Genomic DNA, 57671 nt, shown 5'->3' on the forward strand with positions numbered 1-57671 from the left:
GGACCGGGATGGACGAACCACTGGTGTATCTGTTGTCGACCAACGGCATAGCAGAGTAGCCAAGTTCGGAAGGGATAAACGCTGAAGGCATCTAAGCGTGAAGCCCCCCTCAAGATGAGATATCCCCTCCTAAAAGGAGATAAGACCCCTGAGAGACTAACAGGTAAATAGGGCAGAGGTGGAAGTGCAGTAATGTATGTAGCTGACTGTTACTAATAGGTCGAAGGCTTGACCAAAAAAGGTTTTTAATAACTTGTATGAAGTTTTGAAGATATATGAAACAATTAAAGATTGAAGGGGTGTAGTTCATCGGTAGAATAAGAGTCTCCAAAACTCCAGAGGAGGGTTCGATTCCTTCCACCCCTGTATGTAGAACGCTTTTGGATGTATGAAGCGTTCTTTTTTCTGTATTTATTATTTTTAAGAGGTATTTTTATGAATGAATTATTATTAACGATTGAAGATTTTAAAAGAAATTTATTTGAATATAAAGAAAAATATATATTACTAGATTTACGAGATGGGGAACAATATATGTATGGACATATACCTAATGCTATAAATTGTAGGGCTGATATATTAAATATGGCTTTGGATAATATACAAAGTGGTGATATTGATAAAGTATTAAGTAATGTTAAATTAGAAAAAAATAAAAAAATTATAATTTATTCTGATAGTAATAAAGACTCTTCAATCCTAGGGGAAAAATTGTATGAGTTAGGATTTGATGTTAAAGTCATTAAAGATGGATATGTTTCATGGATATTATATAAAATGGAGCAAGAAGTCAAAGATGATGAAAGTGATAAAAACGCTGAAGTAGAATTATCAATAAGAAAAAAATTTCACAAAAAGATTTTTTCAAAGTTTGCGAAAGCAATAAAGACATATGAACTTTTAAAGCCAAATGATAAAGTTATGGTTTGTATTTCAGGTGGAAAAGATTCTATGTTAATGGCTAAACTTTTTCAGGAATTAAAAAGACATGATAGATTTCCATTTGAATTAGAGTTTGTTGTTATGGATCCTGGGTATAATAATGCGAACAGAAAAGTTATTGAGTTAAATGCGAAGTTGTTAGATATTCCAATAAAAATATTTGATACACCAATATTTGATACAGTTGTCGATATTGAAAAATCGCCATGTTATTTATGTGCAAGAATGCGAAGAGGATATTTATACAGCTATGCTCAAAAATTAGGTTGCAATAAAATTGCGCTAGGCCATCATTATGATGATGTTATAGAAACTATTTTAATGGGAATGCTTTATGGAGCTCAAATTCAAACAATGATGCCTAAACTTCATAGTACAAATTTTGAAGGATTAGAATTGATTAGACCATTATATTTAGTTCGTGAGGAAGATATTATTAAGTGGAGAGAATATAATGAATTGTATTTTTTACAATGTGCGTGCAAGTTTACGGATGAAACATCATCTTTGATGGGCAATAGTTTAAAAGAATCAAGTTCGAAGCGTAAAGAAGTGAAAAATTTAATTAAGGAACTAAAAAAAGTGAATCCATATGTAGAAGGTAATATTTTTAAAAGTGTAGAAAATGTCAATTTGAGTACAATAATTGCATATAAAACAAATGGACATAAATACAGTTTTTTGGATTCATATGATGAAAAATAATAGGTATAGGGATTTAGGCAGGAGGAAACATGACATTACAGCAGTTAAATCAGGTTATAGTTATCGCTGATGCAGGATCTATGAATGAGGCATCAAAGCGTTTATTTGTTTCGCAACCTAATTTATCGTCAGTTGTGAAAGAGTTAGAAGAAGAGACTGGAATAATTATTTTTCTTAGATCGAATAGGGGAATTGTTATTACACCAGAAGGAGAAGAATTTATTGGATATGCGAAGCAAGTTATTCAGCAATATGATTTAATGAGAGAAAGATATAATGCTACAACCGTGAAAAAGAAATTCAGCGTTTCAACACAGCATTATAGTTTTGCGGTAGAAGCTTTTGTCGAAATGGTTAAAACTTTTGGTATGGATGAATATGAATTCGCAATTCATGAGACAAAAACTAATATCGTAATAGAAAATGTAAAAAATATGAAAAGTGAAATAGGTGTATTATATTTAAGTGATTTTAACAAAAAAATCATGAAAAAAATTTTCTTGGAAAATAGTTTAGTATTTCAAGAGTTATTTGTATGTGATACGTTTGTTTATTTGTGGAAAGGTCATCCCTTAGCAAATAAAAAAATAATTACTATGAAAGATTTAGAGAATTATCCATGTCTAGCTTTTGAACAAGGTACAAATAATTCATTTTATTTTGCGGAAGAAATGAAAAGTACTTACCAATATAAACAAATAATTCGAGGCGATGATCGAGCAACGATGCTTAATTTGATGAGAGGTTTGTTAGGATTTACGTTGTGTTCTGGAATTATTAGTGAGAATTTGAACGGAAATGATTATTTAGCAATTCCGTTAAAGGAAAGCGAAAAAATGCATATCGGTTATATAATGCATAAAGGGGCAAAATTAAGTCCTTTAGGGGAAAGATATGTGGATGAATTAAAAAAATATCAAAACAAAGTTTTATAATTTTTTGATTAAAGCATATTTTGAAGTGAGTAGATCAATATTACTGCCAAAAAATATTTTGTATAATGAGTAGTGATATAAACCAAGAGATTAAAATAGATAAAAGGAGCACTCCTAGTGACTGCTACTTATATAATTGTTAGATTTAATGAATATTCAATTAAAAATTTGACAATTTCTAAGTTATAGCGGAACAGGAGTAGCTCTTTTTTTATTAAATTTCGTTGAATGTATAAATAATAAAAATTATAGTTGCTATAAATTTTATTTATATCAGAGTATCAAAACTGCATATTATGTTATTTATTAGAATCTTGCTATAATATATTTGGAGTTATAGTTATGAAGTTTTGATATATTTTTAAGTGAAAAAGGATTGTGGTAAAAAAATCCTTTTGGGGATGTGCGATAAACATATCCCCTTTTTAACACAATACCAAAAAATTAAAGGAGTCAATCATGCAGAATAAAGAGAGTAGTTTTAATAAGCAAGATGATGTGTTAATAGAATTTGAAGATGTATGTAAAGTATATCAAACTTCAAAAGGTCAAGTTAATGCATTAAATAATATTAATTTAAAAATAAAAAAAGGTTCTATATGTGGAATCATAGGTTTATCTGGAGCAGGAAAATCTACATTGGTTCGATGTATTAATTTATTAGAAAAGCCAACTAGTGGAAAAGTGATTCTTAATGGAGTTAATTTGATGGATATTTCAGAAAAAGAATTACGACAAAAAAGACAAAAAATAGGAATGATTTTTCAACATTTTAATTTGTTAGAACAAAGAACAGCATTAGATAATATATGTTTTTCGTTGGAATTAGCTGGAATATCAAAAAAAGAGGCTAGATCAAAAGCTATGAAATATCTTGAAATAGTCGATTTGGTTGATAGAAAAGATAATTATCCTTCTCAACTTTCAGGTGGACAAAAGCAAAGAATTGCTATAGCAAGGGCTTTGGCAACAGAACCAGAAGTTTTGTTGTGCGATGAAGCTACTAGTGCACTTGATCCTACAACGACAAGTTCTATTTTAGATTTGTTAAAAGATATAAATGAAAAATTAGGTGTTACGGTTGTTATTATCACACATGAAATGAGAGTTGTTGAAAAAATATGTAATCATGTTGTGGTAGTTAATCAAGGTGAGATAGTAGAGGAGGGAGATGTTAAAGAAGTATTCTTATTGCCTAAATCTAAGTATACTAAACAAATGTTATATCCTAATTTAAGTAATTTTGATGAAATTAATTCAAGAAAAATATTTAGAATTTCCTTCGATGGTCAATCATCTTACGAGCCTGTAATTGCTAATTTGGTTTTAAAATGTCAAGCTAAGATAAATATTTTAGGCGCAAGCACCGAAAATGTTGGTGGAAAAGCATTTGGACAGATGCTTATTGAGATGCCAAAGGATGAGAACGTATTAGAAAAAGTTAAAAGTTACTTAGATGAAATTCACATTAATTATGAGGAGGATATAGAAAATGAGTGTTAGTTTTGATGTGCTTGTTGGCTTGCTAAAAAGTGGTATTGAAGAAACATTATATATGACAATCATAGGAACTCTTTTGGCTTATATTTTGGGTATCCCGCTTGGAGTTTTGTTATATGTAACTTCAAAAGAAGGAATAAAGCCCAATAAAGTGATTTATGGTGTTTTTGGCACAATTATAAATATTGTAAGATCAATTCCTTTTATGATTTTACTTGTAGCGTTGATTCCATTTACAAGATTAGTTGTTGGAACATCGATTGGTACAGATGCTACAATTGTTCCTTTGGTGATAGGAGCTGCACCATTTGTCGCAAGAATGATAGAATCTTCATTACTAGAGGTTGATTATGGTGTAATTGAAGCAGCATTATCGATGGGAGCATCAAATTTTCAAATTATAAAAAAGGTTTTATTACCAGAAGCAAAACCATCACTTTTAACAGGAAGTACAATTGCTATAACAACAATTTTAGGTTATTCAGCAATGGCAGGTTTTGTTGGAGGTGGTGGATTAGGTGCCACAGCATTAAATTATGGTTATTCTAGATATCAAACAGATATTATGCTTATAACAGTAGTTGTTCTTGTGATTATTGTTCAGATTTTTCAAGAAGTTGGAATGTATATTGTAAGAAAAACTGATAAAAGAAAAAAATAAGTCAAATAAAATGACTTAAATAAAATCCAACATGAAAAAGTTAGCAAAAAGACACAAATAAAACCTTACAGAAAAATAAGTCAAACAAAAAGGCTAAAAAACAAAAAGATAGTAAAAAATGTTATTTTTAATTAAGAGGAGAAAAAATTATGAAGAAAAATATTAAATTACAACAAGTAAAAAACATTACAAAAAAAGCATTTACAGTAGGTCTTGTATTAACAATGACTGCAGGAATCTTTTCAGGATGTGGTTCTAAAGCAGATGATAAAACAATTAAAGTTGGTGCATCACCTTCACCACATGCTGAAATTCTTGAACAGATTAAAGATGATCTTAAAAAAGACGGATATAATCTTAATATCGTTGAATATAATGATTATGTAATTCCAAATAAGGCTTTAAATGATGGTGAAATTGATGCAAATTATTTCCAACACACAGCATACTTAGAAAACTATAACAAAGAAAATAAAACAGATTTAGTTGAAGCTGGCAAAATTCATTTTGAACCTTTAGGAATTTATTCTAAAAAAATCAAATCTTTAAGTGAGATTAAAGATGGTGATGTTGTAATTGTACCAAATGATGCAACAAATGAAGCTAGAGCTTTATTATTACTTCAAGAAGAAGGAATTATCAAAGTAGATAAGAAAAAAGGATTCAAAGTCACAAAATTAGATGTTACAGAAAATCCAAAACATATTGAAATTAAAGAGTTAGCTGCAGAACAGTTACCAAGAGCACTTGATGATGCAAAAATCGGCGTTATTAATGGTAATTATGCTATCGATGGTGGATTAAAAATCAAAGATGCTTTAAGTTTAGAAAAAGGTTCTTCTGATGCAACAAAAGTATATTCAAATATTATTGCTGTAAGAAAAAATGATAAAAACAATGAAAAGACAAAAGCTCTTGTAAAAGCTTTAAAATCGGAAAAAGTAAAGAAATTTATTGAAAAGAAATACAAAGGATCAGTTATTACAGTTAAATAATGATTCTGTGATAAAAACAAAATTATAAGTGAAAAATTTAATATTTAATAGAAAACTAAATATTTAATAGAAAATTAAATATTTAATAGAAAACTAAATATTTAATAGAAAACTAAATATTTAATAGAAAATTAAATATTTAATAGAAAACTCAATATTTAGTAGAAAATTTAATATTTAATAGAAAACTAAATATTTAGTAGAAAATTAAATTTTTATAAAAAATACTATGTCAGTACATAAATCCTTTGACAAATGCCAAATATGATGTCATAATTCTAATGTTGCAAAAAAAATATAGCGACAATATTGAATGTTGATATTTAGAAATTTATGAGAAAGTTGGTAGTATTTTATGTATGAAAATAAGAAAATGATTCGTTTTGCTGATACTAATGAAGTAAAAGAATTTGTTAAGGCTGCTGGAAAATGTGACTTTGATATTGATGTTATTTATAACAGAATCGTTATAGATGCAAAGTCTATTCTTGGAGTATTAGCACTTGGAATTAATAAGGATCTTACAATTGGATATCATGGAAATGATGAGAATTTTGAAAGTGTCCTAAGTGATTTATCTATTGCATAGAAATCTAATTTATTTATTATAAGTTATAATATAAAAAAATTAAAACTGGTCAACGCAGTAATATACGCTGACCAGTTTTTTTGTCCTTAAAACATAATTATATTTAAAAATTATTCCTATAAAAAACTTAAAAAAAAGCAAAAAAAATTAAATGCTTATTTTAATGTTTAACTTTCGACTGCTGGTAATAAATCTAAAAATGCTTTTGTAGATGGTGATATAGGAAGTGATGTATTGATCGATGCAACCATCTGTCTTTTTGGCATTTTCTCCTTTGTATTTAATATAAATAATTCATTAGAATCTTTCACGCAATAATCTGGAACAAAGGCGATACCAAGTCCAATTTTTGCCATGTCAATTAACAAATCATTACTACTTAATTCTATTTCGGGTAAAAGTTCCAACTGATGTTGTAAGAATTGTTTGTGTAAAAATTCACTAGTTGTACTTTTTCTTTCAAGCATCATTAAAGGGTATTGTTTTAATTCTTCAAAAGATATTTCTTTTTGCGTTAAATTAAAATAGTTTGGGTTAGCAACAAAAACATCGTGAAAATTAGCAACTGTTTTCTGCAAGTAAGAAGGATTTAAGTGAGAGTTAGGAAAGTTAGTAACGATTAAATCCACTTTACCTTGAGATAATAAGTCAACACAATTAATTGATGTGCCATTTGTTACTTTGATAGGAACGTTTGGAAATTTCTTGTGAAATTCTTTGAAATATGGAACTAAAAAATATCTACAAATTGTATCGCTAGCTCCAATATGAAGTTGTCCTAAACCAAGATTACTTGCATCTAATAGTTGACCCTCACCACGAGCAATTAAATTCATAGCTGGTTCAACATGTTTTAATAAAACTTTTCCTGCTGGTGTTAATTGAACTTTTTTAGTGCTTCTAATAAATAGAGGTTGTTCAAGTTTACGTTCAAGAGTTTTAATAGACTGACTTACAGCTGATTGTGAAATAAATAATTTTTTACTTGCTTCGGAAAAACTTAATGAAGAAGCAACATAATAAAAAACTTTGTATAGTTCATAATTAATATCCATTGTATCCTCTTTTCTATTGTTTTCTACAGACTTATATATATTATAAGAAGTGCTTATAAGTATGTCAATTAAAAATTTATGGAATAAAGTTAATTAAAATTAGTAAAACTTATAGGTAAAATTAAATATATTAATTATGCTAATTCAATATTAAATGTTATACTTTACTTAGCAAAAAGATTTATCGGAGGTAAGTTTATGAGCGATGTACGTCGTGTTTATGTAGAAAAGAAAGCTGATTTTGCAGTAAAGGCAAAAGAGTTGAAACATGAAATTAAACATTATTTAGGAATTAATTCAGTAGAATCTGTTAGAGTTTTGATAAGATATGATATTGAAAATATATCTGCGGAAACATATAAAAAGGCATTATATACAGTTTTTTCAGAAGCGCCAGTTGATATGGTATATGAAGAAAAAATTGAATTAGCAGAGGAAAGAGTATTTTCTGTTGAATTTTTACCAGGACAATTTGATCAGAGAGCTGATTCGGCAGAACAATGTGTTAAGTTATTAAATGAGAATGAAGAACCTATTATTCGTTCCGCAACAACTTACGTCATCGCAGGTAATATTTCAAACGATGAATTTGAAGCAATAAAAAAACACTGCATTAATCCAGTTGATTCTAGAGAAACATCTTTAGATAAACCAGAGACATTAATTCAAGATTTTAATGATCCAAAAGATGTAGTGATTTTTGATGGTTTTGTTGATATGGAAGAAGAAAAACTAAATGAGTTGTACCAATCATTAAATCTAGCAATGACATTTAAAGATTTCTTACATATTCAAAATTATTTTAAAAACGAAGAAAAAAGAAATCCATCAATGACTGAAATCAGAGTATTAGATACTTATTGGTCTGATCATTGTAGACATACAACATTCTCTACAGAATTAAAAAATATTCAGTTTGATGAAGGTTTTTACAAAGATAGAATTGAAAAAAGTTATAACGATTATTTAGATTCTCACAAAGAATTATACAAAGGAAGAGATGACAAATTTGTTTGTTTAATGGATATTGCTTTATTAGCAATGAAGCGCCTCAAAAAAGAAGGAAAATTAAATGATCAAGAAGAAAGTGATGAAATTAATGCATGTTCAATTGTTGTTCCAGTTGAAGTAGATGGCAAGATTGAAGAATGGTTAGTTAACTTCAAAAATGAAACACATAATCATCCAACAGAAATTGAACCTTTTGGTGGCGCTGCAACATGTTTAGGTGGAGCAATTAGGGATCCTTTATCAGGACGTACATATGTATATCAGGCAATGCGCGTAACAGGAGCAGCAGATCCAACAAAACCTGTTTCCGAGACATTAGACGGAAAATTACCACAGAAAAAAATCGTTAGAGAAGCAGCTCATGGATACAGTTCTTACGGTAACCAAATCGGTTTAGCAACTGGTTATGTAAAAGAAGTATATCATCCAAATTATGTTGCAAAAAGAATGGAAATAGGCGCTGTTATGGGGGCAGCACCAAGAAGAGCTGTTCAGAGACTAAATTCAGATCCAGGTGATATTATTGTTTTATTAGGTGGTAGAACTGGACGTGATGGTATCGGTGGAGCTACTGGCTCATCAAAAGCCCATACTACTAAATCAACATCAGTATGTGGAGCCGAAGTACAAAAAGGTAATGCACCAACTGAAAGAAAATTGCAGAGATTATTTAGAAGAGAAGAAGTAAGTCATATCATTAAAAAATGTAATGATTTTGGAGCAGGCGGGGTGTCTGTTGCAATTGGTGAATTAGCTGATGGATTAAGAATTTGTTTAGATAAAGTACCTAAAAAATATGCAGGATTAGATGGAACAGAAATTGCTATTTCGGAGTCTCAAGAAAGAATGGCAGTTGTTGTTGCAAAAGAAGATGTAGATCAGTTTTTACAGTATGCAAAAGAAGAAAATCTTGAAGCAACAACAGTAGCAGTTGTTACAGAAGAAAAAAGATTAATCCTTGAGTGGAGAGGAAAAGAAATTGTTAATATTTCAAGAGCATTTTTAGATACAAACGGTGCTCATCAAGAAACTGATGTTCAAGTAGAAATGCCAGATGAAAATTTAAATTATTTAGAAAAAATAAATTCTGAAAAAATAAATAACTCTCTTAAAGAGGGAGATTTGAAACAAGCTTGGATGGAAGAGCTATCAGATATTAACGTATGTTCTCAGAAAGGTTTAGTTGAAATGTTTGATGGTTCAATCGGAGCTGGAAGTGTTTTGATGCCTTATGGTGGAAAATATCAGTTAACTGAAACACAGAGCATGGTAGCTAAATTACCAGTTTTGAAAGGAAAATGCGATACAGTTACAATGATGTCGTACGGATTTGATCCATATTTATCATCATGGAGTCCATATCATGGTGCAATTTATGCAGTATTAGAATCATTATCAAGAATTGTAGCAGTTGGTGGAGATTATAAAAAAGTAAGATTTACTTTCCAAGAATATTTTAGAAGAATGTCTAGTAATCCAAAAAGATGGAGTCAGCCACTTGCTGCATTACTTGGAGCATATGATGCACAGATTGGTTTTGGTTTACCATCAATTGGTGGAAAAGATTCTATGTCAGGAACATTTAATGATATAGATGTACCTCCAACATTAGTTTCATTTGCAGTTGATGTAGCACATGAAAAAGATGTAGTTTCGCCAGAACTTAAAAAAGAAGATAATAAGTTAGTATTATTTACAATTGAAAAAGATGAGTATAGCTTACCAAAATATGAACAAGTTAAACAGATGTATGAATTAGTTCATTCACTTGTTGAAAAAGGATTAATTGAATCATCATATGCGTTAGATGGAAAAGGTTTAGCTGCAGCTGTATCAAAAATGGGATTTGGTAATAAATTAGGTGTTACAATTTCAAATGATGTAACTGAAAAAGAATTATTTGCACCAGGCTTTGGTAATTTGGTGTGTGAAATTGATGCAACTAAAGTGGATGAAGTTTTTGCAGTTTTTAAAGAAGCTGAATTAGAAGAATATGTAAAAGAAGTAGGTCATGTAAATGAAATGCAGGCATTTGTATATGGAAACATGATTTTACCAATTGAAGAGGCATTAAATGGTTGGAAAGAACCATTAGAAAAAGTTTTTGCTACTAAAACAACTGATGACACAACAAAAGTTGAAGAAAAATTATACGATGCAAAAAATATATATGTATGCAAAAATAAGGTTGCTAGACCTAAGGTATTTATTCCAGTTTTCCCAGGAACAAACTGTGAATATGATAGTGCTAGAGCTTTTGAAAATGCAGGCGCAGATACAATTGTTAAAGTATTCAAAAACTTAACTGCTGAAGATATACGAGATTCAGTTGATGAATTTGTAAAGGCTATTAATCAATCACAAATTATTATGTTCCCAGGTGGTTTTTCAGCAGGTGATGAACCAGAAGGATCAGCTAAGTTTTTTGCAACTGCCTTTAGAAATGCAAAAATGACAGAGGCTGTAAATGATTTGATAACTAATAGAGATGGTTTAGCATTAGGTATTTGTAACGGCTTCCAAGCATTAATTAAGTTAGGATTAGTACCAAACGGTGAGATTTCTCAGCAAAAATCTGATGCCCCAACTTTAACTTATAATACAATAAATCGTCACATTAGCAAGATGGTATACACAAAAGTTGTTTCAAATAAATCACCATGGCTTGCAGGTGCAAAATTAGGTGGCGTTTATACAAACCCAGCTTCTCATGGGGAGGGAAGATTTGTAGCTCCTAAAGAATGGCTAGAAAAATTACAGGCTAATGGACAGATTGCTACACAGTATGTAAATGATAAAGGTGAAATAACTATGGACGAAGAATGGAACGTTAATGGTTCTTACCTTGCTATTGAAGGCATCACAAGTCCAGATGGTAGAATTCTTGGTAAAATGGCTCATTCAGAAAGAAGAGGAGATAGTGTTGCTATTAATATTTATGGTGAACAAGATCTTAAAATCTTTGAGTCAGGTGTTAAATATTTTAAATAGTATAAGATTTAGTTATGGTAATGTACTTTTTTAGGCAACTCATAAAAAATAAAAGCTGGTATGAAAAACGCAAATAAATATCAATTATAAATTTACTTAACAAATATGAGTTGCAATATAGTTAAGAGGCAATCCGCATAGTTATAAGTGGATTGCCTCTTTTTTAATAACTTTTTTGGAAAAATAATATAAATTAAATTATATTTTTTTAAAAATTGGTTTTCTATTTTTGAAAATGGTGAAATAAGAAAAACCAGCATCGTGTAAAATGTTTGCTACTTTATTAAAGTCATATGCAATATGTTCACATTTGTGAGCATCAGATCCGATAGTAATTATTTCTCCACCTAGTTCACGATATCTTTTTATTATATCTTCACAAGGGTTTGGGTGGCCAAGTCCGTATTTAAAACCGCCAGTGTTTAGCTCAATACCTTTTCCAGAAAAAATAAGTTTCTTTAAAATTTCATCAATTATATCAGAATATTTAGCATAGGAATAGTATTTGTTAGTGTTAGGACCGTAGCGAACTACATAATCAATATGGCCATAAACATCAAAATTATCATAGAAATTTAAGTTTTCAAGTATCGACTCAAAGTATTCAAGGTATGCATTATCTTCGGTCTTATTTTCGAAAAAAGCAGGAAAATAAGGATCATATCCATGAACGACGTGACTTGAACCTATTACAAAGTCAAAAGGGTAGGAATTTATAAAATTTTCGTTTTTATCGGCAATTTGAGGTTGTAAACCAATTTCTATTCCAAAAGATAAATCGATAGAAGAGGCATATTTTTGCTGAAAAGATAAAAATTTTTGGTAATAAGAATCTGCATCTAATAAGAAAAGCGATGGTTCATCAGGATAATCAAAATCAAGATGTTCTGTGAAACAAATGCCATCTAATTTAAGAGCTATGGATTTTTTTATAATTTGTTCCATTGGAGTTTCGCTATCTCCAGAAAAAGAAGAGTGTATATGAGTATCAAATAACATTTTCATCCTCCTATATAATTTTTAAATATATATTAAGTTGTTTTGTCGAAAAATCTAGTTGTTAGACGGAAAAATCGAACAAAACTACATAACGTGTTACATAGATATTTTAAATTACAAAAAAGAAAAAAGGAAGATTATTTTGTAATATAACTGAAAAAGTAAAAAATTATTAAGTAAAAAGAAATAATTCGCTTTTATAATAAAGTATTATTTATAAAAAATAATAAAAATTTTGTGAAAATTGCCCTAAAATGAACTCTGATAAAAACTTCTAGTGAAAAAATTAACAAAGACAAAAGAAAGCACTTGAAATTTTTAAAAAAATTATGTAAAATATAAAAAGCGTGGGAACAATATTCCCAATAATTTTATTTATAATTCTAGGAGGAATTAAATCATGGCAGTAAGAGTAGCAATTAATGGATTTGGCCGTATCGGTCGTCTTGCATTCAGACAAATGTTCCAGGCAGAGGGATTCGAAATCGTTGCAATCAACGATTTAACAAGCCCAGAAATGCTTGCATATTTATTAAAATATGATTCTTCACAGGGACGTTATGCAAAAGCAGAAACAGTAACAAGTTCTGATCATTCAATCACAGTTGATGGACAGGAAATCGAAATTTACAAAGAAGCAGATGCTCACAACCTTCCTTGGGGAGACCTTGACATCGACGTAGTTCTTGAGTGTACAGGTTTCTATACATCAAAAGCTAAAGCACAGGCTCACATCGATGCAGGTGCTAAGAAAGTAGTTATCTCAGCTCCAGCTGGTAACGACCTTCCAACAATCGTTTACAACACAAACCACGAAACATTAACAGCAGATGATAACATCATCTCAGCTGCTTCATGTACAACAAACTGCTTAGCTCCAATGGCTAAAGCATTAAACGAATTAGCAGAAATCAAATCTGGTATCATGGTAACTATCCATGCTTACACAGGTGATCAGATGATCCTTGACGGACCACAGAGAAAAGGTAACTTCCGTCGTAGCCGTGCAGGTGCTGAAAACATCGTACCTAACTCAACAGGTGCTGCTAAAGCAATCGGTCTTGTAGTTCCAGAATTAAACGGAAAATTAATCGGATCTGCTCAGCGTGTACCAGTTCCAACAGGTTCTACAACAATCTTAACAGCTGTTGTTAAAGGTAACGTAACAGTTGATGAAATCAACGCTAAGATGAAAGCATCTACAACAGAATCATTCGGATACAATGAAGATCAAATCGTATCAAGAGATATCGTTGGTATGACATATGGTTCATTATTCGATGCTACACAGACAATGTGTGTACCAACAGAAGATGGAAACACAGAAGTACAGGTTGTTTCATGGTATGATAATGAGAACTCATTCACATCTAACATGTGCAGAACAATCAAATACTTTGCTAAATTCTTAAACAAATAATTTAATATAGTTAAGAATTATTAGTAAAAAATAGACCTTAATGGGGGTCCAGCTCTATTGGGCTGGACCTTTTTTAATAGTAAAATAAAAATTTGTTAATATTCAATGGAGGAATAGACATGGGATTAAATAAAAAATCTGTTGATGATATCAATGTAAGCGGACAAAGAGTCCTTTGCAGATGCGATTTCAACGTACCACTTAAAGATGGTAAAATTACAGACGAGAACAGACTTGTTGCAGCTTTACCAACAATTAAAAAATTAATTGCTGATGGCGGAAGAGTAATTCTTTGCTCACACCTTGGTAAACCAAAGGGTGAACCAAAACCAGAATTATCTTTAGCTCCAGTAGCTGTACGTTTATCTGAATTATTAGGACAGGAAGTTAAATTCGCTGCTGATGATGAAGTAGTAGGCGCAAATGCTAGAGCTGCAGTAGAAGCAATGAAAGATGGAGAAGTTGTACTTCTTCAGAATACTCGTTATAGAGCAGAAGAAACAAAAAATGGCGAAGCATTATCAAAAGAGTTAGCTTCTCTTGCTGATGTATTCGTAAACGATGCATTTGGTACAGCACACAGAGCTCACTGCTCAAACGTTGGTGTTGCTGAGTGCTTAAAAGCTGAAGGTAAACCAGCTGTAGTTGGTTATTTAATGCAGAAAGAAATCGATTTCCTTGGAAAAGCTGTTGAGAATCCAGTACGTCCATTCGTAGCTATTCTTGGTGGTGCTAAAGTTGCTGATAAATTAAACGTTATCAACAATCTTCTTGAGAAATGTGATACACTTATCATCGGTGGTGGTATGGCTTACACATTCCTTAAAGCTCAAGGTTTCGAAATTGGAACATCTCTTTGTGATGATTCTAAACTTGATTACTGTAAAGAAATGCTTGCAAAAGCTGAAAAACTTGGAAAGAAAATCTTACTTCCAGTTGATTCTGTAACAGTTAAATCATTCCCTAACCCAATTGATGCTGAAGTAGATAGCGAAGTTCATGCTAACGAAGATATGCCAAGCGATCAATTAGCTGGTGATATCGGACCAAAAACAGCTGAATTATATGCTAACGAAGTTAAAGCAGCTAAAACAGTTGTATGGAATGGACCAATGGGTGTATTCGAGAACCCAACACTTTCAAAAGGTACTTTAAAAGTTGCTGAAGTATTAGCAGACGCTGATGCTACAACAATCATCGGTGGTGGTGATTCAGCAGCAGCTGTTAACCAGATGGGATTTGGACCAAAGATGAGCCACATCTCTACAGGTGGTGGAGCTTCATTAGAGTTCTTAGAGGGTAAAGCACTTCCAGGTGTTGTTGCAGCAGACGAGAAATAATTTTTATTAAAATATAAAGACCTTTAAAAGGAGATAGTAATTATGGCAAGAAGAAAAATCGTAGCCGGAAACTGGAAAATGAACATGACTCCAAGCCAGGCTGTTAAATTAGTAGAAGAATTAAAACCATTAGTTGCATCTGATGATGTTGATGTAGTATATTGTGTACCAGCAATTGATATCGTACCAGTTGTAGAAGCTGTTAAAGGTACAAACGTAGAAGTTGGTGCTGAAAACATGTACTTCGAAGAGAGCGGTGCTTACACAGGTGAAATTTCAGCTCAGATGTTAGTTGATGCTGGTGTTAAATATGTAATCATCGGACACTCTGAAAGAAGAGATTACTTCAAAGAAGACGATGTATTATTAAATAAAAAAGTTAAAAAAGCTTTAGAAGCTGGTTTAACTCCAATTCTTTGCTGTGGTGAATCATTAGAGCAGAGAGAATCTGGTGTTACATTAGATTGGATCCGTTTACAGATCAAATCTGACTTAGAAGGTGTAACAGCTGATCAAGTTAAAAATATCGTAATCGCTTACGAACCAATTTGGGCTATCGGAACTGGTAAAACAGCTACATCTGATCAGGCTCAAGAAGTTTGTGGAGCTATTCGTGAGTGCATTAAAGAAATGTATGATGAAGCTACAGCTGAAGCAGTACGTATTCAGTACGGTGGATCTGTAAACGCTGGAAATGCAGCTGAAATCTTTGCTAAACCTGACATCGACGGTGGTCTTGTAGGTGGAGCTTCTTTAAAAGCTGATTTCGGTAAAGTAGTTAACTACAAATAATTTAATAAATTAAAATGGTAACAATTGCGTTTTACGCATAAAAACCATGCAAGCGGGTTTCATTTTGTTTCTTTTAACGATGGAATCCGCTCTTTTTATGAAAGAGAAAATTATATAGTGAATCATATTAGATCTTACTATATTTTTATATAAATAAATTACAATATGTTAGGATTTTATAAAAAATTCATACTAAATTAATTATGTTTGTTAAAATATTCACTTGAAAACATTTTAAAATAATGTATTATATTAGTAGTGTGATATTATAATGTTTTCACATGCATAGTTTATATGTAAAGAGAGGAAAAGTATATATGAGTAAAAAACCAGTAGTTTTAATGGTACTTGATGGTTATGGTTTAAGTGATAAGACAGAAGGAAACGCTATTGCTATGGCTAAAACTCCTGTAATGGATAAATTAATGAAAGAGTGTCCATTCCAGAAGGGATATGCTTCAGGTTTAGCAGTAGGTCTTCCAGATGGACAGATGGGTAATTCAGAAGTAGGACATATGAACATCGGCGCTGGCCGTGTTATTTATCAAGATCTTACAAGAATTTCAAAAGCTATCGAAGATAGAACATTTTTTGATAATGAAGTAATTGCAGCTGCAATGGACAATTGTAAGAAAAATGATTCAGATTTACACCTTTGGGGATTACTTTCTGATGGTGGTGTACACAGTCACATCGATCATTTATATGGATTATTACAGATGGCTAAAGAAAAAGGTTTAACAAAAGTATTTGTTCATGCCTTCTTAGATGGTAGAGATACTCCACCAGCATCTGCAAAAAGTTATGTAGAAACATTACAGAATAAAATGAACGAAATTGGAGTAGGTAAAATTGCTTCATTAGCAGGTCGTTATTATGCAATGGATCGTGATAATAACTGGGATAGAGTTCAGCTTGCATATGATTCATTAGTAGCTGGTGAAGGTGTAATGGCTGAGGATGCTGTTCAGGCTATGGCTGATTCTTACGCTAAAGATGTAACAGATGAGTTCGTTGTACCAACAGTTATTTGTGAAAATGGTAAACCATTATCAGTTGTTAAACCAGAAGATTCTGTAATCTTCTTTAACTTTAGACCTGATAGAGCTCGTGAAATGACAAGAGCTTTCTGTGATGATAAATTTACAGGATTTGAAAGAAAAGGTGGATTCTTAGGAGTACACTTTGTTTGCTTCAAAGACTATGATGAGTCAATCGCTAATAAATATGTTGCATTCCCTAAAGAGGAAATCGCTAATACATTTGGTGAGTATCTTGCTAGAAACGGTAAGAAACAGTTAAGATTAGCTGAAACAGAAAAATATGCTCACGTAACATTCTTCTTCAATGGTGGTGTAGAGGAACCAAACATCGAAGAAAAACGTATTTTAGTTAACTCTCCAAAAGATGTTGCTACATATGATTTAAAACCTGAAATGAGCGCACCAGAAGTTGGAGTAGATTTAGTTGAAGCAATTAAATCTGATGAATATGATGTGATCATTATTAACTTTGCTAATCCAGATATGGTTGGTCATACAGGTGTTATTCCTGCAGCAGTTGCAGCAGTTGAGAAGATTGACGAATTAGTTGGAAAAACAGTTGAAGCTGTTAAAGAAGTTGGTGGCGTATTGTTTATCTGTGCTGATCACGGTAATGCTGAAAAGATGGTAGATTACGAAACAGGTAAACCACATACAGCTCATACAACTAACCCTGTTCCATTCATTCTTGTTGGTGGAGATGATAACTGGGATCTTAAAGAGAATGGTCGTCTTTGCGATATCGCTCCAACATTACTTGACATTATGGAAATGGAACAGCCAAAAGAAATGACAGGTGTTTCTTTATTAGTTCGTAAATAATAAAGGCTAATTAATAATATTAGTAAAAATAATTAATTTTACGAGTTAATATATGAAAATTGACTAGATAAACTTTCTAAGCCAAATATGAATATGAGCACTATCGTAGCAAAATGCTAATGTATAGTGCTCTATTTTTGTGAAGATTGCTAAAAATTAAAATTACAGATAAGGAAACAAAAAAGTTTCTATAAGTCATGCTTATAAAAGAGGTAAAATTAACAAAAAATCTTATAGATTAACATTTTTTTTCTACACGGTTTAAGTCTTTAAAAATGCCCTACTTTCATTGACTTTATAAAAGTGAGTGTATTATAATTTAGGCGTGCTGATGAGGGCACATAAATAAAAAATATAAATCAAGGATAATGTTATTGTTTGTAAATAATATAATAATATTTTATAACACAAACTTTTAGCATGAGATGGAGGACGAAAATGAGCATTCAGGAATTTAAACCATTTAAAGAAGGAAAAGTTAGGGAAGTATATGATAATGGAGATAGTTTAATTATTGTTGCAACTGACAGAATTTCCGCTTTTGATAATATTTTAAAGAATAAAATTACAGATAAGGGTGCAATCTTAACACAAATGTCTAAATTTTGGTTTGATTATACAAAGGATGTAGTTCACAATCACATGCTTTCAGTAGATGTAAAAGATATGCCAGAATATTTCCAACAAGAAAAATTTGATGGTAACAGTATGATGTGTAAAAAACTTGAGATGTTACCAATTGAATGTATTGTAAGAGGATATATTACAGGTTCTGGTTGGGCAAGTTATCAGGAAAATCAAACAGTATGTGGTATTAAATTACCAGAGGGATTAGTAGAGTCTGATAAATTAGCTGAACCAATTTATACACCTAGTACAAAAGCTGAATTAGGTGATCATGATGAGAATATATCTTTTGAAGAAAGTATAAATGTATTAGAAAAAATTTATCCAGGAAAAGGCGAATATTATGCAACACAGCTTAGAGATAAGACAATTGCATTATATAAAAAATGTGCAGAATATGCATTAAGCAAAGGTATCATTATTGCTGATACTAAGTTTGAGTTTGGTCTAAATGAAGATGGAGAAGTTGTATTAGGGGACGAGATGCTTACTCCAGATAGTTCAAGATTTTGGCCATTAGAAGGATATAAACCAGGACAGTCACAGCCATCTTTTGATAAACAGTTTGTAAGAGATTGGCTTAAACAAAATAAAGATAATGATAATTTATTACCAGAAGAGGTTGTTGGAAAAACAATTGAAAAATATAAAGAAGCATTTGAATTATTAACTGGTAAAGAATTTTCTAGATAATATAATTAAATTTTAAGGATTGATGGAGTAATCAATGAATAAAAATAATTTTGATTTCGATGAAACAAATACACCATGGGATGATTTACACGAAGAGTGTGGTGTTTTTGGTATTTATGATTTAGATGGAAATGACATTGCGTCATCTATATATTACGGTTTATTTGCATTACAGCATAGAGGACAAGAAAGTGCTGGTATTGCAGTAAGTGACACAAAACAAGAAAAAGTAAAAGTTTTTTCTCATAAGGGTATGGGATTAGTTAATGAAATATTTAATAGTGAAATACTTGAATCATTAAAAGGTGATTTAGGCGTAGGTCATGTTAGATATTCGACAGCAGGTTCTTCGACTATTGAGAATGCTCAGCCTTTAGTATTAAATTATGTTAAGGGTACTCTAGCATTAGCGCATAATGGTAATCTAATTAATGCAAATGAGTTAAGAGAAGGATTAGCACAAACTGGTGCAATTTTTCAAACTACAATTGACTCAGAGGTTATTGCATATCACATTGCGCGTGAAAGGCTTAAAACAAAGACGGTTCAAGATGCGGTAAGAGAGGCATGTAAAAAACTAAAGGGAGCTTATTCTTTAGTTGTAGCTAGTCCAAGAAAATTAATTGGTGCAAGAGATCCTTTTGGATTTAAACCTTTATGTATTGGAAAAAGAGATAATTCTTATATTATAACATCAGAAACATGTGCTTTAGATACAATAGGTGCAACATTTGTTAGAGATGTTTTACCAGGAGAGGTAGTAACAATTACATCTGAGGGAATTCAGTCAGATAAATCTATGTGTTTACCAACTAGTTGTGAGGCACGTTGTATTTTTGAATATATTTATTTTGCAAGATGTGATAGTAAAATTGATGGTATAAGTGTTTATGATAGTAGAATCAAAGCGGGTAAATTTCTTGCAAAAGATTCTCCGGTAGAAGCAGATATAGTTACAGGTGTACCTGAATCAGGTAATGCAGCTGCTTTAGGATATTCTATGGAATCTGGAATACCTTATGAACCAGCATTTGTAAAGAATACATATGTAGGTAGAACTTTTATTAAGCCAAAACAAAGTAGTAGAGAGTCATCTGTTCAGGTTAAATTGAATGTTTTAAGAGAAGCAGTAGCTGGCAAAAGAGTTATTATGATAGATGATTCTATTGTTAGAGGTACAACGTCGGATAGAATAGTTAAGATGCTTAGAATGGCAGGCGCAACAGAAGTACATGTAAGAATAAGTTCGCCACCATTTTTATGGCCATGTTATTTTGGAACAGATATTCCGGCAAGAGAACAGCTAATAGCATATAATCGTTCTATTGAAGATATTAGAAAGATTATAGGTGCAGACTCATTAGGATACTTAGAATTAGATAGATTGCCACAACTTGCATCAGGATTAAATATTTGTCAAGGTTGTTTTACTGGCAAATATCCTTTAGAACCTCCAAAAGATGATATTCGTGGAGAATATTTCGATAAAGAAGAGGATATAGAAAAAAAGAATTCTAATAAATAATAGATTTTATTTTAAGGAGAAATATATGAGTACAGATAGATATTCAAGTCCATTATCAGAGCGTTATGCTAGTAAAGAAATGCAATACATTTTTTCACAGGATATGAAATTTACAACTTGGAGAAAATTGTGGATTGCATTAGCAGAAACAGAAATGGAATTAGGTTTAAGTGAGAATGGAAAACCAGTTATCACACAAGAACAAATTGATGAGTTAAAGGCTCATGTTGATGATATTAATTATGATGTTGCTGTTGAAAGAGAAAAATTAGTACGACATGATGTTATGAGTCACGTTTATGCTTATGGTCAGCAGTGTCCAAAAGCAGCAGGAATCATTCACTTAGGTGCTACAAGCTGTTTTGTTGGAGATAACACAGACATTATTATTATGTCAGAGGCTTTAAAATTAGTTCACAAAAAGCTTATAAGTGTAATCAAAGAATTAGCTGATTTTGCTAAGAAAAATAAAGATCTTCCAACTCTTGCTTTTACACATTTTCAGCCAGCTCAGCCAACAACAGTTGGAAAAAGAGCAACATTATGGATGAATGAATTTGTAATGGATTTAGAAGATTTAGAGTACGTATTAGATTCATTAAAATTACTTGGATCTAAAGGTACAACTGGTACACAGGCAAGTTTCTTAGAGTTATTTAATGGAGATCATGAAACAATAGATAAAATTGATCCTATGATTGCTAAAAAAATGGGATTCAAGGAGTGCTATCCTGTATCTGGTCAAACATATTCAAGAAAAGTTGACACAAGAGTAGCAAATGTTTTAGCAGGAATTGCAGCAAGTGCCCACAAAATGTCAAATGATATCAGATTATTGCAGCATTTAAAAGAAATTGAAGAACCTTTTGAAAAAAATCAGATTGGTTCATCAGCAATGGCTTATAAGAGAAATCCTATGAGAAGTGAAAGAATTGCGTCATTATCAAGATATGTAATGGTTGATGCGTTAAATCCAGCAATTACTTCAGCAACACAGTGGTTTGAAAGAACATTAGATGATTCTGCTAATAAGAGATTATCTATTCCTGAAGGCTTCCTAGCAATTGATGGAATTTTAGATTTATGCTTAAATGTTGTAGATGGACTTGTTGTTTATCCAAAAGTTATTGAAAAACATTTCATGGCTGAAATTCCTTTCATGGCAACAGAAAATATCATGATGGATGCTGTAAAACAAGGTGGAAATAGACAAGAGTTACATGAAAAAATAAGACAGTTATCTATGGAAGCTGGTAGACATGTTAAAGAAGAAGGAAAAGACAATGATTTAATTGACTTAATTGCAGCAGATTCTTCATTCGGTTTAACAAAACAAGAAATTATGAAAAAATTAAAACCAGAATTATACGTTGGTCGTGCACCACGTCAGGTTGAAGTATATTTAAGAGACGTTATTAAACCAATTCTTGATGCTCATAAAGATGAGATTGGTATTAAAGCTGAAATTAATGTATAGAATAATTTAAAAATAAAAAAACGGACAGTTAAAACAGGCAACAAAAAATGGGAGCGAGAATATCCTAATATCCTCGTTCCCATTTTTATATTTAATATTAAAGAGTTCCGTTAATTTTCTTTATCATTCGGTCAGGATGATTTGCATTTGCAATAGCGGTATGTTTTGTAATTATGCCTTTTGAATATAGTTCAAAAATACTTGAATCCATTGTAATCATATTTTGTGATGAGGCAGTATAAATTATGCCTTCAATTTGGTGATTTTTACCTTCTCTTATAAGAGTTCGGATTGCAGGATTTACAAACATTATCTCAAAAGCAGGAATAATAGTTCCATTAACCGAAGGAAGTAACTTTTGTGAAACAACAGCTTTTAAAACACTCGATAGTTGTATAGCTATTTGGTGTTGTTGCGTTGCAGGAAAAGCATCGGTAATTCTATCAATTGAATGAGAAGCACCAATAGTATGTAATGTTGAAAAAATTAGATGTCCTGTTTCAGCAGCAGTAACGGCAACATTCATTGTTTCAAAATCACGCATTTCACCCAAGAGAATTACATCTGGACTTTGTCTGAGTGAAGCACGAAGTGCCGTCAAATAACTATACGAGTCAGTATTTATTTCTCTTTGTGTAACAATACTTTTTTCATGGCGATGTAAGTATTCAATAGGATCTTCTAGTGTAATAATATGTTTTTCCTGTTCTTTGTTAATTTTGTCGATTATACAAGCTAAGGTTGTAGATTTTCCACTACCAGCGAGACCGGTAACTAAAACTAATCCGTTTTTTATATTAGCAAGATTCATCACAGTTTCTGGAATTCCTATATCTTTTGGATCAGGAAGATCAAATGTGATAATTCTAATAACGGCAGAAAGAGAACCACGTTGTTTAAAAGTACAGACTCTAAAACGTGAAACTCCAGGCAAAGCGAAAGAAAAATCATCATCACCATGCTCAATTAGACGATTAATATTATTGTCTGAAGTTAATTCATAAATTTGAGATACCAATTCTTTAGTTTGATCAGGTTTTAGTTTTTCATCATTTAAAAGAATCATGTTTTCATTAATACGATAAGTCAAAGGACGTCCGGTAATAATAAAAATATCAGAAGCTCCCTTTTGAGTCGCATTTTTTAAAACATCGATAACATTCATAATTGCGTTGCCCCTTTCCTAGTTAATCCCCAGTGTATACATTAAGAGTATCGTCAATAGGTTCATTAATCTCTACTTTTTCGTAAGAACCTTTCAATTGATAGAAAGTATCTGATAAATTTAGAGGATATTTTATATAAACTATGGTTTCAAGTCGTCGTGTGTTAGAAATATTGGTCGTAAATTGATAGTAAAAACTCGTGCCACCTGAGTTTTGAATGGATAGTTTAGTTTTTTGATTAGAATAAAAAATCCCCGAATACTGTTGCAATTTATTGAAAGCATCAGTATAGTAATCTGATTCTGAATCTGCATTTACATAACATTTATGTAAGATTTTATCAATTCTTTCGAGACGATCATTAGCATAGCACGAGGCCTCAAAATATTCGGTGTTTTTGTGTGCAATTTTTTGGGTAAGTATATAATCATATTTTGAGGTAATATAAGATAAAATCGTAAATGACATAACACACATTACAGTAAGAATAGTTACGATTGAACTTATACCATAATTAGAAAATTTTTTGTTGTTTTTTCGACTTTTTGCTGTAAAATATTCCATAAGTTTTCTCCTATAGAGCTATAGATTACAAAATAATAATTAATTATAATCTTGTACATGTTTTTGCACGTAGCGAGTTGTTTTGATTGAGTAGATTTCTTTTTTTTTATTTTTTCTGTAGCAACTAATAATAATCTTGTCGTAATGATCACGTGATTTTATTGTTTTTACTAAGCAGTAGTATTTACATTTTCTTTCTTGTGTATTAACAAAGTTCTTATCAAAATATATAACTAAATTCTGGTTAAAATCAGTTGAATAAGGAAAAGCTTCGAGTAATGAGTCAAAGCCCGTGTTTCCGTGTGAATAAATATTAGATATTCGATTGCAAATGATAGTTGAGCTATGTAATTCTTTAGATGTTTCAGTTAGTTTTGTGGATTTAATGAAAAATTGCATACATAACCCTATGATAGTTAAAAATATCAAAAGATTAATCATTAATTCAATTAAAAATAAACTAGAATGATGATTGGTTATTTTTTTCATAATTATCTCCTTACTGAAATATCATAGTTATCTATTTTATATCAATCTTTGCGGAATGTAGGTTAAAGTCTAAAATCTCAGTATGATTTTTCGAAGTTTCATAAGTTATTGTTAGTAATTGATTGTAGTGTACAACAAGTTCAAAATTTTTCACTGTAGCAATTTTTTGTCCAGCATCTAATGAAAAAATTGAATTTTCTGTTATGACAAGTTCCCTTAAGAATCCCTTATATACGTAGATATAAGTTATATATGAGGGCGTTGTATCATTTGAATATAAAGCCAAAGCGGTTGTTTTATCACCGTTTGGATCATATAATTGCGAAATTTTAATACCATTTTCATAGTCATATTCATTAATTTTTTGAGTCAAATAAGATGAACATGAGCGTATATTGAAATTTTCATTTATTTTTTTTGAATTATTATAATATTGTTTAGTACCAGCGATAATTACAAATGAATTAGCTACTGCAAAAAATAAAAATAATAAAATCAAAAAAAATGAGTCTAATCGAGTTTTTCTTTTGTCGAACAGGAATATTCTAAACATTATTCACACGCTCCTTATTTTTGTAACACGATTACATGTGGTCTGAGGTTATCAGCTATAAAAGTATAGTCAATATAAAATTTAGTACTGTTGTAGGTGAAACCATATTCTCTTTCAATATAGTTAAGATTAGGTGGATAAAAGCCTTCTACACAGTAGCAAGTTGTAATATTTTTTTCTAAAGCTTCTTCAATAAATTTCTGTTCTTGTGCAAGAGTACGATTGTTTAGGTTGTCTGAAAAAATGGAAAAATCTAAAAAGAGCGTTAAAAATAATAGGGCAATGCCACAAGGAATTATAAATCGTTTCCAATTTTTATTGTTAGAGTCAAACATAAAATCTCCCCCTTGTATTAATAGATTGAAATTTATATTTATTATAAACTAGACATTATTGCAAGTAATGGTGTTATAAAAGTAAATAAAATTAAAGCAATTAGGATAGTCATAATAATTACAAGTGATGGCTCAAGTATTCCAATTAAACGATTTACTTTTTCTAAGGCTTCATTTTCATATTCAGTTGATATGTCGTTCATGACATCTTCAATAGAACCTGTAGTAAAACCGATGGTAAGCCAAGTTGAATACATATTTGAAAATATATTTGAAAGAACAAGAGCTCTAGCAAAAGTTTCGCCATTTTCTATATGATGTTTACAAGCTTCTATATTATTATTCATTAATGGATCGTGAATTACTTTTTGGGCAAGATCAATTCCGTTATCAATATCTAATCCACTATAAATAGTAAGATACATGCAGTTTGCAAAGCGACTTCTTGAAATAAGAGAAGTGATTTTGCCACCAAGTAAAAAAGTTTTTCCAATATCAGTTTTATAAAAAAGAACAAGTAATGTTAAAAATAAAACAAGAAGTGCAATAATTGCATACAAATAGTGATTTAGGAAAATACTTATTTTAAGTAAGGCATTAGCAAGGCCGGTAACATTAGCACCTAGCTCATCATATACCTTTGTAAAAATAGGTAAAATTTTAATAATTAAAATCATAATTACGCTAAGCATAAGAATAATCATAACGACAGGATAAAACAAAGCATCTCTAATAGATTGGCGTATATTTGATTCACGTTCATAGTAATTAGCAAGAGAAAAAAGAGTATCTTCTAATTTTCCAGTTTCTTCACTTATCTCAAGCATCGAAAGCATATAATTAGGAAAAAGTTTAGTGTCTTTTAAAGCTTTATTAAGTGGAGTACCTTTTTCCATTACAATATATAAATTATGCCAAAATTCTTTAGTTATTTTATCATTTGTTTCTTCCTCTAAAATAGAAATACCAACATGTGCAGGTAATCCTGCACGAATAATCATTCCCATTTGCTTACAAAAAGCAGATATTTCAATAGGAGAAAGAGTTTTTTTTCTGTTTATATAACCGTTTTTAAAAGATAGGTTTTCTATAAATGTCATGTAATCCCTCCTAGTATACAAAACTAATTTTATATTTTTCTTTATTAGGAATAAATTTTATAGGATTCCTACTCGTTGAGGCAAAAGTTGGATCCATCATTGTCCAAGTATTTCCGCTGAATTGTATAATTCCGTTTATCCAGCCAACATCTTTTATATAAACACTAATCCATGCGTGGTATTCTGTTCCGGCATAGCCAATTTCTAGTCTTGTTGGAATTCGTTGACTTCGTAAAATTGAGGATATAACTGAGGCATAGTCAAAACAAATACCAATTTTAGTTTGCATAGTCGTATCAATATTTGGTAAATAACCTGCTTTTAAATTTTTTGCTTTTTCATAATCATATTTAAAATTATTAATGATATAGTTGTATGTTTTTGCGACAACGTCAAGATCATTTTTGGCCCCACTTGCAAGTTGTTGCCCAACAGAAATACAAAGTGATGAACTATTAAAATCAACAAATTGGTTTGGATATAAAAATGGTAACAGCTCATTATTTAGGGCAACATCTATTGTTTTCGTAAGAGCAAGAGAATATTTTGTGCCACTTATATTTTCATAAATACTTATTTTATATGAACCATTTCCTGCACTTAAAGCAAAGCAAGTAGAGTGATTAGGTAAATCATAATTATAAGTCACAGAATCAGGGCCGACAATTTGTAGTTTGACTTTTGGATTACTACCAAAATAATTTGCCAAAATATAGCCTTCGTTTCGGTTGCTATAATCTATACTACAAACTTGTGAGGCAACTTTTTCTCCACCCTCAGTTGGAACCTTAACTTGAGGTGTGCTATCTCGCAAAGGAGTGCTAGCAGGTTTATTTTGTGAGGTGTTTGTATTACCTGAATTTTCATATCCATTACCATTATCAGTAGTAGAAGGTGTCGAAGGTACCGTAGGACTAGAATAATCAGTTGAAGGAGATGGATTATAATAATGAGACTCGCTTGTACCATTATCACATCCTGAAAAAACAGATGCCAAACACACAATAATGATAGTATTAAAAATCTTATTATATTTTGCTCGCATTATATTCTCCTAGAAAGTTTATAAAAAATAATTAATCATATACGTTCTATATCGACATCTGTTGAAAAAGATGAAACGGTATGATATACTATAGTAAGTTTTAACATAGTAAAATAGGAGGGACACTCGATGAAGACTAATATAGAGATAGCTTTAGCAGTTGTTTTAATTGCATTAAGTGTTATTATGACAATTGTTGTTCTTATGCAAGAAGGAAAATCAGCTGGTCTTGGTACAATCGCAGGTGCAGCAGATACATTTTGGCAGAAGAATAAAGCACGTTCTGCTGAAGGTCGTCTTGTATTATTTACAAAAATCGGAGTAGCATTGATGTTAATTATTTCAGTGGTCTTAGATTTGGGTATTTGGTAGAATACGGCAAGTTTTATTTGGAACAAGTCTATATTTTTTAGGGCAAAGTATTTTGTCTTAACAAAGAAGAACTTCAGCATCAGGCGAGGTTCTTTTTTAGTGTAAAAAATCCGATTCCTACTATATAGGTATATGCCATTTTGACGAAAATGAGTAGTATGTTGTACATAACCCACATAGATAACTTACAAATGAAGCACAAAGTGTAGAGGTGAAACAGTGAGTAAAAAAAATAAAATAGATTTATATGAAATTAGAAAAAAAATAGTATATGACTTTATGGGCGAAAAAATTTATGTCCCAATGAAAATAAAAGAATTGATGGTTGTTCTTGGTGTTACTAAAGAAGATAGACCACAATTAGATAAAATTTTAGAAGAATTAATTGCTGAAGGAAAAATTGAAGTTTCAAAAAGAGGTAAATACTCTAAAGTACAAGAAAGTAGCATAATAGGTACATTTGTTGGAAATCCAAGAGGCTTTGGTTTTGTGGAAGTGGATGATGATAGCATTGAAGATATTTTTATACCATCTAATAGTGTAAATGGTGCAATTAATAAAGATAAAGTTGAAGTAATCATAGTTAAAGCTCCAAAAGGGAAAAGAAAAGAAGGTAAAGTAAAGAAAATTGTTGAAAGAGCAAATTCGAATATTGTTTGTACATATGAAGAAAGTCCAAATTTCGGTTTTGCTGTTCCAGATAGTGTTAAATTAAATTCTGATATATTTATTCCAAAAGGAAAATCTAAAAATGCCAAGTCAGGAGATAAGGTTGTAGTACAAATCACTAAATATTCTCAAGGAAATAAGCATTCAGAGGGAAAAGTAGTAGAAATTCTTGGTGGAATAGATGATGTTGGAGTTGATATTCTATCTATAATTAGAACAAATGATTTACCAGAAGAATTTCCTGTAAGAGTAGAAAATCAAGCAGAACGAGTTGGTAAAGAAGTTTCTGAAGCCGATATGGCTGGAAGGATGGATCTAAGACAATGGAGAATGATAACAATTGACGGCGAAGATGCTAAAGATTTAGATGATGCAGTTTCGTTAACAAAAGAAGGGAATATTTTCAAGTTAGGAGTTCATATTGCTGATGTTACAAATTATGTACAAGAAGGAAGTGCTCTTGATAGAGAAGCAATAAAAAGAGGAACATCTGTGTATTTGGTTGACAGAGTAATTCCAATGTTGCCTAGAGCTCTTTCTAATGGAATATGTTCATTAAATCAAGGTGAGAATCGATTGGCATTAAGTTGTATAATGTACATTGATGAGACAGGACGAGTTGTAGATCACAAGATTGCAGAAACTGTTATAAAAGTAGATCGAAGAATGAGTTATACTCAAGTAAAAAAAATTCTAGAACGTACGGATCAAGAGCTTGTTGAAGAGTATAGTGATTTTGTTCCGATGATTGATGAAATGGCTAAGTTGGCTGAGATTTTAAGAGGAAAAAGAATGAAACGTGGAGCAATTGATTTTGATTTCCCAGAAACCAAAGTAATCCTTGATGAAAAAGGTAAGCCAATAGATATTAAACCATATGAAAGAAATATAGCAACTAAGTTAATAGAAGATTTTATGTTAGTAGCAAATGAAACGGTTGCAACAGAGTATTTTTGGCGAGAGGCTCCATTTTTATATAGAACTCATGAGGCGCCTGATCCAGAAAAAATTGAAAAATTATCTACTTTTGTTAATAATTTTGGTTATATGATTCATTTGAAAAAAGATGAAGTTCATCCAAAAGAAATTCAAAAATTATTAGACAGCATTAAAGGAAAAGATGAGGAAGCGTTAATTTGTAGATTAGCATTGCGTTCAATGAAACAGGCTAGATATACAACAGAATGTACCGGACATTTTGGTCTTGCAATAATGAATTATTGTCATTTTACATCGCCAATTAGAAGATATCCTGATTTGCAGATTCATAGAATTATAAAAGAAAACTTAAGAGGAAGATTAGATTCGAAACGTAAAAAACATTATACAGAAATACTTCCTAAAATTGCAAAATCATCAAGTGATTTAGAAAGAAGAGCAGCAGAATCTGAACGAGAGACTGTTAAACTTAAACAAATTGAATTTATGAGTGATAATATTGGTCAGGAATATGAAGGTGTAATTTCTGGTGTTACTCAATGGGGAATCTTCGTAGAGCTAGCAAATACAGTAGAAGGCTTAGTTAGAATTGCAGATTTAGTAGATGATTTTTATATTTATGATGAAGAAAAATATGAATTTTACGGTGAAAAAACTGGTAAAACATATAAATTAGGTCAAAAAGTAAAAATTAAGGTGATAAAGGCAGATATTAAAAAAAGAACGCTTGATTTTAGAATGATTGAATAATAAAAAATGGATGTAATCGTAAAAAAGTTACATCCATTTTTATAATTATATATTAAATAAAAATATATAATTGAGTACCTATTAAGTGTACTTATAATAAATAAAAATATGAGTTAAAACATAATATTAGAACGTTTCTTTAAAAGTTTACCACCATTGACAATGCTAATAATTCCGCACACTAAACCACATACTAATATGATTACGCCAATAGCAATATTAGTTGCACCTGAGCGTCCTAAAGATTTATAAAGTTTTTCTTCCATATAAATTTCCTCCTAATCATATAAGTACATTATAGCATAAGTGAAATCTCTTGCAATGTAAATATTAATAAAATATAATAATAGTTGAAAGAAAATGCACAATAAATCCGAAAAATACAACATATATAGTAAAAAATTATATAGGAGGAATGGAAATGATTAGTTTAAAAGATTGCGTTGTAACAGATTCAATCAAACATTTAGGGGTATATGATGATGAATTAGATATTTTTGAAAGCCAGTATAAAGTGGATGAAGGCATTTCATATAATTCATATGTTATTATAGATGAAAAAATTGCAATAATGGACACGGTAGATAAAAGAGCAACAGAAGTTTGGTTAGAAAATGTAGAAGCAACATTAGCTGATAAAGAACCAGATTATTTAGTTGTATTACATCTTGAACCAGACCATGCAGCTAATATAAGAGTGCTTGCAGATAAATATCCTAATATGAAATTAGTAGGAAATACCAAAACATTCCAACTATTACCACAGTTTTTTGATCTAGATTTAACAGACAGAATGATTGTTGTAAAAGAAGGAGATACATTAGAATTAGGTAAACATGTGCTTACTTTTGTTATGGCACCTATGGTACATTGGCCAGAAGTAATGGTCGCATATGAAAGTAGTGAAAAAGTACTTTTTGCAGCAGATGCATTTGGTAGATTTGGTAATCCTAAAGAAAACTTACCATGGGAAGATAATGGAAGAAGGTATTTCATTAATATAGTTGGAAAATATGGAATGCAGGTTCAATCATTATTAAAGAAAGCAGCGAATCTAGATATTCAAAAGATTTGTTCATTACATGGACCTGTTTTGACAGAAAATTTGGGATATTACATTTCTAAATATGATATTTGGAGTAGCTATAAGCCGGAAGAAGAAGGAATTTTAATTGCTGTAGCGTCAATACATGGTAACACATATAGTGCAGCAAAAGAAATGAAAGAGATGTTTGAAAAAAATGGAAATTTAAAAGTTGAATTATATGATTTGACAAGAAATGATTTGTCTCAAGCCGTTGCACTAGCATTTAAATATGATAAAATAATACTAGCGGCATCAAGCTATGATGCAGGGGTTTTCTTGCCAATGGAAGATTTCTTACATCATTTAGTAGCTAAAAATTTCCAAAATAGAAAAATTGGATTAGTTCAAAATGGAACTTGGGGACCAACGGCTGCTAAGAAAATGCAATCTATCCTTGAAAAACAAAAAGATGTAACATTTTATGATACAGTTGTTACAATAAAAAGTACATTAAATGATTCAAGCAGGCAAGATTTAGAAAAATTAGTTAAGGAAGTACTATGCTAAAAGTTTATTATGCAAAATGTATAGATTCAAACTTTATAAAAGAAAAAAATATAGATAGCAATGTTTTTATGGAGAAGCTTGTCAAATTAGGCAAGATTCATCATGAGAGATATAAAAAAATACAAAAGATATCTAATATAGAAGAGAAGTGCCGCAGTTTATCTGCGGGACTTCTTGTTAGTTATGCACTAGCAGTAGAAGATATATCCGTTAAGGATGTACAAATAAAATATCAAAAAAATAATAAACCCTATTTGGAAAATAGTAATATTTTTTACAATATAAGTCATACTCAAAAGTATGTAGCAGTTGTAATATCAGATTGTGAAAGTGGAATTGATGTCGAAACAGCAAGAAAAAGATGGAAAGACAATCCAAAGTCATTAGAAAGGCTATCAAAAAAAATATTGTCTTTATCGGAACGTCAGCAATTTGATAATATTTGTAACGAAGAAAAAACAGCATATTTTACAAAAATATGGACTAAAAAAGAAAGCTATGTCAAAGCAACAGGAGAAGGGATTACATTTAATCTCTCAGAAATAGATACTAACGATATGGAGTGTTTTTTTACAGAGCAAATAGATGCAGATACATATTTAAGTGTATGTTGTTTTGAAAATATAAACAATTTAAAAAAAGTAATAAAAAAACAACTAAAATTAGAGGAGGCATATAAAGATGCATGATGAATTAACCGAGAGTGATATAAGAAAGATGAAAGAAGAAATAGAATATAGAAAACTTGTGGTGCGAAAATCTGCGCTTGAAGATGTCAAAGAGGCAAGAGCACAGGGAGACTTGAGTGAAAACTTTGAATATAAAGCTGCTAAAAAGTTTAAAAACGAAAATGAAAGTAGAATTCGTTATCTTGAAAAAATGATAAAGACTGCAGTTGTAATTTCTGATGAGTCTAAAGAAGACGAGGTTGGTATGAACAATACAGTTGATGTATATTTTGAAGATGACGATATGACAGAAACTTACAAGATAGTTACGACAGTTAGAGGAAATTCGTTAAAAAATTTAATTAGCAAGGAGTCACCATTAGGTGCAGCAATTTTTGGACATAAAGTTGGAGATAGATGTCAAGTGAAAGTTAATGACAACTTTTCGTATTACGTTGTTGTAAAAAAAATTGACAACTCTACAAGTGATGAAACGGACTCAATAAGAAAGTTTTAATTCTATTAGGATTTCTTTTTTTATTTTTCTTGAATGGAATCAGTAATGTACAAGGATGTGAGGTAATATGCCAAGAAAAATGAACTTAGATAAACCTAATTGGGTTTCCAATAAGCAAAATGAATTATATTCAAATAAAGTTAGTATGAGACCATTTTTACCAGAAGATATCAGGGTGGGTAAAAAATCACCTGAAATATCAAAAGAGGTTGAAGGTGAAAACGGTAAATTCGTAGATTTTATTGTAAAAAAATGAAGTAAATAGTAAAAAAATGAAGTAAATAGTAAAAAACCTTAGAAATAAGCAGGATACATAAAATATAAGATGTTGTTTATTATAAGGTTTTTTTTATTATATAAAATACTAGTGTGTGACTTCTATGTGACTAGAAAGAAATATAATAAATGATATCTAAGGAGTATATTAAATTTGTTTGGAGGGGCTTATATGAAAAAAAAGTACATAAAAATAGCGGGAGCTGTGGGCTTACTTGTTGTCGCAGCAATTGGTGGATCATTAGCTGCTAGTTATTCTTCAACAGATGGTATAGGCGCGGCAGTTGTTGATATTACTGAAGGTTCGGTTAATGTTCAAATCGAAGGTTCAGGACTGACAGAACTAAATGGTTCATCGAACTACATTGAAATCGGTTCGGATAAAGGGTGCCAATTAGATTTAAAGAATGTAAGCGATGGCAAGAATCCGTTTACAATGTATGCTAAAGTAGTAGTATCATCAACGTGGAATGATGATGAGTTAGATGAAAAAGAATTAAAAGATGATTATGTAGGTTATAAGATAGACGGACAATTAGTAAAAAAAGTAGAAACTTATGCAGAACAATATAAAGCGGGAGATTGGATTGTAGCGAAAAACGATGGTATAGAGATGGTTTTATATTATACAAAACCAATTAAACCAGGTGAAAAAACATCGAATTTTGTAGATTCTATTTCTTTTGACAAGGATATAAATAACGATTATCTTAATGGCAAACTTCAGTTTAAGGTAGCGGCTTATTCAGTACAAGAAAATAGTGTTACAAAGGCTATGCCAGCAGAATGGGGAGTTTTCCCAAAATTATCTGATAGCGGAGAAATAGTAGAAATTAAAGAGGAAAAGAAGGAGTAGAGGTATGAATAAAAAAATATTAGCATTAGCGACGGCTGTAGTAGTGTCAATATTTGGAAATTCAACAGTCTTTGCAGCAAATCTTCCAAAAGTAGTATTCAATGCAAATAAGACATTTACATATGAAGGAAACATAAAACAGTCAGGAAAATCTGTGACACTTATTGGGGATGAATTCGAAGGAATTGCTCCAGGGGAGACAAAAACACAGGTTATAGAACTTGAAAATAAAAGTGATAATGTAATGGATTTTTATTTATCAGAGGAAACAATAGATAAATTTGAAGAAGCAAATAAATCATCTGGTGGAGCCTATGAATATGATATCTCAGTAGGAAAAACTAAAGAAGGCGCCAAATCACTTTTAAATGCGGTAGCTGGTGGATATGAAAATGCTGAGTCAAATGGTAGTTCAGAAGGCTTGGCAGAAATTAATGATTTAAAAGATTTTACATATCTTGCACAGCTTGGAAAAAATGAAAAAACAAATATTTACTTAACCCTAACACTAGAAGGTGAAGGAAATGATAGTACAGCAGTTGTTAATTATGCGAACGCAACTGCACAACTAAAATTTAATTTTAGAGCATATGATGTAGAACATGAAATAGTTTATGGTCCTGATACAGTATCACCATCAACATCTTCTACAAGCGGCGTTAGAACAACTATTTCTAATCTCACTAGGAGAGTAAAAACTAGTGATGTTGCTGTTTTGAGTCTTGTTATTATTCTTGTTGCAGGAATTGCATTAGCAGGTTTTGCACTAATAAAAAACAATAGGAAGGGTGATGAGTGATATGAAAAGAAAGATAAGTAAATTATTTGGAACGTTTCTTACGTTGTTATTGGTTTTTACGACCGTTAAGCCAGTAGAAATCGATGCAGAAGGATTAAAACATACAATTACGTTTAGAGCAGGTGATGTAGGAGATTTTAATATATCAAGTGAAAATTTAAAAATTAGTAAAAATGTAGGATCAAATTCGGTTTCAAAAGTTGAAGTTAAAGAAAGCTTTATAAGATTGACAGTTGATAAAGGAACAAGCATTCCAAAAGCTATTAATGATGGATTTGGATATGTAGTAACTGATAAGACAAGCTTATATAATTTTTTCGTGGGAGCATTAAAAACAAATAGTTCTTATGCGTTATTAAATGATATGAAACGTTGGGGATTATCAGATGATGATTTTAACGGAAAAAGTGATATAGGTAGTTCAAAAGAAGTTGTTTTAGATTATGGTAAAATTGTAAATCCGGTACCATATACAATTAGATATATTGATGCACAGTCAAACGAATCAATTGCAGCACCAGTTATTGTTTATGGTAGTGCAGGTGATGAGATAACAGTATCACCTATAACAATTAATCAGTATGCAACAACAAATCAACCTGTAAAACATAAATTAGAGAAAGGACAAGATAATTTAATTACGTTCTATTATGCATATACAGGAACAACTTATGTACCTGGAAATGTCATTCCTGGACCAGCTACACCAGCAGCACCAGCACCAACAGTAGTGGTACCAGCACCAACTGTTGCAACAACAGGTGGATTAGCAGCAGCAGGAGCCGGAGCGGGAGCCGGAGCAGGAGCCGGGGCAGGTGCCGCAGCTGCAGGAGCCGGAGCAAATATTGCGGATAACCCAACACCAGCAGGAGCCAATCCAGAAGGTGAAGAACAGATTGGAGAAAACGTAGAAGGTGGAGAAGAAGCAAATATTGGTGAGAACAAAACACCAAAATCTGCTGGAATAGATAACAAAAAAGAAAAAGGTAAAGGTAGCTCTAATTTCTTTATGAATAATATTATTTTTATTGTAGCAGCAATTATTGTAGCAGCATCAGCATTTGGAGTTGGAGCGGTAGTAGCAGTAAATCGAAATAAGAAAAATTAAACCTCAAATCCCCATTCATATATTTTTTTTGATGCCACCTTAATGAATAGTTAGGTGGCATCGTTTTATTATTTTATAGAGAATTGTTTAGATATTATAGATGATAAAAAATTTAATTGTGAACAAAATTTTTTGTGGCATTTCAAATAAAAAAGTGATAGAATAATAAAAACAAACAAAAAAATAAAAAATTTATAAACAAATATATATAAAAATAATAAAATTTTCTATGAAAGAGGATTGATATTATGTTGAAAATACACACCTTAGGAAAATTTCAACTACAATATAATGATAAAGTGGTTGAAATGAAAGAGATTAGGTCAGCTATGATGACTAAAGTTTTATTGTATTTGTTGATATATAGGGACGAAGAACTGAATAGTGAGCGACTGTGTATGGCTATATGGGAAAGATCGGATGTTGCAAATCCTGCAGGCGCGTTAAAAAATCTAATTTACCGTCTAAGAAACTTCTTCAGAAATGAATTTGGAATAGAAGATGTTATTTTAAATAGTTGTGGAAGCTATAAATGGAATCCACAAGTAGATGTAGAATTAGATGTTGAAAAATTTAAAGAAATTATAAAAACTGCAAAAAATCAAGAAAAAGAAAAAGCAATTCTATTGTATAGAGAAGGATTAGATATTTATAAAGGCGATTTTATGCCAGCGTTTTTAGACTTATACTGGATATTGACATTAAACACATACTATCATTCGTTATACTTATCTGCAGCAAAGAGACTCGCTGAAATATATTCCACAGACAATAATATGACAGAATTAGAAAAATTATGTAACGTAGCAATAAAAATAGACAATACAGAAGAGGAAATTTATTGTTATTTAATTGAGGCTTTAGTAAAGCTTGATCATGTTTCTATGGCGTATGAAACTTATGATAAAGCTAAAAAAATCTTATTTAATGAATTGAAAATAAATAAGACTGAAAAATTAGATGAAGCCTATAAGATGATATTGTCATTTAGTAAATCTGATGTTGTAGATGAAATGGATGAAGTGTATGAAGACATAAATGAAATGGACGAAGATGTAAAAGGTGCTTTTGTGTGCGGATATCAAGTTTTTAAAGAAATATATCGAATGAATGCAAGACTAAATGCAAGAGACGATGAAGAAGGTCAGGTATTATTAATTACGTTAGATAGTTGTTACAAACAAAAAAATGATATGACAGAATACCAGATCAAAAGAGCAATGGCATCATTAGAAAAAATTTTAATTGACTCTTTAAGAATAGGCGATGTTATATCAAAATATTCAACTTCACAGTACATTGTTTTATTACAATCTTGCAACGAAGAAAATGGAATAATGGTGTCTAATAGGATAGTAGAAAAACTACTTGAAAAAAACAAAAAAAACAGATCGGTTTCTGTACAGATTGATTTAGAGCCAGTTGAATTGGCGTCACGCGCAGATAGACTCTTTCAAAATTAAAGTGGATAAAATATAATTGTGTGACTGCCGTGTGACTATGTATTGGTATTATATTTATATTAAAAAATGAATTTCATTTACTATGAGGGTGGTAAATTATTCATAGGGTGAGTATAAGGAGGAGTTACATGAAGCCAAGAACAGTATGTAAAAAATCATTAGCTGTAATTTTAGCGGGGTTGATGATGATGGGAAATATTGGCAGCGCTGGTGCGGGAAATACGAACAGCTCTGGAACATCAGAACAGCTAGCCGCAGCTTTGCAAAAGAATCCGGTTAGAGTAAGTTTGTTTAAATACAAAGTTAAACCAGATTCTACTGCTCAACCAAGTGCTCTTCGAGAAGAAAGCACAGAAAAGAAAGAGGAGTCAACGCAAAAACTTGAAGACAGTTCACAAGAGAAAAAAGACGAATCTACAGAAATGAAAGAAGATTCATCAGAAAAAATTGAGCCAGCACGAAATAATGTAGAACAAGAGACAACTAGGAAAGAAGAGTCTACAGAAAAAAAGGCTGAACAAAGTGGTGATACACAAAATAATACTCAAAACGAAACTGCAGAGGAAACACCAGAAACTCCATCTACAGAAGTACCTGGTGACATTAATGCGTACAACAGTAGTAATGCAGGAGGTAAAATCCCATTACAGTTTATAGGTGCAGATTCAACTGGAAGCACAAAAGATAAGATAAATCAAAATCATCAAGATGAATTACAACAGGGTATTTTTGCTGATGAATTAAAAAACAACACTTTAGCAATGAGTGATGGTGTATATTCATTTGATTTGTTTAATACTGTAGGATATCGTCCTGGTGATTCAAGTTTCCAATTAGATAGAAATGATTATGTGACAGCATATTATAACGTAGATGTATCAAATTTATATGAAAAAAATGATAATGGAGTATATGAATTTGATTCAAGCAAAAAAGATATGGTTTTAAATAAGACAACAGGCAAATTTGAAGAACCTAGTCAGAGTGCTGGATCTTCAATATTTAGCCCATTTGTTAATGAATCTACGGGTAAAAGAGAATTTCATTTTGGCGTTTTAACAGACTTTGATTTTGTTATTCCAAAAGAACAAGTTAGAGATGAAAACGCTGAGAATGAAATATTTGAATTCGGCGCAGACGATGATATTGTAGTTTACATTGATAGTAAGAAAGTTGTTGATTTGGGTGGAATTCATAATACTATTAAAGGTAAAATTAATCTTAGAACAGGAAAAGTAACATATTTCTCAGAAAATGGTAGTGATATTACCATAAATGATATAAATGATCCAAGTAAAAAAGTAGTGGGAAATAATATTGAATATGATATTGGTACTACATATAATGATGGTTTACCTCATAATATGAAAATTTTCTACCTTGAAAGAGGAGCAAGTAAGAGTGCTTTAAAATTAAAATTTAAACCGGTAGAAGAAGATTCAGATAGTATTACAGCTAAAAAAACAGCTGATTTAGTAAGTGCAGACGATAGAACGTATAAAATAAATTTAGGAGTAGCAGCAAAAGGAATAGAACACACTACAACTACATCATCAAATATTGTATTAGTACTTGATACATCTAATTCGATGCTATTTAGAAATGTTAAAGCATTAAGTGGAACTTCAAGTAGTGAAGTATATAAAAAGTTAGATACTTTAGATAAAAATAGAACATATTCTTCAATGAAACTAGAAACGATGAAATTGTTGAGTTATTCATTGTATAATAAATTATCAGATAAGGACCAAGAAGTTTTTAAGAGTCTACTTGATATTTCATATGTTGAGGGTGATAATTATTTTTATGGGGCTCCAAGTGATAAAACGACATTGGTTCGTTACGATGAAAATGATAGAAAATGGTATAGATACTATTTTACTGAATACAAGCGTGATGGTAGATACTACTACAAGTTAAATAAAAGAGAAGTTACCGAAAGAGATTGCCCGTCAGAATTATACACAACAGGTATGGAAACGATGAAGGATGCTACTAAGAGGTTAGTTGATGAAATTGGTGATGATTCAAACTTAGGTATTGTTTTGTTTGATTCAAAGGCAGGTGTACAACAACAAGTTGTTAACGTTGGACAAAATAGAACAGCTATTAAATCGGCAATTGATAGTATAAAGAGAGTAGGAGCAGGTGCAACGTTTCCTTCAAATGGCTTTACAATGGCTAATGGATTATTTGACCAAACTTTGATGAATAACGGCAAGGATAATCATGTAATCTTTTTCTCAGATGGCGTAGCAGAAGATGAGCGTGCTACTATTAGAGCTGCAAATATTATTAAAAGTAGAGGAATTACTATCTGGGGAATTAATGCAGTTAGTGATACTTATGGCATCGTACAGCAAGTTGCTACGAAAGGAAAGATTGTAAATGTTAACGGTATAGAAAATCTAGCAGAGGCATTTTCAAGTATTATTACATCTATCGAAAAGCAAAAAGGACAAATTGTTGATTACATTGATGATAGATTTGAACTAGTTGATAATAATAATAAACCATATAAAGCTGGTGATGTAATTACATTTGGTGACAATATAAAGGGTGTTGTAATAGCTGATGCACTTGGTCAAGTTAATGGAATTAAATGGGAAAATCAAGAATTAGAACCATTGGATGAAAATAACAAAACAAAATGGAATGTTAGTTTCAGAGTAAAAGCCAAAGATTCATATATGGGTGGTTATTGTATTCCAACTAATGGCTCAAGCTCATGTGTTATGGTTGGCGGAACAATTAAAAATTTCCCAATTCCAACAGTTGATGTCCCATTATTAGCAGGAGAATTTAAGACAAAAGAAGAAACATACTTATTGGGAACCAAAGTAAAAAATATTTGGAAAAAAATAAGAGATGTTGCTGATCAAGGCACAGGTAAAAATTCAGACTTTGGCGTAAGTAATGATGTAATCTCTGCATTGATGGCTGGAATTAATGATTCACAGCATGAAGTAGAATACACACAATTTTATAATTATGGTACAGCTGGTGATTTAGATGGTGAAATTACTTATAAACTTGTAGTTGTTGGTAGTGACACTTGTGAAGACCATAGAATGAAAAAAGCAGGAAAGGCAGCAGAAAAGTATATTCTTTCAGCAGAGTATCATCCATACAATAGAGAAAAACGTGAAGGAATAGTTAGGAACTTGTATGGTGATAATTTAGGTGATTACTATACGTTAGGTAAAGATAATCAAAAGATAACTGCTAGTGGAAGTTATATAATGAATGTTGTGCCAGGTTCGATTGAGATTTCAAAGGTTATATCAAAGGAAGATTATGAAAAATCAAAGAAATTTGGCGATGCAATCTTTACATTTAAGATTTTATTTACACCATATAGTGATGAATTAAAGGATGGAAAAGAAGTAACAATTGATGATAAGGCTGTTGAATTATATCAGACTGTTAGATTTACAGACAAAGATAATTATTCATTGAAAGCTGATGGTGATAATTACATCATTACCACTAAACTAAAAGATTTACCAAAAGGCAGTTATAAGATATCAGAGTTGTCTACAATGGGCTATAAGAACATAGACGTTAAAGCCACTGGTGGATGTGCTACAGTTGATGGTAAAGAAGTTAAGGTTGAGTTTAAAGATGGCAACAAAGAATTACAAAATGGTAAAAAGAGTTTAAGTGGTAATTATGAAGATTTATGCGAAGAGTATAAAGCATCAGCAAAATATACTAATAGCTTCAACCATACTGATAGACCAACTGATACAGACGTTGTAAAGAATAGCTTTATCATTAGACAGCAAGAAGTTATGCCAGGCAATGAGTTGCCACAATCTAAACTTGTTGATAATGATAATATAGTAAGTTATTTAGAGTATCTTATTGACATAATTGAAAAAGCAAATACAAAACCAGAAGAGGAAGAAAATCCTAGTCAAAGATAATGATGGTTTAAATTAGTTGATCTAGCAAAAATGAAACCAATATAATAATCAATTGCTCATGCCCGTTGTTTTAGGCATGAGCGATAATAAGATTTCAATTGTATGGAGGGGTATAATAAGATGAAGGAAATCTTAAAGAACAAAAAAGTTGTTGCAGGTGTAATGGCTGCAGTTGTTATAATTGGAGCAACAGGCACATATGCATTTTATAAAACACAAACAGAAACGGTTGCAAATACTTTCAAAACCGGTCCGATTAAAACAGAAATTGAAGAAGAATTTGAAGGAAGTGTTCAGCCTGAGGCAACTGTGAAAAAGACACCACGAGTAAAAAACACAGGATCTCTTATAGCTTTTGTTAGGGTAAGAGTTTTTCCATCTCCAGATATTGTAGATTACGTTGGAAGCGCAGAAAACAATGAAGTGGCTGAAGATAAAATTGGGTTATTGTCAGGAGAATGGAGTGATCGGGCATTTAATGTCGCAACATGTCAGAATAACCAGTACAAAAGTTTATTAGGAAGAGATGAAAATGCCATTTATGGTGAGCCTGATAGTGAATCTGAGGATAAAATAGGTTGGATTTATTCTGATGGCTATTATTATTTTAATAGACCAATAAAACCAGGGGAATCTACTGAAAAACTATTTAGTGGAGTAAAAATAGGAAAAAATGTAAAAGATAATTTTGATGTTACAGTTTCTCAGGAATCAGTAGCAGCATCAAAATATAAAGCTGTCAAAGTATATGATTTAGAAAAAATCAAATCTGAATTTGAAGCAGCTGAAAAAAATCAAGACTAGTATTATGACTAGAATAATTATGTAAGGGTAGGAAGAGTAATATGATTAAGAAAATTTGTAGTTTTTTAGCAACATTATTAATGTTAGGATTATTAGTAGTAGCAGGGTTATTATTTATCCCAAAAGCATTGGGATATGAGGAATTTGCAGTTTTAAGCGGAAGTATGAGACCTAAACTTGAAGTTGGAACTTTAGTATATACTAAAGAGGAAAAGATGGAAAATTTAAAAGAAGGTGACATTATTTCTTTTAGAATTGCAGAAGATACAGTTGTAACTCATAGAATAAATAAAGTAAATGACGATGGAACATTCATAACAAAGGGAGACGCTAATAATATAGCAGACGGTTCTAAAGTTATGAAACAAAACATCATCGGAAAATATGCTTTTCATGTTCCATATTTAGGATATGTTTCAATTTACACAAGAACGCCAATGGGAATTGCGGCTTTGTGTGGATTGGTTGTGGTAATTCTATTATTAAACTTTTTGCCAGATGCTATAGGATCGAGAGATGTATATAGTGATGATAGGCATAATGAGGAGTAGTTATTTTATATTATATTAAAAGTATAAATTTATCACTGTGTTACACTTATGTGACCAACCAATGATAATTTATATACATGGAGTATAAAAAATAATAATTTAAAGGAGAGTAGAATTATGAACAAGAAAAAAATGGTAACAGTTTTAGGATCAGCAACATTAATTGGAGCAATTGGGATTGGAGGAACATTAGCTTATTTGACAGATGGTGCATATACAGTTTCAAATACTTTTGTTTTAGGTAAAGGCATCAAGATTGATTTGAAAGAGTCAAAAGTTGGAACAGAAACTGATGTAACAGATGATAATAGTGTTGCAGTACAAGCATTAAAAGGCGAAGCATATGGTTATGATTTAGATGGTGAAAATAAATGGACAGTTACTAAGAATGAATATGCTAGCGTTCACCCTGGTGAGACAGTATATAAAGATCCAACAGTTTTAGTGGCTGAAGGTTCAGAAAATGCTTATATTTATGTTACAGTTAAAAATGCATCAACTGAGGCTGTAGATAAAGCGACTCAGTATCAGATTGATGTTCTTTCTGATTGGGAATTAGTTGAAACGGACGAAGTTAGTGATGTGTTAATATATAGACATAAAGGTTTAGGAGAAGCTGGAAAAAATTATACACTATTCACTAATGCAAGAATTAGAGGTAATAAAGAGGGTGAAGTTAAACCTGAAAAGCTTAATGACTTAGATGTTAAAGCATATGCTGTTCAAGCTCACGGTGTTAAACAGGCTACAGCAGATGCAGAAGCAATTAAGCTTATTAAAGCTAGTGCATCTGGAACACAGCAATCTGGTGAAGATGATAATGGTGGAGGAACACAAACACCAGAACAGCCATAAAATTAATCACAACCCCTGATATAAAGTACACCTTTTTATACATCAAAATGTTCTCGAGTGATTTTAATCACTCGGGAACATTTTTTGTGCAATTAAATAATTGAATAACAATTTGTTTATGATATAATTAAAGTGTATAGAATATTATTAATATTATGAATAGGAGGAGCTAGATGAAAAAAGTTACACTATTTACAAAAATATTTTTAATTGCTACAATAACTTGTGCTTTTTTTACCGGATGTGAAACATCAAAGAAAGCAGAACCTAGTAATACAGAAAATAAACAGACTTCTCAAAAAAATTCAAATAAAGGATCTTCTACTACTAATTCGAAAACGAAGAAGTCTGATAAAGCACTTGCAGAATACAAGATTATTCTTACAAACTTGCATAATGAGCACAAATTAAGAGACAAAGAAGTAAAGCTCGCGCAGGCAAGTGATATAGAGAATAACCAGTATGCAATATATGATGTGGATAAAGACGGACAAGATGAATTGATTATTCTTTTTACCACAGCTGACAATGACTTCGTTCAAGGCAAAATATATGGTTATGATTCCAAAAAATCTGAAATCGTAGAGAAATTAGATTGTTATCCATCTGTTCATGTTTATGATAATGGAATAGTAATTGATGATGTAACGGTTGCACTTAATAGATCTGCAGATCGTTTATGGCCATATGGAATATGGAAATATGATGCTAGCCAGAATAAATATGTTAACCATGGTTATTTATCTCAGATATTTGCAGATGATTCAGAGACAGAAAGTGAAGAGTTAGATCCATTCCCAACAGATAAGGATAAAGATAAAGATGATACACTTTATGTCCTAAAGAAACAAAATGAAGAAACAAAATTTATGGATAAAGCTGACTACGAAGAATTTAGAGATGGCTTTTTAAAGAATGCTAAAGAAGTTAAAATAGATTATAAAAATTTGACTTTAAAGAATATTAACAATAGTTGTAAGGAGCAATAGACAAGATGATACGGACAAGACTAGTTAATTTATTAGATGATGCAAAAAAATATATTTATTATCAAATATTATTGCAATTTTCAATTTTAATATTAAGAATATGTATGATTTTTATGGCTTCATCGTTAGTAGATACCGCAATCAAGGGCGATTTGACTGATAAACAAATCGCCTTTTTTGCGTTAAAATCTATAGTTTTAATAGCTATATGTTGTGTTTGTGAAAGATATTATATTAAATTCAAAACAAGAGTAAGCTTGAATGTAAAAAGTGTTTTGAGAGAAAAAATCTTTCAAAAGCTAGTACGTTTAGGAATGAACTATGATAAGGAAGTAGAAAGAAGTAAGCTAGTTCAACTAGCCGTTGAAGGTGTTGAACAGCTAGAAGTATATTTTAGTAAATATTTATCGCAGTTTTTGTATAGTATTGCAGCTGCTATTTTAATTTTTATTTGTGTATGTACAAAAGATATACTTGCGGGAATTATTTTATTAGTTTTTGCGCCACTTATTCCACTTTCAATAATAATAGTTTACAGGATTGCTAAGAGATTAGTCAAAAAGCAATGGAAGAATTACACAGATTTAGGGTCTTTGTTTTTAGAAAATTTACAGGGCCTAATGACATTAAAAATTTATCAAGCAGATAAGCAAAAAGCAGAAGAATTAGTTGAAGAATCAGAAAGATATCGTAAATCTGAGATGAAAGTTTTGATTATGCAACTCAATTCAATGGCCGTGATGAACATAATGACAAGCGGTGGTACTGCTCTTGGAATTATAGTTGCTTTGGTGCGATACCATAATGGTAAGATATCTTTTGGATCAGCTTTTGCAATCTTTTTATTAGCAGTTGAATTTTTCGTGAAGTTCAAGAAACTAAGTAAATTTTTTAATGTGGCTATGAAAGGAATGGCAGCAAGTGATAAAATATTAGCTTTTCTTGATTTGCCAGAAGAAGAGGAAAAAGGCGCTAAAATTACTTCCGAACCAATATTTTTGAAGCTAGATAATGTTTGTTTTTCATATGAAGATGGTCAAGAAATACTAGATAAAATCACTTTAAATATCAGAACAGGAAATTTTATTGCTTTTGTAGGTAAATCAGGCTGTGGAAAAAGTATATTAGCTAAGATTTTATCAGGACAATTAAGCGGTTATACAGGAAAAATAAATATTCAAGGCAAGGAACTTTCTGATGTAAATATCAAATCGTTGAATGAAAATATGGTAGTTGTAACAGGTGATAGCTATATTTTTAAAGGAAATATAAGAGATAATCTTCTGCTAGGTAAACCTGATGCTACAGATGAAATGCTAAATGAGATGATAGAACGAGTTGGCCTTACACAAGTGCTTGAAGCAAAAGAGGGTTTAGATACTGTTGTTGAAGAAGCGGGAGCAAATTTTTCAAGTGGTCAGCGTCAAAGAATTGCTATAGCAAGAGCTCTATTAAAAGATGCACCGTTTTATATTTTTGATGAAGCAACTAGTAACATTGATAAAGACAGTGAAGAAAAAATTATGGCCATAATCAAACAACTTGCTAAGGATAAAACAATAATTTTGATTTCTCAGAGATTAGAAAACGTGGTTGATTGCGATAATATTTATGTGTTCGAAAATGGAAAAATGAAGGAAAGTGGTCTTCATGAAGAGTTGCTTGAAAAGGATAAAATTTATGCCCAATTATATAATAAACAAAAATCTTTAGAAAACTATTCAATAGAAAAAACAAAGATTAAAACTATAAAGTTTGTCGAAAATAATGTTGAAAAAACAAGCGATGTTGCGCAAAAAGATTTAGAGCTTGAAGAAAAAAGAGGAAAAATCTACATTCTAAAAGAGTTAATTAAATTGATAAAACCATTGTTTTTAGTTTTATTTATGGCAACGGTATTTGGAATATTAGGTTATTTGTGCGCAATTTCATTAACATTAATGGCAACATATGATTTGTGCTTATTGAAAAACGGAAAAGATGCAGGTGTACTAGAGGTCTTATTGCTTATTGCTTTTTTACGAGGAATATTAAACTATATTGAGCAATATTGTAATCACTATATGGCATTTAAGGCACTTGCTATTATAAGAACGAAAGTTTTTAATAAATTAAGAAAACTTTGTCCAGCTAAGTATGAAGAAAAAGATAAAGGTCATCTCATTTCGCTACTTACTTCCGATATAGAGTTGCTTGAAGTTTTTTACGCACATACTGTACCAGAATTTTTGATTGGATGTTTTATAGTTGTTTTTGTGACTGTTTTTGTCGGTGAGATTTCAATTGTTTCTGGTGGCATTGTTTGTGTGACATTTATTTTGCTAGGATTCGTTTTCCCATTTTTCTTTGGTGAAAAGGAAGAAAAAACAGCGCTAGAATATAGAAATAAAATTGCTGATATTAATAGTTTTATGCTAACATCCTTACGAGGTATTCGAGAAATATTACAATACTCACAGGGTGAGAAAAGATTAAACGAAATTGCTGATAGAAATGATGATTTATCATTTTTAAAAATAAAGTTAAGTAGATTAGAAGAAAAACAAAAAGTTTTGATGATGTTTATGCTTTTATCTAGTTCAACAGTAATTTTTTGTATATTACTTCATTTGATGGTGCAAGATGATTCAGTTTCAATTGAAAACGTTGTCTTAGGATTAGTTGCTATTTTGTCTTCGTTTGAAATGATAGTTGGATTATCTAATTTTACTAACAACATGCCAAATATAATAGCGAGTGGAACAAGAATTATCGGCCTTTTATCAGAACAACCTAAAGTGCATGAAATAAAATTTGATAAACGAATTGGCAATGAAGATATAAAATTTAATCATGTTTCTTTTGAATATGATAATAAGGAAGAAGTTTTAAAGGATGTAAGCTTTATAATTCCTAAAAATAAAATAATTGGTATCAATGGAAAGAGTGGTTGTGGTAAATCGACAATTCTTAAATTGTTGATGAATTTTTGGAACGTTGAACAAGGAGATATCGAATTTGGAATTGATAATATAAAGGACATTGATACTACAAATCTTAGAGATATTGAAGCCTACGTTGGTCAAGAAACATATATTTTTAATGACACAATTGAAAATAATATTTTGCTTGCTAATCCAAGAGCAGAGCATTGTGATATTGTTGATGCGGCCAAAAAGGCATCTTTACATAAATTTATTAAGTCGTTACCACAAGGTTATGATACAGTTATTGGAGAACGAGGCGTTAGATTATCAGATGGACAAAAACAAAGAATTGGTTTAGCTCGTGCGTTCTTACATAATCCTAAGATTTTATTATTAGATGAGCCAACAAGTAACGTGGATAGTATAAATGAAGGTATAATCCTAAATGCTATTTTAAAAGAAGCAAAAAATAAAACAGTTGTTATCGTATCACATAAGGAATCTACATTAGATTTTATTGATGAGATGATAAAAATTGTTTAAAAATCAGCGCGAATATATTGAAAAAATATATTGCAGATAAAAGAGTAATAAAAAATAAATATTGCAGATAATATAGTAATAAAAATATTTATCACAGATAAAAGAGTAATAAAAAGGAATTGTAAAGATGAAAGTCGTGTTTAAGGAGAATTGAAAAATTCGAACATGATAAGCATCTTTACAATTCCATTTTTAATAATATAGATTAACTTTAATCTACCAGAATAATTAAATAAAAAGAGGTATACAAACGGCTAAAAAGTTAAACAATTACAATTTGATGAGTAAATTCATTTTTTAATAAAGATGAATCTCTAAATTTGTTTAATATAATCTGGTTATAAATATCACTTGTATAAATATCGTTTTCAAAGAAAGAGTATGTTTTAGAATCCAAGATATTATAAGCATTAGCTACTTTAGTTATCATAGGGATACTACAATTATGCTTAATATGACCTAGCAAATCTTTTGATTCTTTATTAAAACCAAGTATTCTAAGATAAGGAGTATAATCTAAGTCTTTTCCAAGTTCATAATCTGTTTTTTTAATATTTAATAATATATGAAGCAAGATTCTACTTAATCTTGTATAAGTGACATCTTTAGATTTTAATAAATGTCTAAATTGTGTAAAATCTTCATAATCATATATATTTTTTTCTATTTTATTTGATAATTCGATGCTACAGTCTGCGTAGGTATCGTATTTTTTCCCTTTTTCAAGAAAAAGTTTATAGCCTAACATACTAGATATATCATCTTCATGAACAAGAACTTGTTCATTATTTAAAATAATATCTTTAGTAGAGGAAGGAACAGCATCTATCCAGTTTGAATTTTCACCATCAAAAATACTATTTCTTATTGAAGTGGCAGATGAAAATTTACCAGTTATAGTAGGAGTGTTGTAAGTGCCACCTTTTCTAGGCAAAGAAACAGGTATTACAGATGAGTTTTGTTTATATAAAACTTTTAAATATTCAATTGCTAAAATATTGTTAGAAGAGTTCAAAATTTCGTCAATATTAGATTCTGCAAGTTCTAAAAGGTGAATATCTCCAGAATTTATACTATTAGTAAGAGTATCGTTTGCAGATACAAAAGCGATTAAATCATTAAGAGAGCTTGCTCTAGCAGTTGCATAATTTTTTCCAGAACGAACTGTAGAAAAAAGATTAGATTGAATACTAGGTGCGTGTTCAACAAAAATTTTGGCTAGTGTTTTTAGCATTGTAAGTTTAGTGGTTTCAGCTCCGAATCCTAAATGAGTGATTACACCGGTATTAAGAAGCGCATTAACACCGCCATTTGCAAAATATTCTGCAGATGAACAAGCCCATACACTAGGAATTTCTATCACAAGATCAGCGCCCTGTAATAGAGCCATTTTTGTTCTATTATATTTATCTAATATTGAAGGAATGCCGCGTTGTAAAAAATTTCCACTCATAGCAACGATACAATAATCAGCATTCGTTTGTTCTTTTAGTTGTTTTATTTGGTATTCATGCCCGTTGTGAAATGGGTTATATTCGGTAACAATTCCTAATACATTCATAAGTTATAGAGTCCTTTCTGTAAAAAAATACAATATAATAGTATATTATCGAAAAATAAAGTAATAATATAATATCATTATTTTCAGAAATATGAAAGTATTATAAATATGGTATAAAAAAATCATTATTTTTTCTAAAAAATTGTACAAAACGCAGTACAATTATATATTTTGTCTTGTAAGCAAATTGAATTCAGTTTATAATTAAAGAGTATGTTTATGCATTAGATATTGTAGAAACAGGGAAGGTTAATGCGACTTACAATAAAAAAATAACCAAAAGAGGAGATAATAATATGAACGTATTAGTTGTTAATTGTGGTAGTTCGTCACTAAAATATCAGCTTATTAATTCTGAAACAGAGAAGGTTTTAGCAAAGGGACTTTGCGAAAGAATTGGAATAGATGGACGTCTTGTATATCAGAAAAGCGGATTAGATAAAGAAATTTCAGAATTAGATATGCCAACTCACAAACAGGCAATCCAATTTGTATTAGATGCTCTAGTTAACGATAAAACAGGTGCAATCAAAGATCTTAGTGAAATTGATGCAGTAGGCCATAGAGTTGTACATGGTGGAGAAAAGTTCTCATCATCAACAGTTCTTACTCCTGAAGTTTTAAAAGCTATTGAAGAATGTAATGATTTAGCACCACTTCATAATCCTGCTAACTTAATCGGAATTAATGCATGTAAAGAATTAATGCCAAATGTTCCAATGGTAGGCGTTTTTGATACTGCTTTCCATCAGACAATGCCTGAAAAAGCGTATTTATACGGTTTGCCATACAAATATTATGAACAGTATAAAGTAAGAAGATATGGTTTCCACGGAACAAGCCACAGCTTTGTTTCAAAGAGAGCTGCTGAATTTTTAGGATTAGATATTAATAATTCAAAAATTATCGTGGCTCATTTAGGTAATGGAGCTTCAGTAACTGCTGTATTAAATGGAAAGAGTGTTGATACATCAATGGGACTTACACCTCTAGAAGGTCTTGTAATGGGTACACGTTCAGGTGATATTGATCCAGCAATTATGGAATTTATCGCCAAAAAAGAGAATTTATCAATTGAAGGCGTGATGAATGTATTAAATAAAGATTCAGGTATTCATGGAATTTCTGGTAAATCTTCAGATTTCAGAGATATCAGAGCAGGTGCTGCAGAAGGTGATGAAAGATGTCAGGCTGCAATGGATGTTTTCTCTTACAGAGTAGCTAAATACATTGGTTCATATGTTGCAGCAATGAACGGTGTTGATGCAATTGCATTTACAGCTGGTATCGGAGAGAACGTTGGAAAACTTCGTAAAAGTATCATGAGTTACTTCGATTATTTAGGAGTAAAAATGAATGACGAAGTTAACCTTGAAACTATGGGAGATGAGGCTGTAATTTCTGAAGAAGATTCAAAAGTTAAAGTGTGTGTTATTCCAACAAATGAGGAATTAGCTATCTGCAGAGAAACAGTTGCTCTTGTAAAATAGTTATTGACAAAATGAAATCCGATATGTATAATTGTTTAGGTATGAATAGGAGTGTACAGTGATTATTAGTATTTCAGATTTATTAAAAACAGTTAACAAAGAAGAGACACATGTAGTAGAAATTGAGATGTCTACTATTAAGTCACGTTTAGGCGAATATCCTATTCGAGAAAAACATCCGGTCTCTCTTTTAATTAAGAATGTTGAGAACAAGAAGCTTCAAATTAAGGGAGAAGTCAAGATTACTCTTGATATACCGTGTAGTAGATGCTTGGAGATAGTTCCAACAGCTATTGAATGTAGCATTGACAAAGAACTTAACATAGATAATGGTTCTGCTGTTGATGAAGATATGGAAACAACAGACTACCTGATTGGATTCAATTTGGATGTAGATAAGCTTGTCTACGCCGAAATTTTGGTGAACTGGCCAATGAAAGTTCTATGTAAGGAAGACTGCAAAGGCATTTGTAAGGTTTGTGGTACAAATCTTAACAAGAAAGAATGCGGTTGCCAAAGAACAGAGCTTGATCCAAGAATGGCAGCAATCCAAGAAGTATTTAATAAATTTAAGGAGGTGTAAGCAAATGTCTATTTGTCCAAAGAATAAATCTTCTAAAGGAAGAAGAGATAAGAGAAGAGCTAACTGGAAAATGAAAGCTCCAAACTTAGTAAAATGCAGCAATTGTGGAGAACTTATGATGCCACATAGAGTTTGTAAAAGCTGTGGATATTATTCAATGAAATCCATCGTTGAAAAAGCAAACTAATTATAGCATATGTTAGGCCTTCTGGTTGTATTCCAGAAGGTCTTTTGCTGTTATAGACCCACTTTATCCTTGATTTATATATAGACTTATAGTATATTTTTAATAGACACGTAAGGAGGAGAGGTTATGCAGGACGTTACAGTTGTTGCACTTGATGCAATGGGTGGAGATAATGCTCCACAGGAAGCAATTAAAGGTGCAATTAACGCAGTTAAAGCAAGAAGTGATATAAAAGTTTTATTAGTAGGGCAGCAAAGCATTATTACAAAAGAATTAGAGAAATATACATATCCTACAGAGCAAATCGAAATAGTAGATGCTCCAGAAGTGATTGAAATGGCTGAGCCACCTGTTATGGCTATTCGTAAGAAGAAACAGTCTTCAATCGTAATAGGTATGAATTTAGTTAAGAAAAAAAATGCAGACGCTTTTGTTTCAGCAGGAAGTTCAGGAGCAGTTCTAGTAGGCGGTCAAGTTATAGTTGGTCGTATTCGTGGTATAGAAAGACCTCCACTTGCTCCACTTATTCCAACAGAAAAGGGCGTGTCATTGTTGATAGATTGTGGCGCTAATGTAGATGCTAGATCATCTCATCTTGTACAATTTGCAAAAATGGGATCAATTTACATGGAAAATGTAGTGGGTGTTAAGAATCCTAAAGTTGCAATTGTTAATATTGGCGCAGAAGAAGAGAAAGGCAATGCTCTTGTAAAAGAAACATTCCCATTACTTAAAGAATGTAAAGATATTAATTTCGTTGGTAGTATTGAGGCTAGAGATATTCCTAATGGATATGCAGATGTAATTGTTTGTGAGGCATTCACAGGAAATGTAATTTTGAAATTATATGAGGGACTAAGTACAACATTGTTACGCGTTGTAAAAAAAGGTCTTATGTCAACATTAAGAAGTAAAATTGGTGCATTAATGGTTAAACCAGCACTTAAGAAGACTCTTAAAGCGTTTGATGCAACAGAGTACGGCGGAGCACCATTACTTGGCTTAAATGGACTTGTAGTTAAAACTCATGGTAGTTCAAAAGCTAAAGAAATTACAAATTCTATTTTTCAATGTGTTACATTTAGGGAACAAATGATAAATGAGAAAATTAAAGAAAAAATAGTCGATAACACTACTAAGGAAGAGTTGTCTGATGATAAATAATTAATATAGGAAAGGATATGTAAATATGGAATTTGAAAAAATTAAAGCAATTATCGTTGATGTATTAAACGTTGACGAAAGTGAAATCACAAAAGAAACAACATTCGTAGATGATCTTGGAGCTGATTCACTTGATGTTTTCCAAATTATTATGGGAATCGAGGAAGAATTTGGCATTGAAATACCAAATGAAGAAGCTGAAAGTATTATAACTGTAGGTGATGCTGTTGATAAAATAAAAGCAGTTACTAGAAATCAAGATTAATTAATAAGTTGCTATATGATATTTATTCACCCACCGCAGTATTAGATTGTGATTCAATTTAGTACTCCGGTGGGTGTCTGTTATAATTAGATAAAGAAGGAGAAAAAAGTGTCAACTAATTTAAAAGAATTTCAAGAAATTATTAAATATGAATTTAAAAAAGAAGGTTTGTTAAGACAAGCGTTAACACATAGTTCTTATGCAAATGAAAAAAAATTAAAAAAATTCTCAGATAACGAAAGACTAGAATTTTTAGGAGATGCTGTTCTTGAGATAGTTTCAAGTGAGTATTTATATCTTAATTATCCAGATGTACAAGAGGGAAAATTAACAAGATTAAGAGCAAGTATGGTATGTGAACCAACTTTAGCATTATGTACAGAAGAAATTGGATTAGGTAAATATTTATATTTGGGTAATGGTGAAGATAAAACTGGAGGAAGAAAAAGAAAATCTATTTTATCAGACGCATTAGAGGCAATTATTGGAGCAATATATTTAGATGGTGGTTTTGCTAGTGCAAAAGAGTTTGTTAATAATTTTATTTTAAAAGATATTGAACAAAAACAACTCTTTTATGATAGCAAGACTATCTTGCAAGAAGTAGTGCAAGGTGAACATAAAGAGCTTCAATATATAGTTGTTAAAGAAGAAGGTCCAGATCATGATAAAACTTTTACAGTTGAGGCGTGGTTAGATGGTGAGAAAATTGAAACCGGAACAGGACATACTAAAAAAGCAGCTGAACAAAATGCTGCATATAAAACATTATTAAAAGTAAAACCAGACATAAGGGGATAAAGAATGTATTTAAAAAGTTTAGAGGTTCACGGATTTAAATCTTTTGCCAATAAAATAGTGTTTGATTTTCACAATGGAATAACAGGTATTGTTGGACCTAATGGAAGTGGAAAAAGTAATGTAGCTGATGCTGTTCGTTGGGTACTAGGTGAGCAGAGTGCGAGACAATTAAGAGGAGCGTCTATGCAAGATGTTATTTTTGCGGGAACAGAAAATCGCAAGCCTTTAAGTTACGCTTATGTTGCAATCACGCTTGATAATTCTGATCATCAACTTGCAATTGATTATGAAGAGGTAACAATTGCAAGACGAGTTTATCGCTCGGGTGAAAGTGAGTATTTGATTAATGGTAGTCCATGTCGATTGAAGGATGTATCAGAATTATTTTACGATACTGGTATTGGTAAAGAAGGATATTCAATAATCGGTCAGGGTCAGATTGATAAGATTTTAAGTGGCCGACCTGAAGAAAAAAGAGAATTATTTGATGAAGCTGCAGGTATCGTCAAGTTCAAAAAACGTAAAGTTACAGCACAAAGAAAGCTTGAAGAGGAGAGAGAAAATCTTGTCAGAGTAAATGATATTTTATCAGAATTAGAACGACAAGTTGGACCTCTAGAGAAGCAATCCGCTAAAGCAAAGGATTACTTAAAATACAAAGAAAACCTTAAAAAATATGAAGTCAATAAGTTTCTTATGGAAAATAAGAGATTAGAGACCGAAAAGAATGATGTTGAAGAAAAGTTTAAAATAGCAGATTCTCAAAAAAATGAAGTTTCAAAGAATTACCAAAATATTAAAAATGAGTATGAGAAACTTGAACAGGATATTGAAAAGATTGATTCGATAATTAATGAGACAAAAGAAAATATTAATAATTCGTCTCTTAATAAAAATCGATTAGAAGGCCAAATCAATGTTTTGAAGGAGCAGATTAAAGCAGCAGAGAATACTGACGAACATTTTAAAAATAGATTAAATTCTATTGAAGAAGATAAGCTTGAAAAAGAAAAATCAAAGAGAGAATATCTTAGAAAACAAGAAGAAATAGAAGCAAATAAGCTTGAAATTTCGAGTGAACGCGAAAAGATTGAGACCCAAGTTAATGATTTAAAGAAAGAAAATCATTCAAAAAGAGCGCTCCTAGATGAAAGTCAAGCAAATATTATCCATAATATTAAGGATAAGACATTATTAGAAGGTAAGAAACAACAGCAGAAAACTTTAATTGAACAAATTAATATTAGAAAAGCTCAGCTTAATCAGCGTCTTTTAGCACGAAAAAGTGAAGAGGAAGATATTGATTCAAATGTTAAAGAGTTTGAAAAAGTAGTAGAAGATGTAAATGCTAGAATTGATGAAGTAAAGAAAAAACAACAAGAAGCAGAGCATAATGTTGCTTCTTGGAAGAATAAATTAAAAGAAAATTCCAAACAAATAGAAGAAAATAATGAGAAATATCATAAGGTTTCTTCTAAATTAGAAACGTTAAAAAATATTGCTGAAAGATATGAAGGTTTCGGTAATAGCGTTAAAAGAGTAATGGAACAAAAGACGCAAAATCCTAAGATTTGTGGTGTTGTATCTGACTTGATTAAGGCAGAAAAGAAGTACGAAATAGCTATTGAAACAGCTCTTGGAGGTAACGTTCAAAATATTGTTACAGAAGATGAGGCTACAGCAAAAGAAATGATTGAATTTTTGAAGAAAAATCGATATGGACGTGCTACATTTTTGCCTGTTACTAGCGTTACTGGACGAAAAAATCCAAAAAGTGAAGAAGCGCTTGAGTGTCAAGGCGCAATTGGAATGGCAAACGAATTAGTTGATTGTGATTCGAAATTCAATGAAATTTGTGCATATCTTTTAGGACGTGTTATCGTAGTAGATAATATTGATAATGCGTTAGCAATTGCTAAAAAGTTTAAATATTCGCTTCATATGGTTACATTAGATGGTGAATATTTAAGCCCAGGTGGAACTCTTGCTGGTGGTGCTTTCAAAAATGCATCTAATCTTTTATCTAGAAAACGTGAGATTGAAGATTTAGAAAAAGAATTAGAAAAAGCAATTGAAATGAAAGAAAAGTTAAAATCTAGACGTGGTGATATTGATACTGCAAGAATTTTAAATGAAGATGAAAATAATTCTTTAAGAAAACAATTACAAGAATTACGTTTAGAAAAAAATACTGCCGATTTGAATTTAAAAAGAGTTAAAGAACAAAAAGGTAAGAGTGATGATATTTATCAAACTCTTAGAAAAGAAAATGAAGAAATAGAAAAACAATTATTAGACATAAATAATCAAACTAAAGAAATTGATGAGCAATTAGAAAATGCTCAAAATGAAACTACAAGATTGGAAAAATTATCTTTAGAGTTAAAGGTTCAAATTGATGATGATCTTAAAAAAGAGGACGCTGCGGCAGAAAAATTAGCAGATATCAAATTAAAGGAAGCTAATATTATCCAAGAAGTTAATTACATCAAAGAAAATATTGAACGTTTAAATGAAGAAATTTCTAAATTTGATAAAGAAAAGGCTGAATTGATTGCTAATGCAAGTATGGCAAAAGAAGAAATAGAAGCAAAGAAGAATTCGATAGAAGAAATTCAAAAAACTATTGCAAATTCTTCAGATGCATACTCTAAATGGCAAGAAACTCTTCAAGAAAATATTAAGAAGAAAGAAGAGTTGTCGGCTATTCATAAAGGTTTTTTTGAAAAACAAGAAGAGGTAACTAATAAGCTTAGTCTTCTTGATAAGGAAATCTTTAGATTAAATTCTCAAAAAGAGAAATTAGTAGAAGAACATGACAGAAAGACTAATTATATGTGGAATGAATATGAGTTGACACCTCATGCTGCACTTGAATTAGAAAGTGAAGAGTTTACTAATGAAGATCAACTAAGAAAAATGATTCATGATACTAAAGAAGATATAAAAAAATTAGGTGATGTCAATGTTAATGCTATAGAAGAATATAAAGAAGTTTCTACAAGATATGAATTTTTAAAAACACAGCATGATGACTTGATAAAGGCTGAAGAATCACTAGTTGGAATAATTGCTGACTTAGACGAAGGTATGAGAAAGCAATTTACAGAAAAATTTAGCGAAATTCAAACAACATTTAATGAAACATTTAAGAAATTATTTGGTGGTGGAAAGGGTTCTCTTGAATTAGCAGAAGGAGAAGACATTTTAGAATGTGGAATTAAAATTATTGCACAGCCACCAGGAAAAAAATTACAAAATATGATGCAATTATCCGGTGGAGAAAAAGCGCTTACGGCTATAGCTTTATTGTTTGCAATTCAAGCGTTAAAGCCATCTCCATTCTGTTTGTTAGATGAAATTGAAGCTGCTTTAGATGATTCTAACGTATCAAAATACGCCAATTATCTAAGTAATTTAACAAATCACACTCAATTTATTGTTATTACTCATAGACGTGGAACAATGAATGCGGCAGACAGACTGTATGGTATTACAATGCAAGAAAAAGGTGTGTCTACATTAGTTTCTGTAGATTTGATTGAAAAAGACTTGTCGGAGTAATATAATGGATATTGTATATTAATTATTGGGTATGTAATTAATTTTACATACCCATAAATGTTATAAATTAAACGAAAGGGAAAGATATATGTTT

Annotated in this window: 48 protein-coding genes, 1 tRNA gene and 1 rRNA gene; 39 read left to right on the forward strand and 11 right to left on the reverse strand. The window is 31.0% G+C overall.

What is annotated here, in order from left to right:
• The 8 genes from BMY79_RS07825 to BMY79_RS07860 all read left to right on the forward strand — a co-directional run.
• Window positions 1-236 (forward strand): 23S ribosomal RNA (locus BMY79_RS07825); the annotation flags it as partial.
• Window positions 237-295: 59 nt separating this feature from the next.
• Window positions 296-366, forward strand: a tRNA-Trp gene (locus BMY79_RS07830).
• Between the two features lie 69 nt (window positions 367-435).
• Window positions 436-1647 (forward strand): rhodanese-like domain-containing protein, encoded by a 1212-nt coding sequence (locus BMY79_RS07835; RefSeq protein ID WP_074730726.1) that lies wholly within the window; start codon window positions 436-438, stop codon window positions 1645-1647.
• 29 nt (window positions 1648-1676) lie between these two features.
• Window positions 1677-2582 (forward strand): LysR family transcriptional regulator, encoded by a 906-nt coding sequence (locus BMY79_RS07840; protein WP_022750425.1) that lies wholly within the window; start codon window positions 1677-1679, stop codon window positions 2580-2582.
• Window positions 2583-3041: 459 nt separating this feature from the next.
• Window positions 3042-4085 carry a methionine ABC transporter ATP-binding protein gene (locus tag BMY79_RS07845; RefSeq protein WP_022750424.1) on the forward strand — a complete coding sequence of 348 codons (1044 nt, stop codon included), beginning with the start codon at window positions 3042-3044 and terminating at the stop codon, window positions 4083-4085.
• Window positions 4075-4743 (forward strand): methionine ABC transporter permease, encoded by a 669-nt coding sequence (locus BMY79_RS07850; protein WP_022750422.1) that lies wholly within the window; start codon window positions 4075-4077, stop codon window positions 4741-4743. The genes BMY79_RS07845 and BMY79_RS07850 overlap by 11 nt, the downstream gene beginning before the upstream one ends.
• A 149-nt stretch (window positions 4744-4892) precedes the next feature.
• A complete protein-coding gene (locus BMY79_RS07855) occupies window positions 4893-5738 on the forward strand; it encodes a MetQ/NlpA family ABC transporter substrate-binding protein (protein ID WP_022750421.1) in 846 nt (281 codons plus the stop codon).
• A gap of 355 nt (window positions 5739-6093) precedes the next feature.
• On the forward strand, window positions 6094-6327 hold the full coding sequence (locus tag BMY79_RS07860) for an HPr family phosphocarrier protein (RefSeq protein WP_022748281.1): 234 nt from the start codon (window positions 6094-6096) through the stop codon (window positions 6325-6327).
• A gap of 167 nt (window positions 6328-6494) precedes the next feature.
• Here the strand turns inward: BMY79_RS07860 and BMY79_RS07865 are convergent, their stop codons facing one another.
• Window positions 6495-7382, reverse strand: coding sequence for a LysR family transcriptional regulator (locus BMY79_RS07865; RefSeq protein WP_022748283.1), 888 nt, complete (start codon window positions 7380-7382; stop codon window positions 6495-6497).
• Between the two features lie 198 nt (window positions 7383-7580).
• On the opposite strand from BMY79_RS07865, the gene BMY79_RS07870 reads away from it, so the two are divergent.
• Window positions 7581-11384: a phosphoribosylformylglycinamidine synthase gene (locus BMY79_RS07870; RefSeq protein WP_074730727.1), complete on the forward strand. Its 3804-nt coding sequence runs from the start codon at window positions 7581-7583 to the stop codon at window positions 11382-11384.
• Window positions 11385-11582: 198 nt separating this feature from the next.
• On the opposite strand, the gene BMY79_RS07875 is transcribed toward BMY79_RS07870, so the two are convergent.
• On the reverse strand, window positions 11583-12383 hold the full coding sequence (locus tag BMY79_RS07875; RefSeq protein WP_022748285.1) for a histidinol-phosphatase HisJ family protein: 801 nt from the start codon (window positions 12381-12383) through the stop codon (window positions 11583-11585).
• Window positions 12384-12783: 400 nt separating this feature from the next.
• Here BMY79_RS07875 and gap point away from each other — a divergent pair, with 400 nt between their 5' ends.
• The 7 genes from gap to purB all read left to right on the forward strand — a co-directional run bounded on the left by gap (window position 12784) and on the right by purB (window position 22122).
• On the forward strand, window positions 12784-13803 hold the full coding sequence (gene gap, locus BMY79_RS07880) for a type I glyceraldehyde-3-phosphate dehydrogenase (RefSeq protein WP_022748287.1): 1020 nt from the start codon (window positions 12784-12786) through the stop codon (window positions 13801-13803).
• Between the two features lie 119 nt (window positions 13804-13922).
• Window positions 13923-15143, forward strand: coding sequence for a phosphoglycerate kinase (locus tag BMY79_RS07885; RefSeq protein ID WP_022748288.1), 1221 nt, complete (start codon window positions 13923-13925; stop codon window positions 15141-15143).
• Between the two features lie 42 nt (window positions 15144-15185).
• Complete coding sequence (gene tpiA / locus BMY79_RS07890) at window positions 15186-15935, forward strand: triose-phosphate isomerase (protein WP_022748290.1); 750 nt, start codon at window positions 15186-15188, stop codon at window positions 15933-15935.
• A 317-nt stretch (window positions 15936-16252) separates the two neighbouring features.
• Window positions 16253-17800, forward strand: coding sequence for a 2,3-bisphosphoglycerate-independent phosphoglycerate mutase (gene gpmI / locus BMY79_RS07895; protein ID WP_022748291.1), 1548 nt, complete (start codon window positions 16253-16255; stop codon window positions 17798-17800).
• A gap of 444 nt (window positions 17801-18244) precedes the next feature.
• Window positions 18245-19120 carry a phosphoribosylaminoimidazolesuccinocarboxamide synthase gene (locus BMY79_RS07900; protein ID WP_027422338.1) on the forward strand — a complete coding sequence of 292 codons (876 nt, stop codon included), beginning with the start codon at window positions 18245-18247 and terminating at the stop codon, window positions 19118-19120.
• A 34-nt stretch (window positions 19121-19154) separates the two neighbouring features.
• On the forward strand, window positions 19155-20645 hold the full coding sequence (purF, locus tag BMY79_RS07905) for an amidophosphoribosyltransferase (protein WP_022748294.1): 1491 nt from the start codon (window positions 19155-19157) through the stop codon (window positions 20643-20645).
• A 25-nt stretch (window positions 20646-20670) separates the two neighbouring features.
• Window positions 20671-22122: an adenylosuccinate lyase gene (purB, locus tag BMY79_RS07910; protein WP_022748295.1), complete on the forward strand. Its 1452-nt coding sequence runs from the start codon at window positions 20671-20673 to the stop codon at window positions 22120-22122.
• Between the two features lie 97 nt (window positions 22123-22219).
• Here purB and BMY79_RS07915 read toward each other — a convergent pair whose 3' ends face one another.
• From BMY79_RS07915 to BMY79_RS07945, 7 genes are read right to left on the reverse strand one after another with little or no spacing between them, the layout of a single operon-like run.
• A complete protein-coding gene (locus tag BMY79_RS07915) occupies window positions 22220-23287 on the reverse strand; it encodes a type IV pilus twitching motility protein PilT (protein WP_022748296.1) in 1068 nt (355 codons plus the stop codon).
• A 22-nt stretch (window positions 23288-23309) separates the two neighbouring features.
• On the reverse strand, window positions 23310-23852 hold the full coding sequence (locus tag BMY79_RS07920; protein ID WP_022748298.1) for a hypothetical protein: 543 nt from the start codon (window positions 23850-23852) through the stop codon (window positions 23310-23312).
• A 39-nt stretch (window positions 23853-23891) separates the two neighbouring features.
• A complete protein-coding gene (locus tag BMY79_RS07925; RefSeq protein ID WP_022748299.1) occupies window positions 23892-24341 on the reverse strand; it encodes a hypothetical protein in 450 nt (149 codons plus the stop codon).
• A gap of 31 nt (window positions 24342-24372) precedes the next feature.
• Window positions 24373-24894 (reverse strand): DUF4860 domain-containing protein, encoded by a 522-nt coding sequence (locus BMY79_RS07930; RefSeq protein ID WP_022748300.1) that lies wholly within the window; start codon window positions 24892-24894, stop codon window positions 24373-24375.
• A gap of 14 nt (window positions 24895-24908) precedes the next feature.
• Window positions 24909-25229: a hypothetical protein gene (locus BMY79_RS07935; protein WP_074730728.1), complete on the reverse strand. Its 321-nt coding sequence runs from the start codon at window positions 25227-25229 to the stop codon at window positions 24909-24911.
• A 41-nt stretch (window positions 25230-25270) separates the two neighbouring features.
• Window positions 25271-26329: a type II secretion system F family protein gene (locus BMY79_RS07940; RefSeq protein WP_022748303.1), complete on the reverse strand. Its 1059-nt coding sequence runs from the start codon at window positions 26327-26329 to the stop codon at window positions 25271-25273.
• Between the two features lie 10 nt (window positions 26330-26339).
• Complete coding sequence (locus BMY79_RS07945; RefSeq protein WP_143065831.1) at window positions 26340-27374, reverse strand: transglutaminase family protein; 1035 nt, start codon at window positions 27372-27374, stop codon at window positions 26340-26342.
• Window positions 27375-27503: 129 nt separating this feature from the next.
• Between BMY79_RS07945 and secG the strand changes: the two genes are divergently transcribed.
• Together secG and rnr are read left to right on the forward strand one after the other, a co-directional pair.
• Window positions 27504-27746, forward strand: coding sequence for a preprotein translocase subunit SecG (gene secG, locus BMY79_RS07950; RefSeq protein WP_022748306.1), 243 nt, complete (start codon window positions 27504-27506; stop codon window positions 27744-27746).
• Between the two features lie 219 nt (window positions 27747-27965).
• On the forward strand, window positions 27966-30104 hold the full coding sequence (gene rnr / locus BMY79_RS07955) for a ribonuclease R (protein ID WP_074730729.1): 2139 nt from the start codon (window positions 27966-27968) through the stop codon (window positions 30102-30104).
• A 113-nt stretch (window positions 30105-30217) separates the two neighbouring features.
• On the opposite strand, the gene BMY79_RS12185 is transcribed toward rnr, so the two are convergent.
• On the reverse strand, window positions 30218-30370 hold the full coding sequence (locus tag BMY79_RS12185; protein ID WP_022748309.1) for a hypothetical protein: 153 nt from the start codon (window positions 30368-30370) through the stop codon (window positions 30218-30220).
• 155 nt (window positions 30371-30525) lie between these two features.
• Here BMY79_RS12185 and BMY79_RS07960 point away from each other — a divergent pair, with 155 nt between their 5' ends.
• The 14 genes from BMY79_RS07960 (at window position 30526) to BMY79_RS08025 (ending at window position 47962) form a co-directional block, all read left to right on the forward strand.
• Window positions 30526-31698: an FprA family A-type flavoprotein gene (locus tag BMY79_RS07960; RefSeq protein WP_022748311.1), complete on the forward strand. Its 1173-nt coding sequence runs from the start codon at window positions 30526-30528 to the stop codon at window positions 31696-31698.
• Window positions 31692-32387 (forward strand): 4'-phosphopantetheinyl transferase family protein, encoded by a 696-nt coding sequence (locus BMY79_RS07965; protein WP_022748312.1) that lies wholly within the window; start codon window positions 31692-31694, stop codon window positions 32385-32387. The genes BMY79_RS07960 and BMY79_RS07965 overlap by 7 nt, the downstream gene beginning before the upstream one ends.
• Window positions 32380-32883, forward strand: a complete 504-nt coding sequence (locus BMY79_RS07970) for a GreA/GreB family elongation factor (RefSeq protein ID WP_022748314.1) — start codon at window positions 32380-32382, stop codon at window positions 32881-32883. The genes BMY79_RS07965 and BMY79_RS07970 overlap by 8 nt, the downstream gene beginning before the upstream one ends.
• Before the next feature lie 67 nt (window positions 32884-32950).
• On the forward strand, window positions 32951-33139 hold the full coding sequence (locus BMY79_RS07975; RefSeq protein ID WP_022748315.1) for a hypothetical protein: 189 nt from the start codon (window positions 32951-32953) through the stop codon (window positions 33137-33139).
• Window positions 33140-33331: 192 nt separating this feature from the next.
• The gene (locus tag BMY79_RS07980; RefSeq protein ID WP_022748317.1) at window positions 33332-34015 is read left to right on the forward strand and encodes a hypothetical protein; all 684 of its coding nucleotides are present in this window, start codon (window positions 33332-33334) and stop codon (window positions 34013-34015) included.
• A gap of 4 nt (window positions 34016-34019) precedes the next feature.
• A complete protein-coding gene (locus BMY79_RS07985) occupies window positions 34020-34814 on the forward strand; it encodes a hypothetical protein (protein ID WP_029067332.1) in 795 nt (264 codons plus the stop codon).
• 1 nt (window position 34815) lies between these two features.
• Window positions 34816-35922: a MucBP domain-containing protein gene (locus BMY79_RS07990; protein WP_143065832.1), complete on the forward strand. Its 1107-nt coding sequence runs from the start codon at window positions 34816-34818 to the stop codon at window positions 35920-35922.
• 248 nt (window positions 35923-36170) lie between these two features.
• The gene (locus BMY79_RS07995; protein WP_022748321.1) at window positions 36171-37385 is read left to right on the forward strand and encodes an AfsR/SARP family transcriptional regulator; all 1215 of its coding nucleotides are present in this window, start codon (window positions 36171-36173) and stop codon (window positions 37383-37385) included.
• Between the two features lie 128 nt (window positions 37386-37513).
• Complete coding sequence (locus BMY79_RS08000) at window positions 37514-41314, forward strand: VWA domain-containing protein (RefSeq protein WP_074730731.1); 3801 nt, start codon at window positions 37514-37516, stop codon at window positions 41312-41314.
• A gap of 120 nt (window positions 41315-41434) precedes the next feature.
• Window positions 41435-42118, forward strand: a complete 684-nt coding sequence (locus tag BMY79_RS08005) for a BsaA family SipW-dependent biofilm matrix protein (protein WP_022748324.1) — start codon at window positions 41435-41437, stop codon at window positions 42116-42118.
• 41 nt (window positions 42119-42159) lie between these two features.
• Entirely contained in the window at window positions 42160-42669 is a 510-nt protein-coding gene (locus BMY79_RS08010; protein WP_022748325.1) for a signal peptidase I, read from the forward strand.
• Between the two features lie 117 nt (window positions 42670-42786).
• On the forward strand, window positions 42787-43524 hold the full coding sequence (locus tag BMY79_RS08015; protein WP_074730732.1) for a hypothetical protein: 738 nt from the start codon (window positions 42787-42789) through the stop codon (window positions 43522-43524).
• 173 nt (window positions 43525-43697) lie between these two features.
• Complete coding sequence (locus BMY79_RS08020; RefSeq protein ID WP_022748328.1) at window positions 43698-44513, forward strand: hypothetical protein; 816 nt, start codon at window positions 43698-43700, stop codon at window positions 44511-44513.
• Window positions 44514-44518: 5 nt separating this feature from the next.
• A complete protein-coding gene (locus BMY79_RS08025; RefSeq protein WP_074730733.1) occupies window positions 44519-47962 on the forward strand; it encodes an ABC transporter ATP-binding protein/permease in 3444 nt (1147 codons plus the stop codon).
• Window positions 47963-48224: 262 nt separating this feature from the next.
• On the opposite strand, the gene BMY79_RS08030 is transcribed toward BMY79_RS08025, so the two are convergent.
• Entirely contained in the window at window positions 48225-49523 is a 1299-nt protein-coding gene (locus BMY79_RS08030) for a tRNA(Met) cytidine acetate ligase (RefSeq protein ID WP_074730734.1), read from the reverse strand.
• A 296-nt stretch (window positions 49524-49819) separates the two neighbouring features.
• Between BMY79_RS08030 and BMY79_RS08035 the strand changes: the two genes are divergently transcribed.
• The 7 genes from BMY79_RS08035 (at window position 49820) to smc (ending at window position 57577) form a co-directional block, all read left to right on the forward strand.
• Window positions 49820-51013: an acetate kinase gene (locus BMY79_RS08035; protein WP_022748332.1), complete on the forward strand. Its 1194-nt coding sequence runs from the start codon at window positions 49820-49822 to the stop codon at window positions 51011-51013.
• 58 nt (window positions 51014-51071) lie between these two features.
• Window positions 51072-51596, forward strand: coding sequence for a YceD family protein (locus BMY79_RS08040; protein WP_022748334.1), 525 nt, complete (start codon window positions 51072-51074; stop codon window positions 51594-51596).
• 4 nt (window positions 51597-51600) lie between these two features.
• Entirely contained in the window at window positions 51601-51783 is a 183-nt protein-coding gene (gene rpmF / locus BMY79_RS08045) for a 50S ribosomal protein L32 (protein ID WP_022748335.1), read from the forward strand.
• A 126-nt stretch (window positions 51784-51909) separates the two neighbouring features.
• Window positions 51910-52947 (forward strand): phosphate acyltransferase PlsX, encoded by a 1038-nt coding sequence (gene plsX, locus BMY79_RS08050; protein WP_074730735.1) that lies wholly within the window; start codon window positions 51910-51912, stop codon window positions 52945-52947.
• A 25-nt stretch (window positions 52948-52972) separates the two neighbouring features.
• A complete protein-coding gene (acpP, locus tag BMY79_RS08055; protein WP_022748338.1) occupies window positions 52973-53212 on the forward strand; it encodes an acyl carrier protein in 240 nt (79 codons plus the stop codon).
• Between the two features lie 108 nt (window positions 53213-53320).
• On the forward strand, window positions 53321-54013 hold the full coding sequence (gene rnc / locus BMY79_RS08060) for a ribonuclease III (RefSeq protein WP_022748339.1): 693 nt from the start codon (window positions 53321-53323) through the stop codon (window positions 54011-54013).
• Between the two features lie 3 nt (window positions 54014-54016).
• Window positions 54017-57577, forward strand: a complete 3561-nt coding sequence (gene smc, locus BMY79_RS08065; RefSeq protein WP_074730736.1) for a chromosome segregation protein SMC — start codon at window positions 54017-54019, stop codon at window positions 57575-57577.
• Window positions 57578-57671: the final 94 nt, after the last annotated feature.

The sequence above is a fragment of the Lachnobacterium bovis genome (assembly GCF_900111325.1).
GTDB lineage: Bacteria > Bacillota > Clostridia > Lachnospirales > Lachnospiraceae > Roseburia > Roseburia bovis_A.

Coding starts and splice junctions, on each gene's coding strand:
- BMY79_RS07835 (WP_074730726.1), top strand. CDS start 436: ATGAATGAATTATTATTAACGATTGAAGATTTTAAAAGAAATTTATTT.
- BMY79_RS07840 (WP_022750425.1), top strand. CDS start 1,677: ATGACATTACAGCAGTTAAATCAGGTTATAGTTATCGCTGATGCAGGA.
- BMY79_RS07845 (WP_022750424.1), top strand. CDS start 3,042: ATGCAGAATAAAGAGAGTAGTTTTAATAAGCAAGATGATGTGTTAATA.
- BMY79_RS07850 (WP_022750422.1), top strand. CDS start 4,075: ATGAGTGTTAGTTTTGATGTGCTTGTTGGCTTGCTAAAAAGTGGTATT.
- BMY79_RS07855 (WP_022750421.1), top strand. CDS start 4,893: ATGAAGAAAAATATTAAATTACAACAAGTAAAAAACATTACAAAAAAA.
- BMY79_RS07860 (WP_022748281.1), top strand. CDS start 6,094: ATGTATGAAAATAAGAAAATGATTCGTTTTGCTGATACTAATGAAGTA.
- BMY79_RS07865 (WP_022748283.1), bottom strand. CDS start 7,382: ATGGATATTAATTATGAACTATACAAAGTTTTTTATTATGTTGCTTCT.
- BMY79_RS07870 (WP_074730727.1), top strand. CDS start 7,581: ATGAGCGATGTACGTCGTGTTTATGTAGAAAAGAAAGCTGATTTTGCA.
- BMY79_RS07875 (WP_022748285.1), bottom strand. CDS start 12,383: ATGTTATTTGATACTCATATACACTCTTCTTTTTCTGGAGATAGCGAA.
- gap (WP_022748287.1), top strand. CDS start 12,784: ATGGCAGTAAGAGTAGCAATTAATGGATTTGGCCGTATCGGTCGTCTT.
- BMY79_RS07885 (WP_022748288.1), top strand. CDS start 13,923: ATGGGATTAAATAAAAAATCTGTTGATGATATCAATGTAAGCGGACAA.
- tpiA (WP_022748290.1), top strand. CDS start 15,186: ATGGCAAGAAGAAAAATCGTAGCCGGAAACTGGAAAATGAACATGACT.
- gpmI (WP_022748291.1), top strand. CDS start 16,253: ATGAGTAAAAAACCAGTAGTTTTAATGGTACTTGATGGTTATGGTTTA.
- purF (WP_022748294.1), top strand. CDS start 19,155: ATGAATAAAAATAATTTTGATTTCGATGAAACAAATACACCATGGGAT.
- purB (WP_022748295.1), top strand. CDS start 20,671: ATGAGTACAGATAGATATTCAAGTCCATTATCAGAGCGTTATGCTAGT.
- BMY79_RS07915 (WP_022748296.1), bottom strand. CDS start 23,287: ATGAATGTTATCGATGTTTTAAAAAATGCGACTCAAAAGGGAGCTTCT.
- BMY79_RS07920 (WP_022748298.1), bottom strand. CDS start 23,852: ATGGAATATTTTACAGCAAAAAGTCGAAAAAACAACAAAAAATTTTCT.
- BMY79_RS07925 (WP_022748299.1), bottom strand. CDS start 24,341: ATGAAAAAAATAACCAATCATCATTCTAGTTTATTTTTAATTGAATTA.
- BMY79_RS07930 (WP_022748300.1), bottom strand. CDS start 24,894: ATGTTTAGAATATTCCTGTTCGACAAAAGAAAAACTCGATTAGACTCA.
- BMY79_RS07935 (WP_074730728.1), bottom strand. CDS start 25,229: ATGTTTGACTCTAACAATAAAAATTGGAAACGATTTATAATTCCTTGT.
- BMY79_RS07940 (WP_022748303.1), bottom strand. CDS start 26,329: ATGACATTTATAGAAAACCTATCTTTTAAAAACGGTTATATAAACAGA.
- BMY79_RS07945 (WP_143065831.1), bottom strand. CDS start 27,374: ATGCGAGCAAAATATAATAAGATTTTTAATACTATCATTATTGTGTGT.
- secG (WP_022748306.1), top strand. CDS start 27,504: ATGAAGACTAATATAGAGATAGCTTTAGCAGTTGTTTTAATTGCATTA.
- BMY79_RS12185 (WP_022748309.1), bottom strand. CDS start 30,370: ATGGAAGAAAAACTTTATAAATCTTTAGGACGCTCAGGTGCAACTAAT.
- BMY79_RS07960 (WP_022748311.1), top strand. CDS start 30,526: ATGATTAGTTTAAAAGATTGCGTTGTAACAGATTCAATCAAACATTTA.
- BMY79_RS07965 (WP_022748312.1), top strand. CDS start 31,692: ATGCTAAAAGTTTATTATGCAAAATGTATAGATTCAAACTTTATAAAA.
- BMY79_RS07970 (WP_022748314.1), top strand. CDS start 32,380: ATGCATGATGAATTAACCGAGAGTGATATAAGAAAGATGAAAGAAGAA.
- BMY79_RS07975 (WP_022748315.1), top strand. CDS start 32,951: ATGCCAAGAAAAATGAACTTAGATAAACCTAATTGGGTTTCCAATAAG.
- BMY79_RS07980 (WP_022748317.1), top strand. CDS start 33,332: ATGAAAAAAAAGTACATAAAAATAGCGGGAGCTGTGGGCTTACTTGTT.
- BMY79_RS07985 (WP_029067332.1), top strand. CDS start 34,020: ATGAATAAAAAAATATTAGCATTAGCGACGGCTGTAGTAGTGTCAATA.
- BMY79_RS07990 (WP_143065832.1), top strand. CDS start 34,816: ATGAAAAGAAAGATAAGTAAATTATTTGGAACGTTTCTTACGTTGTTA.
- BMY79_RS07995 (WP_022748321.1), top strand. CDS start 36,171: ATGTTGAAAATACACACCTTAGGAAAATTTCAACTACAATATAATGAT.
- BMY79_RS08000 (WP_074730731.1), top strand. CDS start 37,514: ATGAAGCCAAGAACAGTATGTAAAAAATCATTAGCTGTAATTTTAGCG.
- BMY79_RS08005 (WP_022748324.1), top strand. CDS start 41,435: ATGAAGGAAATCTTAAAGAACAAAAAAGTTGTTGCAGGTGTAATGGCT.
- BMY79_RS08010 (WP_022748325.1), top strand. CDS start 42,160: ATGATTAAGAAAATTTGTAGTTTTTTAGCAACATTATTAATGTTAGGA.
- BMY79_RS08015 (WP_074730732.1), top strand. CDS start 42,787: ATGAACAAGAAAAAAATGGTAACAGTTTTAGGATCAGCAACATTAATT.
- BMY79_RS08020 (WP_022748328.1), top strand. CDS start 43,698: ATGAAAAAAGTTACACTATTTACAAAAATATTTTTAATTGCTACAATA.
- BMY79_RS08025 (WP_074730733.1), top strand. CDS start 44,519: ATGATACGGACAAGACTAGTTAATTTATTAGATGATGCAAAAAAATAT.
- BMY79_RS08030 (WP_074730734.1), bottom strand. CDS start 49,523: ATGAATGTATTAGGAATTGTTACCGAATATAACCCATTTCACAACGGG.
- BMY79_RS08035 (WP_022748332.1), top strand. CDS start 49,820: ATGAACGTATTAGTTGTTAATTGTGGTAGTTCGTCACTAAAATATCAG.
- rpmF (WP_022748335.1), top strand. CDS start 51,601: ATGTCTATTTGTCCAAAGAATAAATCTTCTAAAGGAAGAAGAGATAAG.
- plsX (WP_074730735.1), top strand. CDS start 51,910: ATGCAGGACGTTACAGTTGTTGCACTTGATGCAATGGGTGGAGATAAT.
- acpP (WP_022748338.1), top strand. CDS start 52,973: ATGGAATTTGAAAAAATTAAAGCAATTATCGTTGATGTATTAAACGTT.
- smc (WP_074730736.1), top strand. CDS start 54,017: ATGTATTTAAAAAGTTTAGAGGTTCACGGATTTAAATCTTTTGCCAAT.